This window comes from Janthinobacterium sp. SUN118, from assembly GCF_030397695.1.
Lineage (GTDB): Bacteria > Pseudomonadota > Gammaproteobacteria > Burkholderiales > Burkholderiaceae_D > Janthinobacterium.
On the sequence record NZ_JAPUBV010000003.1, the window covers coordinates 453,697 to 511,367 of the forward strand.

General features: G+C 63.7%; 48 protein-coding genes and 1 tRNA gene (2 of these 49 only partly in view). 46 read left to right on the top strand and 3 right to left on the bottom strand.

Features of this window, described 5'->3' with window-relative positions; translation table 11 throughout:
- The 3 genes from O0880_RS21185 to O0880_RS21195 all read left to right on the top strand — a co-directional run.
- Positions 1–422 carry the end of a GH1 family beta-glucosidase gene (locus tag O0880_RS21185; RefSeq protein WP_289888616.1) on the top strand. It extends 937 nt beyond the left edge of the window, so the window shows 422 of its 1,359 coding nt (coding positions 938–1,359); the start codon falls outside the window, past its left edge; the stop codon is at positions 420–422.
- A gap of 1 nt (position 423) precedes the next feature.
- A complete protein-coding gene (gene ugpC / locus O0880_RS21190; protein ID WP_289888617.1) occupies positions 424–1,476 on the top strand; it encodes a sn-glycerol-3-phosphate ABC transporter ATP-binding protein UgpC in 1,053 nt (350 codons plus the stop codon).
- A gap of 106 nt (positions 1,477–1,582) precedes the next feature.
- A complete protein-coding gene (locus O0880_RS21195) occupies positions 1,583–4,045 on the top strand; it encodes a TonB-dependent receptor (RefSeq protein ID WP_289888618.1) in 2,463 nt (820 codons plus the stop codon).
- Between the two features lie 87 nt (positions 4,046–4,132).
- Here the strand turns inward: O0880_RS21195 and xseA are convergent, their stop codons facing one another.
- Positions 4,133–5,494 carry an exodeoxyribonuclease VII large subunit gene (xseA, locus tag O0880_RS21200; RefSeq protein ID WP_289888619.1) on the bottom strand — a complete coding sequence of 454 codons (1,362 nt, stop codon included), beginning with the start codon at positions 5,492–5,494 and terminating at the stop codon, positions 4,133–4,135.
- Positions 5,495–5,821: 327 nt separating this feature from the next.
- On the bottom strand, positions 5,822–5,965 hold the full coding sequence (locus O0880_RS21205) for a hypothetical protein (protein ID WP_289888621.1): 144 nt from the start codon (positions 5,963–5,965) through the stop codon (positions 5,822–5,824).
- 900 nt (positions 5,966–6,865) lie between these two features.
- Between O0880_RS21205 and O0880_RS21210 the strand changes: the two genes are divergently transcribed.
- From O0880_RS21210 to O0880_RS21250, 9 genes are all read left to right on the top strand, one after another.
- Positions 6,866–7,471 carry a MotA/TolQ/ExbB proton channel family protein gene (locus O0880_RS21210; protein WP_071324871.1) on the top strand — a complete coding sequence of 202 codons (606 nt, stop codon included), beginning with the start codon at positions 6,866–6,868 and terminating at the stop codon, positions 7,469–7,471.
- Positions 7,468–7,911, top strand: coding sequence for a biopolymer transporter ExbD (locus O0880_RS21215; RefSeq protein WP_289888624.1), 444 nt, complete (start codon positions 7,468–7,470; stop codon positions 7,909–7,911). The genes O0880_RS21210 and O0880_RS21215 overlap by 4 nt, the downstream gene beginning before the upstream one ends.
- Positions 7,912–8,037: 126 nt before the next feature.
- On the top strand, positions 8,038–9,093 hold the full coding sequence (gene lpxK / locus O0880_RS21220) for a tetraacyldisaccharide 4'-kinase (protein WP_289888625.1): 1,056 nt from the start codon (positions 8,038–8,040) through the stop codon (positions 9,091–9,093).
- Positions 9,074–9,250, top strand: coding sequence for a Trm112 family protein (locus O0880_RS21225; RefSeq protein WP_010395789.1), 177 nt, complete (start codon positions 9,074–9,076; stop codon positions 9,248–9,250). Before lpxK ends, O0880_RS21225 begins: the two co-directional genes overlap by 20 nt.
- Positions 9,251–9,252: 2 nt before the next feature.
- Complete coding sequence (kdsB, locus tag O0880_RS21230) at positions 9,253–10,011, top strand: 3-deoxy-manno-octulosonate cytidylyltransferase (protein WP_289888626.1); 759 nt, start codon at positions 9,253–9,255, stop codon at positions 10,009–10,011.
- Between the two features lie 308 nt (positions 10,012–10,319).
- On the top strand, positions 10,320–10,976 hold the full coding sequence (gene adk / locus O0880_RS21235; RefSeq protein ID WP_071078917.1) for an adenylate kinase: 657 nt from the start codon (positions 10,320–10,322) through the stop codon (positions 10,974–10,976).
- A gap of 191 nt (positions 10,977–11,167) precedes the next feature.
- Entirely contained in the window at positions 11,168–13,291 is a 2,124-nt protein-coding gene (locus tag O0880_RS21240; RefSeq protein ID WP_289888627.1) for a sodium-translocating pyrophosphatase, read from the top strand.
- Positions 13,292–13,481: 190 nt separating this feature from the next.
- Positions 13,482–13,907 carry a hypothetical protein gene (locus O0880_RS21245; RefSeq protein ID WP_289888628.1) on the top strand — a complete coding sequence of 142 codons (426 nt, stop codon included), beginning with the start codon at positions 13,482–13,484 and terminating at the stop codon, positions 13,905–13,907.
- Positions 13,908–13,918: 11 nt separating this feature from the next.
- The gene (locus O0880_RS21250) at positions 13,919–14,419 is read left to right on the top strand and encodes a glycine zipper family protein (protein ID WP_289888629.1); all 501 of its coding nucleotides are present in this window, start codon (positions 13,919–13,921) and stop codon (positions 14,417–14,419) included.
- Positions 14,420–14,554: 135 nt separating this feature from the next.
- Here the strand turns inward: O0880_RS21250 and O0880_RS21255 are convergent, their stop codons facing one another.
- On the bottom strand, positions 14,555–16,618 hold the full coding sequence (locus O0880_RS21255; protein WP_289888630.1) for a TonB-dependent receptor: 2,064 nt from the start codon (positions 16,616–16,618) through the stop codon (positions 14,555–14,557).
- A 307-nt stretch (positions 16,619–16,925) separates the two neighbouring features.
- Between O0880_RS21255 and O0880_RS21260 the strand changes: the two genes are divergently transcribed.
- The 34 genes from O0880_RS21260 to O0880_RS21425 all read left to right on the top strand — a co-directional run.
- Positions 16,926–17,372, top strand: a complete 447-nt coding sequence (locus O0880_RS21260) for a hypothetical protein (protein ID WP_289888631.1) — start codon at positions 16,926–16,928, stop codon at positions 17,370–17,372.
- Positions 17,373–17,572: 200 nt separating this feature from the next.
- Positions 17,573–18,814 carry a hypothetical protein gene (locus O0880_RS21265; protein WP_289888632.1) on the top strand — a complete coding sequence of 414 codons (1,242 nt, stop codon included), beginning with the start codon at positions 17,573–17,575 and terminating at the stop codon, positions 18,812–18,814.
- Between the two features lie 9 nt (positions 18,815–18,823).
- Complete coding sequence (locus O0880_RS21270) at positions 18,824–20,257, top strand: UbiA family prenyltransferase (RefSeq protein WP_289888633.1); 1,434 nt, start codon at positions 18,824–18,826, stop codon at positions 20,255–20,257.
- 34 nt (positions 20,258–20,291) lie between these two features.
- Positions 20,292–20,639 (top strand): SMR family transporter, encoded by a 348-nt coding sequence (locus O0880_RS21275; protein ID WP_289888634.1) that lies wholly within the window; start codon positions 20,292–20,294, stop codon positions 20,637–20,639.
- A 143-nt stretch (positions 20,640–20,782) separates the two neighbouring features.
- Positions 20,783–21,541, top strand: a complete 759-nt coding sequence (locus O0880_RS21280) for a 3-hydroxyacyl-CoA dehydrogenase (RefSeq protein ID WP_071324863.1) — start codon at positions 20,783–20,785, stop codon at positions 21,539–21,541.
- 94 nt (positions 21,542–21,635) lie between these two features.
- The gene (ggt, locus tag O0880_RS21285; RefSeq protein WP_289888636.1) at positions 21,636–23,420 is read left to right on the top strand and encodes a gamma-glutamyltransferase; all 1,785 of its coding nucleotides are present in this window, start codon (positions 21,636–21,638) and stop codon (positions 23,418–23,420) included.
- A 50-nt stretch (positions 23,421–23,470) separates the two neighbouring features.
- Positions 23,471–24,640, top strand: coding sequence for a patatin-like phospholipase family protein (locus O0880_RS21290; RefSeq protein ID WP_071324861.1), 1,170 nt, complete (start codon positions 23,471–23,473; stop codon positions 24,638–24,640).
- Positions 24,641–24,745: 105 nt separating this feature from the next.
- On the top strand, positions 24,746–28,945 hold the full coding sequence (locus O0880_RS21295; protein WP_289888637.1) for a two-component regulator propeller domain-containing protein: 4,200 nt from the start codon (positions 24,746–24,748) through the stop codon (positions 28,943–28,945).
- 88 nt (positions 28,946–29,033) lie between these two features.
- Positions 29,034–29,741, top strand: coding sequence for a response regulator (locus O0880_RS21300; protein ID WP_289888638.1), 708 nt, complete (start codon positions 29,034–29,036; stop codon positions 29,739–29,741).
- A 102-nt stretch (positions 29,742–29,843) separates the two neighbouring features.
- Complete coding sequence (locus O0880_RS21305) at positions 29,844–31,463, top strand: AMP-binding protein (protein ID WP_289888639.1); 1,620 nt, start codon at positions 29,844–29,846, stop codon at positions 31,461–31,463.
- Positions 31,460–33,841 (top strand): bifunctional salicylyl-CoA 5-hydroxylase/oxidoreductase, encoded by a 2,382-nt coding sequence (locus O0880_RS21310; RefSeq protein ID WP_289888640.1) that lies wholly within the window; start codon positions 31,460–31,462, stop codon positions 33,839–33,841. Before O0880_RS21305 ends, O0880_RS21310 begins: the two co-directional genes overlap by 4 nt.
- 1 nt (position 33,842) lies before the next feature.
- Positions 33,843–34,631 carry an SDR family NAD(P)-dependent oxidoreductase gene (locus tag O0880_RS21315; protein WP_289888641.1) on the top strand — a complete coding sequence of 263 codons (789 nt, stop codon included), beginning with the start codon at positions 33,843–33,845 and terminating at the stop codon, positions 34,629–34,631.
- Between the two features lie 11 nt (positions 34,632–34,642).
- The gene (locus O0880_RS21320; RefSeq protein ID WP_071326639.1) at positions 34,643–35,167 is read left to right on the top strand and encodes a MarR family transcriptional regulator; all 525 of its coding nucleotides are present in this window, start codon (positions 34,643–34,645) and stop codon (positions 35,165–35,167) included.
- A 21-nt stretch (positions 35,168–35,188) separates the two neighbouring features.
- Complete coding sequence (locus O0880_RS21325) at positions 35,189–36,043, top strand: enoyl-CoA hydratase family protein (RefSeq protein ID WP_289888643.1); 855 nt, start codon at positions 35,189–35,191, stop codon at positions 36,041–36,043.
- Positions 36,044–36,045: 2 nt separating this feature from the next.
- Entirely contained in the window at positions 36,046–37,206 is a 1,161-nt protein-coding gene (locus tag O0880_RS21330) for an acyl-CoA dehydrogenase family protein (protein WP_289888644.1), read from the top strand.
- Positions 37,207–37,223: 17 nt separating this feature from the next.
- Entirely contained in the window at positions 37,224–37,616 is a 393-nt protein-coding gene (locus tag O0880_RS21335) for a RidA family protein (protein WP_071324853.1), read from the top strand.
- A gap of 122 nt (positions 37,617–37,738) precedes the next feature.
- Complete coding sequence (locus tag O0880_RS21340; protein WP_289888646.1) at positions 37,739–38,482, top strand: PEP_CTERM-anchored TLD domain-containing protein; 744 nt, start codon at positions 37,739–37,741, stop codon at positions 38,480–38,482.
- A gap of 198 nt (positions 38,483–38,680) precedes the next feature.
- Positions 38,681–40,153, top strand: a complete 1,473-nt coding sequence (locus O0880_RS21345; protein WP_289888648.1) for an MBOAT family O-acyltransferase — start codon at positions 38,681–38,683, stop codon at positions 40,151–40,153.
- Between the two features lie 6 nt (positions 40,154–40,159).
- A complete protein-coding gene (locus O0880_RS21350) occupies positions 40,160–41,182 on the top strand; it encodes a hypothetical protein (RefSeq protein WP_289888649.1) in 1,023 nt (340 codons plus the stop codon).
- A 96-nt stretch (positions 41,183–41,278) separates the two neighbouring features.
- Positions 41,279–41,353 (top strand) — tRNA-Arg (locus O0880_RS21355).
- Positions 41,354–41,524: 171 nt separating this feature from the next.
- Positions 41,525–43,417 (top strand): ATP-binding cassette domain-containing protein, encoded by a 1,893-nt coding sequence (locus tag O0880_RS21360; RefSeq protein WP_289888650.1) that lies wholly within the window; start codon positions 41,525–41,527, stop codon positions 43,415–43,417.
- 176 nt (positions 43,418–43,593) lie between these two features.
- The gene (locus O0880_RS21365; protein ID WP_289888651.1) at positions 43,594–44,256 is read left to right on the top strand and encodes a CAAX prenyl protease-related protein; all 663 of its coding nucleotides are present in this window, start codon (positions 43,594–43,596) and stop codon (positions 44,254–44,256) included.
- A gap of 105 nt (positions 44,257–44,361) precedes the next feature.
- Positions 44,362–45,555, top strand: coding sequence for an XrtB/PEP-CTERM-associated polysaccharide biosynthesis outer membrane protein EpsL (gene epsL, locus O0880_RS21370; RefSeq protein ID WP_289888652.1), 1,194 nt, complete (start codon positions 44,362–44,364; stop codon positions 45,553–45,555).
- Between the two features lie 8 nt (positions 45,556–45,563).
- On the top strand, positions 45,564–46,946 hold the full coding sequence (locus O0880_RS21375) for an undecaprenyl-phosphate glucose phosphotransferase (protein WP_071324847.1): 1,383 nt from the start codon (positions 45,564–45,566) through the stop codon (positions 46,944–46,946).
- 653 nt (positions 46,947–47,599) lie between these two features.
- Positions 47,600–48,592, top strand: a complete 993-nt coding sequence (locus O0880_RS21380; RefSeq protein WP_354669903.1) for an EpsD family peptidyl-prolyl cis-trans isomerase — start codon at positions 47,600–47,602, stop codon at positions 48,590–48,592.
- Between the two features lie 46 nt (positions 48,593–48,638).
- Positions 48,639–49,427: a polysaccharide export protein EpsE gene (gene epsE / locus O0880_RS21385; protein WP_071324846.1), complete on the top strand. Its 789-nt coding sequence runs from the start codon at positions 48,639–48,641 to the stop codon at positions 49,425–49,427.
- Positions 49,428–49,489: 62 nt separating this feature from the next.
- On the top strand, positions 49,490–50,905 hold the full coding sequence (epsF, locus tag O0880_RS21390; protein WP_071324845.1) for a chain length determinant protein EpsF: 1,416 nt from the start codon (positions 49,490–49,492) through the stop codon (positions 50,903–50,905).
- Positions 50,906–50,919: 14 nt separating this feature from the next.
- Entirely contained in the window at positions 50,920–51,795 is an 876-nt protein-coding gene (gene epsG, locus O0880_RS21395) for a chain length determinant protein tyrosine kinase EpsG (RefSeq protein WP_086138834.1), read from the top strand.
- The gene (gene xrtB / locus O0880_RS21400) at positions 51,796–52,701 is read left to right on the top strand and encodes an exosortase B (RefSeq protein WP_289888653.1); all 906 of its coding nucleotides are present in this window, start codon (positions 51,796–51,798) and stop codon (positions 52,699–52,701) included.
- A complete protein-coding gene (epsI, locus tag O0880_RS21405) occupies positions 52,698–53,393 on the top strand; it encodes an exosortase-associated protein EpsI, B-type (protein ID WP_289888655.1) in 696 nt (231 codons plus the stop codon). The genes xrtB and epsI overlap by 4 nt, the downstream gene beginning before the upstream one ends.
- Before the next feature lie 114 nt (positions 53,394–53,507).
- A complete protein-coding gene (locus O0880_RS21410) occupies positions 53,508–55,016 on the top strand; it encodes a lipopolysaccharide biosynthesis protein (protein ID WP_289888656.1) in 1,509 nt (502 codons plus the stop codon).
- Positions 55,017–55,026: 10 nt separating this feature from the next.
- Positions 55,027–56,460 carry an O-antigen ligase family protein gene (locus O0880_RS21415; RefSeq protein ID WP_289888657.1) on the top strand — a complete coding sequence of 478 codons (1,434 nt, stop codon included), beginning with the start codon at positions 55,027–55,029 and terminating at the stop codon, positions 56,458–56,460.
- Positions 56,460–57,398, top strand: coding sequence for a glycosyltransferase family A protein (locus O0880_RS21420; RefSeq protein WP_289888728.1), 939 nt, complete (start codon positions 56,460–56,462; stop codon positions 57,396–57,398). Before O0880_RS21415 ends, O0880_RS21420 begins: the two co-directional genes overlap by 1 nt.
- Positions 57,399–57,579: 181 nt before the next feature.
- On the top strand, positions 57,580–57,671 hold the beginning of the coding sequence (locus O0880_RS21425; protein ID WP_289888658.1) for a heparinase II/III family protein. Its footprint extends 2,146 nt past the window's final position; only the first 92 of its 2,238 coding nucleotides appear in the window; the start codon lies at positions 57,580–57,582; its stop codon lies off the right edge, out of view.

Sequence of the window (57,671 nt, forward strand, 5' to 3'; positions counted from 1 at the left end):
AGGGCAAGCTCGGTTTCAACGACATGGGCTGGGAAACCTATCCCCAGGGCTTGACGGAGCTGCTGGTGGGCCTGCACCGCGAGTACCGGCTGCCGCCCGTCTACATCACGGAAAACGGCATGGCCGTCAACGACAGCCTGATCGACGGCAAGGTGGCGGACCAGGCGCGCATCGACTACGTGCGTCTGCACCTGGATGCCCTGCGCGCCGTGATCGCGCAGGGCATTGACGTGCGCGGCTATTTCTACTGGAGCCTGATGGACAACTTCGAGTGGAATTCGGGCTATGCCAAGCGCTTCGGCATGCTGTATGTCGACTACGCCACGCAGCAGCGCAGCTTCAAGGACAGCGCCCTGTGGTACCGCGACTTCATCGCGACCCAGCGCGCCGCCCATGCCGCCGTGCTGGTCGGGGAGCACTGAGATGGCCGCCATTTCCTTGCGCGGCATCCGCAAGACCTACGGCGACGGCCCGGAAATCGTCAAGGGCCTCGACCTCGACATCCATGACGGCGAATTCATGGTCTTCGTCGGGCCGTCCGGCTGCGGCAAGTCGACCTTGCTGCGCATGATCGCGGGACTGGAAGACATCACCGCGGGCCAGTTGCGCATCGGCGACCTGCTGGCCAACGACGTGGCGCCGGCCGAGCGGGGCATCGCCATGGTTTTCCAGAGCTACGCACTGTACCCGCACATGACGGCGCGCGAGAACATGGGCTTTGCCCTGAAACTGGCGGGCAAACCCGAGAGTGAAGTGCGCGCCGCCGTGGGCAAGGTGGCCGAGATTCTGCAGATCACGCATCTGCTCGAACGCAAGCCCAAGGCCTTGTCCGGCGGCGAGCGCCAGCGCGTGGCCATCGGCCGCGCCATCGTGCGCCAACCCAAGGTATTCCTGTTCGACGAGCCGCTGTCCAACCTCGACGCCTCGCTGCGCGTGCAGACGCGCATCGAACTGGCCAAGCTGCACCAGGAGCTGGGCACGACCATGATCTACGTCACGCACGACCAGGTCGAGGCCATGACCCTTGGCGACCGCGTCGCCGTCTTCCATGGCGGCCACCTGGAGCAGGTGGGGGCGCCTTTGGACCTGTACCGCCATCCGGCCAGCCAGTTCGTCGCCGGCTTCATCGGCGCGCTGCGCATGAATTTCCTGCCGTGCGCCGCCGTGCCGGCCCTGGCCAGCCAGCTTGGCGGCGAGGCGGGCATGCTGGTCGGCATCCGCCCCGAGCACCTGCGCCTGGTGCCGCGCGAGGAAGGCTATGGCGCCAGCGTCACCCTGATCGAGCAGCTGGGCGACGCGCAGATCATCCACGCCATGCTCGACGGCGCCGTCAATGGCGGCCAGCACGCGGTGGCCATCAAGCTGCATGGGGAGACGCGCCACGCGCTGGCCCCGGGCAGCGCCATCGGCTTCGCGCCGGAAGAAGGCCATGCCTTTTTGTTCGACACGGGCGGGCGCGCCGTGGCCACCCATTGACCCGCACGGAGGCCCCATGACGCGAGCTTGACAGCCAAAAAATGTGCAGCAGTAGCCAAAGAGCTATGTGATCATCATTCAACCAGTGGTAGAGGAGACAATAACAATGAAGCCGTTCAAGAGAAACACCATTGCATACAGCCTGGCGCATGCGACGTTCGCCCAGTTCATCCTGCTGGGCGGCGGCGCCGCGCTGGCGCAGCAAGCCGATACGGCTCCGGCGGCCATCAATACGGCACAACCCGCGGCCGAGCAGATGGACCGCATCGTCGTCACGGCCACGCGCCGCAACACCTTCGTGCAGGAGACGCCGCTGGCCGTCACCGCCTTCAACCAGGACACCCTGCAAAACAACCAGGTGAAGGACCTGGCCTCGCTGGCCACCATGGTACCCAGCCTCGTCGTCGAGCAGCATGGCGACTCGGGCGGCGTGCACGTCTACATGCGCGGCGTGGGTTCGGCCAACCACACGGAGCTGGGCGACCCGGCCGTCGCCTTTTATGTCGATGGCGTGTATTCGCCGCGTCCCCAGGGCGCCACGGCGCTGATGTATGACCTGTCGCATGTCGAGGTGGCGCGCGGGCCGCAGGGCACGCTGAACGGCCGCAATTCCACGGCGGGCGCCGTCAACCTGGTGTCGGCCGCGCCGAGCACGGCCAAGTTCATGGGCTCGGCCGGCATCACCGTGGGCGACTACCGCCACCTGCAGACGCAGGGCATGCTCAATATCCCGTTTTCCGACGACGTGGCGCTGCGCATCGCCGCCATCAAGGATAGCCACGACGGCACGGTGGACTTCCGCCGCGGTTCGAACGTCATGCCGGGTACGGCCAAGTATGGCGCCGGCGACCAGATGGGCGTGCGCGCCTCGCTGTTGTGGAAGTTCACGCCGCAGCTGCGCGGCACCTTCATCGCCGACTACTTCCTCGACCAGGGCGCCGGCAACGTCTACCTGGCGGCCGAACCGAAAGCGGACGAGAAGCTGCGCTCGGCCCTGATCGACACGCCGGGCACCCTGGACCAGTCCATCCTCACCTATAAGGGCAAGCTCAACTACAAGCCGACGGACGCGCTGGATTTCACTTACCTGGGCAGCTGGAGCCGCTACAAGCGCCAGAACAGCAACGATGCGGACGCGGGCCTGTTCCCCGGCTTCAAGTCGGAAAACCGCACGGACTGGGCGCAGTTCGACAGCTATTCGCACGAGCTGCAGGCGCGCTCGGACGACGACGCGCCGTTCCAGTGGGTGGCGGGCGTGTTCCTCTTCAATGAAAAGAACAAGGTGCGCTTCGATATCGACCGCAGCCAGATTTCGCAGGCGGCCGTGCAGCAGGATATCGCCAACGGCGCCGTGATCTTCGTCCAGCCGACCGTGGGCCAGTACGCTTCGGCCATGTCCTTCATCCAGGGCAACCGCCAGCTGAAGTCGAAAGCCGTGTTCGGCCAGGTCAGCCAGCAGGTGACGGAGCAGATCAAGCTGACGGCCGGCGCGCGCTACACGAAAGACCACAAGTTCGACATCGGCGGCCAGAACTGGGCCTGCCCGAACTGGCCGGCCAACACGCCGCTGGGCACCACCGTGCTCACGCCCGGCCAGCTGGCGCAGCTGGTCACGCCCGGCACGGGCCTGGCCAACACGCACAATATCGGGCCCGGTGGCGCCATCACGGCGGCCACCTGCGGCAATACGCCGGGCGACAATACGGCCGACCTCAAGTATGGCCAGGCCACCTGGCTGGGCCGCATCGAGTACAAGCTGCGCCCGGACATTCTGCTGTTCGGTTCCGTGACGACGGGTTTCCACTCGCCGGCCATGGGCGATGGCGGCGAGACCACCAAGCCGGAAAAGCTGACCAGCTATGAAATCGGCTTCAAGTCCGACCTGCTGAACCGCGAACTGACCCTGAACCTCGACGCCTTCCTGATGAAGTACAAGGACAAGCTCGAGTCGCAGGTGGTCAACAGCGTGCTGGCCAACTTCAACGCGGCCGGCGCCACCGTCAAGGGCCTGGAAGCGGAATGGGTGTGGCGGCCGACGAAGGTGGACCGCCTGACGGGCAACGCCACCTGGTTGAAAGCCGTGTACGACGATTTCCTCTCGTGCGACGTGGATGCGGCGCGCGCCAACGGCCAGTCTTGCGGCTCGACGGCGCCACTGGTGAACGTGGGCGGCAGCACCATGAAGCACGCGCCGAAGTTTTCCACCACGGTGCAGTACGAACGCGATTTTGCCGTCGCCGGCGGACAGCTGACGCCGCGCGCCTCCGTGCACTATGAAAGCATGTCGTATGTGGGGGCGGGCGCCTTCAACGCGGATGTGCCGGGCCATGCCGGCGTCAAGCGCCAGGAAGCCTACACGACGCTGGACCTGAGCCTGCGCTTCCAGCCGGCCAACAAGGCCTATACGGTGGAAGCGTTCGTGCAGAATGCCACCGACAAGGCGGTCAAGCTGGACGTCAATGAAATCTGCACGGACGTGGGCATGCCATGCCAGCCGACGCAGCAGATCTACGGCGCTTTCTACAACGCGCCGCGCACGGTTGGCGCGCGCGTGTCGATGAAGTTCTGATGGCGTAGTGTGAAACGGCAGCAGATGTGGCAGTAGCGGTTCACTCAGTAGGGCAGGTGTTGGGCCGGGGAGCTTCCCCGGCCTTTTTTATTCCAACGTCGCCTGTACGCTGGCGATGCCGATCTGCGCGCTGCCGTCGGCCAGGCGCACGTTGACGTTCTGGCGCGCCTGCAGTTGCGCGGGTGAGCGCACGATGGCGCCTTTGTCGTCGCGCAGGATGGCGTAGCCGCGTTCCAGCGTGCGCTGCGGGTTCAATAGCTCCAGCTGCGCCGCCAGGCCATCGAGGCGGTGGCGCTGCCGGCTCACCTGCTGCGCCATGGCCGCGCCGCCGCGGCGCTGCGCTTCGAGCAGGCGCGCGCGCGGCACGCTGACGTCGGGGCGCAAGGCCGTCCAGCGGCTGCGCAGGCGTTCGAGCGCGTACTGCGCCTGGTTCACGGGCGCGCGCGCGGCATGCGTCATGGCCGTCGACAGGGCCAGCAGCTGCAAGCGTTGCTGGCGCAACTGGGCCGTCGGGTTGAGCAGGCGGCGGCTGTGGCGGTCCAGCGTCTGCGCCGCGTCGTCGAGGCTGCGGCGCATGGCACGCCGCAGGTCGGTGGCGTCGGCACGCAACGATGCCAGCCAGTCGGCGCGCGGCGTGGCCGCCAGTTCGGCCGCCGCCGTCGGCGTAGCCGCGCGCAGGTCGGCCGCGAAGTCGGCGATGGTGAAATCCGTCTCGTGGCCCACGCCGCTGATCACGGGCATGGAACAGTCGGCGATCGCATGGGCCACGCCTTCATCGTTGAACGACCACAAATCCTCGATGCTGCCGCCGCCACGGCATACCAGCAGCACGTCGCACTCGGCCCTTGCCGATGCCGTGCGGATGGCCAGCGCGATCTTTTCCGGCGCTTGCTGGCCCTGTACGGGCGTGGGGTACAGAACGATGTTGACGTGCGGCGCGCGGCGCTTGAGCGCGATCAGCACGTCGCGCAGGGCGGCCGCCTGCGGGCTGGTGACGATGCCGATCGTGCGCGCGAACATGGGAATGGCGCGCTTGCGTTCGGGGTCGAACAGGCCCTGCGCCGCCAGCTTTTCCTTCAGACGCTGGAATGCTTCATACAGGGCGCCCACGCCGGCGCGGCGGATGGCTTCCACATTGATCTGGTAATCGCCGCGCGCGCCGTACAGGGTGACCAGGGCGCGCACCTCGACCTTGTCGCCTTCGCGCGGCGTGAAGCCGGCAAACTGGGCGCGGCCGCGGAACATCACGGCGCGCACCTGCGCGCCATCGTCCTTCAGCGTGAAATACCAGTGGCCGGAAGCGGCGCGCGTGAAGTTGGAAATCTCGCCGGCGATCCAGGTCAGGGGAAACGAGCGCTCGAGCAGGCGCGCGACGGCCTGGTTCAGGGCGCTGACGGTCAGCACGGGCGGGGCGGCAAAGCCGCTGTCGGTCGGAGTGTCGTTCATCATCAGGCAGGGTGAAAGAGGGAAGCTGTCCACATATTATCGGCGAGGTCATGCTTATGTCATATATCGTGCAAAACAACAAGTTCTATTTCTAAGTAATTGATTTCATGATGAATTCCCGCATGCCTGATTTGCGTGCACAGGGAAAAAAACCTTTAATATCAAGCACATCAGTAATGCCCGTGCCACTTACGCACAAAGTTATCCACAGAAAGTGTGCGGAACTTTTTGACCTGGACAACTGAGGCAAGGTTGCACGGACAGATGCGTGAAATATGCCAGAAAAATGCCCTGCCACATTTTTACGCATGGAAATAAAGTCCATAGGAATCAAGCGCTTAGTATGCCATGCATGGCCTTGCGCACAATCTTATCCACAAAAAATGTGCAGAACTCGGGCGCGCCGTCCGGATTATCCACCGCCAGCCCTATTGCAAGGCTTGCCTTATTTTTGCGCAGCGTAAAAATATCCATATAAATCAAGGGGGTAGGATGGAGGTGTACGCCTTGCTCACAATCTTATCCACAGAATGTGTGTAAAACTGGCTAAATCGTTTCGCGCCACTGCGGGGTTTTCCACCGCCGCGCCATGCTCCATGGCTGCCTTATTTTTGAGCATTGAAAAAAATCCGTTTAAAATCAAGGGTCTTGCATGGAGTCAATCCGCTTGCTCACAATCTTATCCACACTTTATGTGCGGAACTGCGACGGTGGTGGAAAACGGCTGTTTTCTGCCCGATTCAGGCTGGAAAAAACGCCCTTTTTCTTCCTTGCCACATTTTTACGCAGGGAGATAAAAACGATATAAATCAATGTGCTTAGCGTCTATCCTTGCGCTTGCGCACAATCTTGTCCACAGATTATGTGCAGAACTTTTTCCACCTGTGGGGCCAGGAGCGTGCACCGCCTGCCACATTTTTACTCATTGAAATAATATCCTTTTAAATCAATGTCTTATATGTTTTCCTTGGCTTTGCGCACAATCTTGTCCACAGTAAATGTGCAGAACTTTTCGATTCTTGATTATCTGACATTGACTATGCCCGCTTAGCTGCTATGCCTGTATTTTGCGCAGCCTGATAATCTTCATGTAAATCAATGACTTGCATGCTGGACTTCATGCTTGCTCACAATCTTGTCCACAGATTGTGTGCAAAACTGTGCTGCCGCAAGCACGCTGCCACCCGCTGTGGACAAGCGCGAGCGCCGTTGCCGCGCAGGCGCCACTTGCCGCCGGCGCGGCAACGCGCTACATTGCGCCATTCCTTCGCCTGCGCATACGCTGCGTGGACGGCCGGTGCAATACAATACGGGCAGTTCCCGGCGCCGCGGCGCTTGCCACTCACGACAATGCCTTACTAACAGGAGTTTCTTTTGCTCGCTATCTTCCAGGCCGCTGGCTGGCCCATCTGGCTGTTACTGATCGCTTCCATCGTGGCCATGGCCCTGATCGTCGAGCGCCTGCTGTATTTGCGGCGCGGCAAGATACTGCCCCGCAAGCTGTTCGATGAAGTGGTGCAGGTATATCGCAATGGCAAGATCACGCCGGATACGGTGGCCAAGCTGGAAGACAATTCGCCGCTGGGCGTGGTGCTGGCCGCCGCCCTGCGCAACGTCGACGCGCCGCGCGACGTGATGAAGGAGTCGATCGAGGAGGCCGGCAGCGGCGTGGCCCACGTGCTCGAACGCTACCTGACGACGCTGGGCACCATCGCCACCCTGGCCCCGCTGATGGGCCTGTTTGGCACGGTGGTCGGCATGATCGAGATCTTCGGCTCGCAGAACGCCAGCGGCTCGAACCCGGCCCAGCTGGCGCACGGCATCTCGGTGGCCCTGTACAACACGGGTTTCGGCCTGGCCATCGCCATGCCGACCCTGGTCTTCTACCGCCATTTCCGCGCCCTCGTCGACAGCTTCGTCATTGACATGGAGCAGCAAGCGGTCAAGTTCGTCGATATCGTCCACAGTGGCCGCAAATGAACTTCCGCAAAGGCAAGGGGCGTGAAGACCCCGAAATCAACCTGATCCCGTTCATCGACGTGCTGCTGGTGATCCTGATCTTCCTCATGGTCAGCACCACCTACAGCAAATTCACGGAGCTGCAGATCACCTTGCCGACGGCCGACGCCGAGCAAGCCAAGGACAAGCCGCAGCAGATCGACGTCACCATCGACGCCAAGGGCAATTACACGGTCAACCGCGAACCCGTCTCGTTCCGCGACGTGGCCGGCCTGGCCGACGCCTTGCAGGATGCGGCGAAGGCGGCCAACGGCGGCAAGGCGCCGGCGCAGACGCCCGTGGTGGTGGTCAATGCCGACCAGTTCGCGATGCACCAGATGGTCATCCACGTCATGGAAGCGGCGCGCCTGGCCGGCTATGAAAAGCTGACGTTTGCGGCGCAGGCCGGCGGCAGCAAGTAAGTTAGACCGTAGGTCGGCTTAGCCGGCACGGCGTAAGCCGACAAAGCCAATAGCCGAGCATGTCGGATTACGCTGCGCCTGGGCGGCGCCGCTAATCCGACCTACATCACTTTTACGTTTTTCCCCATGCCCACATCCTCCCCCGCCAAGCTTGAAACCACTCTCACCCGCGCCTGGCTGACGCGCGGCCCGCTGGCGTGCGCGCTGTGGCCCGTGTCGCTGCTGTTCGGCGCCTTGAGCAGCGTCAGGCGCGCCCTGTACCGGGCCGGCATCCTGAAATCCCAGCGCCTGCCCGTGCCCGTCGTCGTCGTTGGCAATATTTTCATAGGCGGCACCGGCAAGACGCCGCTGACGATCTGGCTGGTGCACGCCTTGCGCGAGGCGGGCCTGCATCCGGGCGTCATTTCGCGCGGCCATGGCAGCGCCGACCGCCTGCCGCGCGCCGTCACGGCGACCTCCACGCCGCAGCAGGTGGGCGACGAGCCGCTGCTGATCTTCCAGCGCGGCGGCTGCCCCGTGATGGTGGGGCGCGACCGCGCGCAAGCGGGCAGGGCGCTGCTGGCCGCGCACCCGGAAGTCGACGTGCTGGTGACGGACGACGGCTTGCAGCATTACGCCTTGCGGCGCGACGTGGAAATCGTGCTGTTCGACGGCCGCGGCGCCGGCAATGGCTGGCTGCTGCCGGCGGGGCCTTTGCGCGAATCGCCGCGCCGCCGCCGCGACGTGACGGTGATCAACGCGCCCGAGCTGGCGCCGGCACTGGTGGCGCAGGTGGCGCCCAAGGGTTCCCTGGTGGTGCAGATGCTGCTGGCCGGTGGCGTCGCCGAGCGCCTGCTCGACCGCAGCGAGCGCATGGCGCTTGGCGAGCTGGCGGCCAGCGGCCAGCGCATCGTGGCGGCAGCCGGCATCGGCAATCCGCAGCGCTTTTTCAGCATGCTGCGCGCGCAGGGATTGCGCTTTGCGGAACTGCCCTTGCCCGACCATCACGATTTCCTCGACCAGCCATTTGCCGCCCTCGACACGGACGTGATCTTGATCACCGAGAAGGATGCAGTAAAATGTGCGCAAATTGAACATCTCAAAGACGACCCGAGACTGTGGGTTGTCCCGGTCAGTGCGCGCATCGATAGCGCGCTGGCCCAACAAATTGTGGAGAAATGTCGTGGACGCTCGACTGCTTGATATCCTGGTCTGCCCTGTTTGCAAGGGCCCGCTTGAACACGATAAGAAGGCGCAGGAACTGATTTGCCGCGCCGACCGCCTGGCCTATCCTATCCGCGATGGCATCCCCATCATGTGGGCGGACGAAGCGCGCACCCTGCAAGACGCAGTGGAATAACGATGGCGTTCATCGTCATCATCCCGGCCCGCCTGGCCTCGACCCGCCTGCCCAACAAGCCGCTGGCCGACCTGGGCGGCAAGCCCATGGTGGTGCGCGTGGCCGAGCAGGCCGCCTTGTCGGGCGCCGCGCGCGTCATCGTCGCCACCGACCATGACACCATCCGCGACGCCTGCGCCGCGCATGGCGTGGAAGTGTGCATGACGCGCGCCGACCATCCGTCGGGCACGGACCGCATCGCCGAAGTGGCGCGCACGCTCGGTTTGCCGCTGGATGCCGTCGTCGTCAACCTGCAGGGCGACGAACCGCTGATCGACCCGGCCTTGCTGGCCGCCTGCGCCGCGCAGATCAGCGCTGCCGTGCCGATGGCCACGTGCGCCCATCCGCTGCACGAGGTGGCCGACGCGTTCAATCCGAACGTGGTGAAGGTGGTGCTGGACAAGCATGGCCGCGCGCTGTATTTTTCGCGCGCGACGATTCCCTGGCACCGCGACGGCTACGCGCAGTCGAAAGACCGCCTGCCGGCCGGCTATGTGCCGCTGCGCCATATCGGCCTGTACGCGTACAGCAATGCATTCCTGCAGACCTATCCCGGTCTGTCCGCCTCGCCGCTGGAAGCGATCGAGGCGCTGGAGCAGCTGCGCGTGCTGTGGCATGGCTATGCCATCGCCGTGCACGTGACGGACTCCGCTCCGGCCGCCGGCGTCGATACGCCGGAAGATCTGGCCAGAGTGCAGGCGCATTACCGCCACGCCACCTGAGAAAACGTCCATGGCGGTGTTGTCCCGCCGCGCCGTCCATGCGGCGGGACGCCTCGCCCTGAAGGTTTTTCAGACGCCGTGCCCGTGCCGGAAAAATTTTATGCGGGGCCTGCCATAAAAAACCACATTTTGAAACACCTGCTTCGCTAATTGCTGGCTTTGATCAATCAGGACATAGCAATTCGACAGCAAACTGGCGTTCCGGGGATTTTTTGTGGTAAGTTTCGTAGGGAAAGATAGCCATAGCAACACCATCTAAAAAAAATTACACATACCACCATCCAAAATCTGTTTTTTAGGAACTTTCAATGCGTCTGATACTTTTAGGAGCACCCGGTGCCGGCAAGGGCACCCAAGCTAACTTCATCAAAGAAAAATACAATATTCCACAAATCTCCACGGGCGACATGCTGCGCGCGGCGATCAAGGAAGGCACGGAACTGGGCCTGGCAGCGAAAAAAGTCATGGATGCGGGCGGCCTCGTGTCGGACGACATCATGATCGGCCTGGTCAAGAACCGCCTGCAGGAAGCCGATTGCGCCAATGGCTACCTGTTCGACGGCTTCCCGCGCACCATCGCGCAAGCGGACGCCATGAAGGACGCCGGCATCAATGTCGACTACGTGCTGGAAATCGACGTGCCTGACGCTTCGATCATCGAGCGCATGGACGGCCGCCGCAGCCACCCGGGTTCGGGCCGCGTCTACCACGTCAAGTTCAACCCGCCCAAGGTCGACGGCGTCGATGACATCACCGGCGAGCCGCTGATCCAGCGCGACGACGACAAGGCCGAAACGGTCAAGAAGCGCCTGGACGTGTACCACAACCAGACCAAGGTCCTGCTCGGCTATTACAATGACTGGGCCAAGTCCGGCCTGCCAGGCGCACCGAAATACCGCCGCATCGCCGGCGTCGGTCCGGTCGAGCAAATCCGCGACAGCGCATTTGCCGCCCTGGCGGAATAAGCAATTTTGAAAAGCGGACCTGAGTGTCCGCTTTTTTTGTGCCCGCTTTTCACCCGCGGCGCCATGTCGTTTCTGGTTTCTATTTAGCGGTAGAAGTTTTTTGCAGGTCGTGTTTTCCTGGCTGCGCGTGCCTACCCGGTGCGGTCTGCAGCTGTCGGTAATAACGTCGGATAAAAACAGAAGGGGACGATATGGCAGCCAGCTTGTGGTTTGCGGTAGCCTGCGGCGTGGTCGCAGTCATTTATGGTTTGGTGTCGCGTAGCTGGATCCTGCGCCAGGATCCCGGCAACGCGCGCATGCAGGAAATCGCCCTGGCCATCCAGCAGGGCGCGGCCGCCTACCTGGCGCGCCAGTACCGCACCATCGCCATCGTCGGCGTGGTGCTCCTGATCGCCATCTATGCACTGCTTGGCCTGCATACGGCGCTGGGCTTCCTGATCGGCGCCGTGCTGTCGGGCGCCTGCGGCTTCATCGGCATGAATGTCTCCGTGCGGGCCAATGTGCGCACGGCGCAGGCGGCCACCCTGGGCATCAACCAGGCGCTCAATGTGGCGTTCAAGGGCGGGGCCATCACCGGCATGCTGGTGGTCGGACTGGGCCTCCTGGGCGTGACCCTGTTCTACTGGCTGCTGGTGACGACGGGTGCGCCCGGCCTGACGCAGCACGACCTGATCAAGCCCCTGATCGGCCTGGCCTTCGGCGCCTCGCTCATTTCCATCTTCGCGCGGCTCGGCGGCGGCATCTTCACCAAGGGCGCCGACGTCGGTGCGGACCTGGTGGGCAAGGTGGAGGCGGGCATTCCCGAGGACGACCCGCGCAACCCGGCCGTCATCGCCGACAACGTGGGCGACAACGTGGGCGACTGCGCCGGCATGGCGGCCGACCTGTTCGAAACCTATGTCGTGACCCTGATCGCCACCATGCTGCTGGGCGCACTGCTGATGGCCGAGGCCAGCAGCACGGCCATCCTCTATCCGCTGTTGCTGGGCGCCGTCTCCATCCTCGCCTCCATCGTCGGCTGCTCGATGGTGAAAACCAGGCCGGGCGCAAAGATCATGTCGGCCCTGTACACGGGACTGTGGTGGGCAGCCGGCCTGTCGCTGGTGGGCTTTGCCGTCGTCACGTGGCTGCTGTGGCCCGACGACGCCATGCGCTACAAGATGCTGGGCGCCACCGTCGTCGGCATCGTCCTCACGGGCCTGATGGTGTACATCACCGAGTACTACACGGGCACGGACTTCAAGCCCGTGCGCCACATCGCCGAAGCGTCGACGACGGGCCACGGCACGAACATCATCGCCGGCCTGGGCGTGTCGATGAAGTCGACCGCCTATCCGGTGCTGGCCGTCTGCGTCGCCATCCTCGTTTCGTACCAGCTGGCCGGCCTGTACGGCATTGCGATTGCCGCCACGGCCATGCTGTCGATGGCCGGCATCATCGTCGCCCTCGACGCGTATGGCCCCATCACGGACAACGCGGGCGGCATCGCCGAGATGTCGGGCCTGCCCGACTCCGTGCGCGCCATCACCGATCCTCTCGATGCCGTCGGCAACACCACCAAGGCCGTCACCAAGGGCTATGCCATCGGCTCGGCCGGCCTGGCCGCGCTGGTGCTGTTTGCCGACTACACGCACGCGCTGGAATCGGTGGGCCAGCACATCACCTTTGATCTGTCGAACCCGATGGTCATCGTCGGCCTCTTCATCGGCGGGCTGATACCCTACCTGTTCGGCGCCATGGCGATGGAAGCCGTGGGCCGCGCGGCCGGCGCCGTGGTGGTGGAAGTGCGGCGCCAGTTCCGCGACATCAAGGGCATCATGGAAGGCACGGCGCGCCCCGAATACGACAAGGCCGTCGACATGCTGACGGCGTCCGCCATCCGCGAAATGATCGTGCCGTCCCTGTTGCCGGTGGTGGTGCCCATCGTCGTCGGCATGCTGCTGGGGCCCGCCGCGCTGGGCGGCCTGCTGATGGGCACGATCGTGACGGGGCTGTTCGTGGCCATTTCCATGACCACGGGCGGCGGCGCCTGGGACAATGCGAAGAAATACATCGAGGACGGACACTTCGGCGGCAAGGGTTCCGACGCCCACAAGGCGGCCGTCACCGGCGACACCGTGGGCGACCCGTACAAGGATACGGCCGGCCCGGCCGTCAATCCCTTGATCAAGATCATCAATATCGTGGCCCTGCTGCTGGTGCCGCTGCTGCCGGCCACGGGCTGGCTGGCCGTGGCCGCGCCGGCGCCGATCCACGCGCCGCTGCCGCCCATTCTGGCGCCAGCCACGCCCGCGCCAGTGCTGCCGGCGCAGTAAGGCGGCACACTTTCGACAGCCCCGTGGCCCCGCCGCGGGGCTGTTTGCTTTTGCGCCAGTGAAACTTTCCTGCCATCCATATCCTCAGCGTATCAAAGGTGAGCAATTGTTACGGCTGCTTTGCTTGTGCCGCTGGCCTGCCAATAATGGAGTGAGCTTCATCGTTGGCGTTGGATGGCAGGAGGATGTCATGGACAACAATCACAAGAGCAATCGCAAGGCAGGCGGCATACGGCTGGCGCTGCTGGTAATGGGGCTGGCGCTGGGTGGCGGCGCCTGGGCCGCGCCTGGCGGTCACGGCGGCCATGCTGGGCATGGCGGTTTTCACGCTGGCCACGGCCATTTCCACGGCCGTCCGCACGTGGGCGTGTGGCTGGGTTCGAGCTGGGGCTATGGCTATGGGCCAGGGTGGTATGGCGACCCGTGGTATGGCTATCCCTATGGCTACCCGTACGGGCGCGTGGTCGTCGTGCAGCCGCCGCCCGTGTATATCGAGCAGGGCGGCGTACCGACGGCGCAGATGTGGTATTACTGCGCGCGGCCGCAAGGGTATTACCCATACGTCAAGAATTGCAGCACGGCCTGGCGTGCCGTGCCACCCGATAGCGTGCGCTGAAGGGGACGGAAATGAACACGAGAACTTTACTGGGGCGTGCCGGCTCGCTGGCGCCCCTCTTGCTGGCCGCGTGCACGGTGATGCCGGAGGGGCCGTCGGCCATGGTCTTGCCCGGCACGGGCAAGAGTTTCGAGCAGTTCCGCAGCGATGACGGCAGTTGCCGCGGCTATGCGCAGGCGCAGCTGGGCGGTGCGTCGGCGCAGCAGGCCGGCGTCGACAGCGGCGTGCGCAGCGCGGCACTCGGCACCGTGCTCGGTGCGGCGGCAGGTGCCGCCATCGATGGCGGGCATGGCGCCGGCGTGGGTGCCGGCACGGGTTTGCTGTTTGGCGCGCTGGCGGGCACGGGCGCGGCGGACAATTCATCGCATGGCATGCAGCGCCGCTACGATCATGCTTATCAGCAATGCATGTACGCGAGCGGCCACAAGGTGCCCGTCGCCGGGCAATTGCTGAGCGGCGTGCCGGCGAATGCCGCCACGCCGCCGCCCGATACGCCGCCGCCCCGGTATTAGGCTGCCAGGCCGCCACAACGCCTGGCACGACCGTAGCGAGCGGAAGGGGGAGGCGGTTGCGACGCGCAACTGTACGGAGCTACAGTGAGCATCGCGGACCGCATCACGCCGCGCAGCAGGTTTTGGCAGCAGTGCTTAGAAGCGCGACGTCAGGCCGACAAACATGCGGCGTCCCGGCACATAATAGTCGACCAGGCCATCGGCCATCGGGCCCTTCTTGAACAGGTTTTGCACGCCGCCACGCACGGTCCATTGCGGCGTCACCTTGTACGACACGACGGTGTCGACGATGGTGTAGGCCTTGTCGGCCAGCTTGCCGGCATCGAGCTCCTTGCCCGTGTACTGCGCGGACACTTCGCCGAACAGCTGGTCGTTGACTTGCCAGCCCAGCGCCGAGTACCACGACAGCTTCGGCGTGGACAGCAGGTTGGCGCCCGTGGTCAGGTTTTTCGCCTCCGCCATGTAGGTGACGTTGTTACGCCAGTTCAGGTTTTTCGTCAGCGGGATGGTGGCCGTCGCTTCCAGGCCGCTGGTGCGCGCCTTCTGGATATTCGTCATCTTGGTCCACCACTGCTTCTGGAAAAAGCCCAGCGGCGCGTAATCGATCTTGTTCTTGAAATCCGTGTGGAAGTAGGTCAGGCCCACATCCCAGCCATTCTGTTCCCACGCCACGCCGATTTCGCCGGCCGTGCTCGTTTCCGGCTTCAAGTCCGGATTGCCGGCCATGTAGCAGCCGCCCGTGATGTAGCCCAGCGGCTTGAGGCTGCCGCAACCGCGCCCGCCCGACTGCGTGGCCGCCGCCGGCGAATTTTCCTTCAGGCTCGGGGCGCGGAAGCCTTGCGAGACGCCGCCCTTGATGGTCCAGGCCGGGGCAGGGTGGTACACCAGGTACAGGCGCGGGCTGTAGTGGTTGCCGAACTTGCTGTGGTGGTCGAGGCGCAGGCCGGCCGTGGCCGTCAGGTTGTCGCGCAAGAACAGCTGATCTTCCGCAAACAGGGCCGAGGTGGTGCCGGACAGGGTCGCGCCGCTCACGGGGTTGCCCAGGTAATCGGTGGGCACGGTGCCGATGGTGTCCGTGTTCGTCAGTTCCTGGTGCTTCCACTGGCCGCCCATCACCAGCATCTGCTCGATGCCGCCCCAGCCGACGCGTTTTTCCAGGCTGGCATCGAGCGTGCTGTCCTTGGATTTCGCCACCGTGCCGACGACTTCGTTGTCGAAGTCATTGTGGTACAGGTTGACCGTCGTCTTGCCGAAGTCCCAGCGGCCTTCGTAGCCGAGGCTGACGCTCTTGCGTATCAGCTTGCTCGCGCCCCAGGCGCCGAACAGCGGGTAGCCATCTGCATCGAGGGTGGTCGAATCGGTGGCTTCCTGCCTGCCGTAGCTGGCGTCCAGTGACAGATTCTGCTTCTTGCCCAGCGTCCAGTTCAGCTGGCCCGAGACAGTCTGGTTGCGTTCGCCGCCGATGCCACCCGATTTGCCGATCGCTTTCTCGTCGGGATTCTGCCGGCTCTGGGCCACGCCCAGGCGCATGCCGACCGTCTCCGACAGGGGGCCGGCCAGGTTCACGCCCAGCTGGTGCGCCGTGCCGCGGCCGCTGTCCTGCGGCTGCGTGTAGTTGGCCGTGGCCGAACCGTTCCACTTGCCCGGCACCTTGCGCGTGATGATGTTGATCACGCCGCCCATGGCGTCCGAGCCGTACAGCGAGGACATGGGGCCGCGCACCACTTCGATGCGCTCGATCATGTCGGGCGAGATCCAGTTCAAGTCCTGGCGGCCCAGGTCGGGACGGTAGGCCGTGTCGGCCGAGCTGCCCACGCGCTTGCCGTCGACGAGGATCAAGGTGTATTTGTCCGGCAAGCCGCGCAGCTTGATCTTCGACGCTTCGCCTTCGGGGCCGGTGCCGCCCGTCACGCCGGGGATGCGGCGCAGCAGGGTGTTCAAGTCATACACGGGCTGGCGCTCGATTTCCTCGCGCGTGATGACGCTGATGCTGGCCGGCGCATCCTTGATGTCGATGGCCGTGCCCGAGGCGGTGACGACCACCGTGTTCATGGTGGGATCGGCGGCCACATTGCCTTCGGCCCAGGCGCTGCCGACGGCCAGCGACAGCAGGCAGGGCAGGAGCAGGGCGGTGCGGTACGGTGGGAGGGCAGGGCGGATGGCAAGCGGTGTGGCGACGACTGGACTGCGGTTTGACATGGTGAACTTTCCCGAATGTTGTTATTTCCTGGCTGCCTTTCGGGTGGCTTGGGTGCGAAATGATTAAAATTGCAATAAAATAAGGTCGAATTTCATGAATGAGAATAAGAATCGTTCTTATTGTAGTGCCATACTGGCAAGAAAGAAAGTGCTAGCCGGAAATAAAACGCCGTATCCATTTCTTTGCCTGCGTTGTGAAATGGGCTGGCAGGGCGCTGCCGCGCCCCGCGGTGTGAAAAATTGTTACGCTGTTTGGATCTGGCGCGGCCGGGGACAATAATGAAGGACAAGCATCTCGGGAGGCGCCATGAGCATCTTTTTCAGCACCCGTTTCAGCGCCCGCGGCATGCTGGCTTTGGCCGCCTGCGCGGCCTTGCTGGCCGGAGGTCACGCCCGTGCGGCGGCGCCGGCGCCATCGGAAGCGCTGCCCGTGTGCCGGCTCGATCCGCGCGACAGCACGAAACTGGCCGTCGAACCGTGCCAGCCGGCGCCGCCCGTGCAGCCGCGCCGCGCGGTGACGCAGGTGATCGGCCGCATGCCGGCGCAGCGCGCCGTGCCTCCCGCCGTCGTCATGCCGTCCTTGCCGCCCAGCCCGGCCGTGCCCATGCCCAGCCTGCCGCAACCGATCGGTTCCTGCGACCCTGGCGGTTGCCGCGACGCCTCGGGCGCGCGCTATAACGGCGCCGGCAATGCGACGCTCGACGCCAACGGCCGCATCTGCCATCGCAACGGAGCGTTTGTGCAATGTTTCTGAGCCAGTCACGCCCTGCCAGGCGATGTTCTATCCACTAATTTCCTATCCGCTATATCGTCAGGTTTGACCTGACAGGGGCTGTTGCGCGCAGCGTTGCGCGAGTGAATTTATTTTGTTGTTAATTTATATATATCATGAGACAATAAAAATACATATTTTATAACTTCTTTAATTCAGCTGCCTCTTTCTCGATACCGTAAATGAACCTTGCCCGCCTGCGCAGCCAGCTAGTGCTGTTTTCCCTGCTTGCCCTTGTCGTCTTTTCCTGGTGTTTTCTGGCGGGTGGCACGCTGATGGCGGAAGCCTATCAGGGGCGTTCCTGGCCGCCATTCAACAAGCTGCTGGCGCGTGCCGACAGGCCGCCGCTGGATTTTTATATCGCCAGAATGCAGGCGGTCCTGAGTCTGTGCCTGATCCTGTGGAGCACGTTTACCTTGACGGCCGCCCTGGCCCTGTACCGCTTGCGGCGGCCGGTCGCCGCTGGCAGCGACTGGCTGGACCATGCGATGTTTGCTGTCTACACGGCCGCATTCGGCTACATCCTGCTGCATTTCGGCACTGAGCGCAGCTGGTATGTGATCGACCAGATCATGGCCTACCAGGGCACGCCGCCATTCCAGCATCGCGTGATGTTCATTTTTCCTGCGCAACTCTTGCAATATGCCATGCCCCAGCTGGGCGCCATCGAGGCTTATCTCTGGTCGCAGTTGCTGGCCGTGGTGCTCATGCTGTGGGCGGTTCGCCGCTTTGCCACCTTGTTCATCCGCAGCGACCTGGCCTTCATCGGGCAGTTTCTCGTGCTGTGCATGTGGGCGCCGACACTCAGTTACTACACGTTTTACGATATCGGCATCATCTTCGTCTATGCATTCTGCCTGTATCACCTGATGCGCCGCGAGCTGCTGCCGTATCTGGCGATGCTGGTGGCCGGGACCTTCAATCATGAAATCACGCTGTTCCTGATTGTCGCCAGCGCCGTCGTTTTTCTCGGCAGCATGAGCTTGCGCTCGCTCGCCGCCTTGCTGGCGCTGCAACTGCTGTTGTATTGCCTGGCCCGCATGCTGATGTTTTATCTGTTGCCTGCCCACCAAGCCTGGGAAGGGGGCAAGCTGGCGTTCAATCTCAACTTGCTGCTGCACGAGACGCGCGGCCTGATGTACAACCTGGGGCCTTTGCTGTTGTGGTATGGGTTGGCCGCGACTGGCTGGCGCCACGCACCGCCTTTCTTGCGCCGCTGCACGCTCATCCTGCCATGCCTGCTCGCCATGACGGCGCTGGTGGGCCAGTTCAATGAAGCGCGCCAGTTCGATGCGTTCATTCCGGTTGCCATGGCATTGATGCTGTGCTCCCTGAGTGCCCGCGCGGGGGCACCGGCCGCCCCTCTGCCTGTCGCCGAAGCTGGCACATGGTCTTTCCCTCGTTTCGTGAAACCGTCCCCCTGAAGGTAATACATGGCTCAATACATGATGCGCGAGCCGGCGGCCGTGCCGCTGGTGGTCGATCTCGACGGCACGCTGATCCACTCGGATCTGTTATGGGAATCGATTTTGATCTTCATCAAGCTGCGCTTCCTGCAGCTGTGGCGCCTGCCATTCTGGCTCTTGCGGGGCAAGGCCGGCTTCAAGGAAAAGATGGCTTCGATGGTCGACCTCGATCCCGCAGCATTGCCATATGACAAGGTTTTGCTGGCGGATCTGGTGCTGCAACGCTCGCAAGGGCGCCTGATCGTGCTGGCGACGGGATCGCAGCGCCGCTTCGCCGACGTGATTGCCGCCCACCTGGGCTTGTTCGGGCGCGTCCTGGCGACCGAGGGCGGGGTCAACCTGACGTCGCACAACAAGGCGGCGCAGCTGAAACAGGCGTTCGGTCACAAGGGCTTTGACTACATCGGCAACGCCAGCGTCGATATTGCGGTATGGAATGCGAGCAACGATGCGTTTTCCGTCACGCTCAAGCCATTCCGCCTGGCCGAGGGCCTCAGTACGCGTTCGGCTGGCACGCCGCGCACCGGCTGGTGGGCGCCCTTGCTGAAGGCGATGCGGCCCCGCCAATGGCTGAAGAACCTGCTGGTGTTCGTGCCGATGCTGGCCGGCCATGCGCTGACCGTGGATGCCTTCCTGCCGTCACTGGTGGCATTTGTTGCCTTTTCCTTGTGTGCATCGAGCGCCTACCTGCTCAATGACGCGCTGGATGCGGCCGATGACCGGCGCCATCCCGTCAAGTGCCACCGGCCTATCGCCGCCGGCAAGCTGCCGCTGTCGGTGGCCATGCTGGCCAGTCCGCTGCTGGCCATCGCGGCGCTGGGTATCTGCGCCGCGTTCGACCCCTTGCTGCTGTTTGTGGTTGCGATCTATTTCATGACCACCCTGGCGTATTCGCTCCATCTGAAGCGCTTGCTGATGGTCGACATCGTTACCTTGGCCATCCTGTACACGCTGCGTATCCTGGGCGGCAGTGCGGCGACATACATCGAACCGTCGTTCTGGCTGCTGGCGTTTTCCTTCTTTATCTTCCTCAGTCTCGCCTTGCTCAAGCGCTATAGCGAGTTGTTCAATCTTGAACGGCAAGGCAAGGAAAAGACAAGCGGGCGCAGCTATACGACGCTGGACAAGGCGCCGATCGGCATCATGGGCGTCAACAGCGGTTTTATTTCGCTGCTGGTGTTCATGTTGTACTTCAACTCGGACAACGTGGTGGTGCTGTACGCGCGTCCGTATTTCCTGCTTGGCATCGTGCCGCTGCTGGTCTTCTGGCTGGGGCGGCTGTGGACATTGTCGTTCCGTGGCGAGGTCAATGAAGATCCGGTGCTGTATGTCAGTAAAGATGCCGTCAGTTTAGGCATCATTGCCGCCAGCATGCTGCTTGCCGTTGGCGCCAGCCTGTAAGCGGGCGCATCCTCTAACCGTTCCGAGATCGACCATGAATTCAGTCCACGCAGGCTATCTGTGGTGCGCGCTGGCGGCTGTCGCCAGCGCCGCCGCCACTTTCCTGATAAAAATGTCCAGCCTGCATGGCAGCGGTCTCAGCCTCGTGCGCCTGCTCTGGCTGGGCGGCGCAGGCGGCGCCTATGCGCTGGGTTTTGTCTGTTATGCGGTGGCGCTGGAAAAAATGCAGATCAGCCTTGCCTATCCCGTGATGACCGCCATTACCATGCTGCTGGTCGCGCTGGCCGGCGGCATCGTGCTGCAGGAAACCCTGACCCTGTCCAAGATCGCCGGCGTCGTGCTGATTACGGCGGGCGCCTTCGTCCTGTCGCGTCCGGCCTGAGCCGCCTGCGGCGCAACTTTTTGATCTGCCTGATAAAAGTGGCTACAATTGTCGCCGACATTACGTTTACGTAAACGTAACTGTGGCATCATGCGACATCGCATTCGGGCCGGGAACACGGCCATCACCATTCAGGAGACTTCATGCAAATTCAGGACAATGTATTCATCATCACGGGCGGCGCTTCGGGCCTGGGCGCGGCCACGGCGCGCATGCTGACGGCGGCCGGCGGCAAGGTCGTGCTGGCCGACGTGCAGACCGAGGCGGGCCAGGCGCTGGCCGCTGAACTGGACGGCGTGTTCGTGCAATGCGACGTCACGTCGGAAGAGGACGGCATGGCCGTGGTGGCGGCCGCCACCAAACTGGGGACCTTGCGCGGCCTCGTCAACTGCGCCGGCGTGGCGCCGGCCGTGAAAACCGTGGGCAAGGATGGTCCGCATCCGCTGGCGCTGTTCCAGAAGGTCGTCAACATCAACCTGGTGGGCACCTTCAATATGTGCCGCCTGGCGGCCGACGCCATGGCGAAACAGGAGGCGACGGCCGAAGGCGAGCGCGGCGTCATCATCAACACGGCTTCCGTGGCGGCCTATGACGGCCAGATCGGTCAGGCCGCGTATGCCTCGTCGAAGGCGGCCGTGGTGGGCCTGACCTTGCCGATGGCGCGCGACCTGTCGCGCAACGGCATCCGCGTGATGACGGTCGCTCCCGGCATTTTCGAAACGCCGATGCTGCTGGGCATGCCGGCCGAAGTGCAGGATGCGCTGGGCAAGATGGTGCCGTTCCCATCGCGCCTGGGCAAGCCCGGCGAGTACGCGCAGCTGGTCAAGGCCATCGTGGAAAACGTCATGCTCAATGGCGAGACCATTCGTTTGGATGGCGCCATCCGCATGCAGCCCAAGTAAGGGGCAGCGCCCTGACGGGCATTTGATGTAGGATACCCCCGTATGGGGCGTACAGCCTTGCTCGGCTGTGCGCCCTTTTTTTATCGGAGAATCCATGATCACATTGAAGCCGCTGGCGTTGCGCCTGACCTTGCTGGGGGCCCTGGCCGCCGTTCCCGCCACCTCCGCCTTTGCCGAAGTGCCGCAGAAGGCGCCGGAAATCGCCACCGCGTATGCGGAAAAATCGGGCTGGACGGCGCAGAAATTCATGGTGGCCGCCGCCAATCCGCTGGCGGCCGATGCCGGCTACCAGATGCTGAAACAGGGCGGTAGCGCCATCGACGCGGCCATCGCCACGCAGCTGGTGCTGACCCTGGTCGAGCCGCAATCGTCGGGCATCGGCGGCGGCGCCTTCCTGCTGTACTCGAGCGCCAAGGGCGTGCAGGCGTTCGACGGCCGCGAAACGGCGCCCGCCGCCGCCGACGAGCACCTGTTCCAGAACGCGGACGGCAGTCCCGTCTCGCGCGCCACCGGGGTGGTGGGCGGGCGTTCCGTGGGCGCGCCGGGCGTGCTGCGCATGCTGGAACTGGCACACAAGGAGCACGGCAGGCTGCCGTGGGCGACCCTGTTCGGCCCCGCCATCAAGCTGGCGCAGGGCGGCTTCCCCGTCAGCCAGCGCCTGAACGGCCTGTTGAGCTGGGACCAGGCCCTGAAGCGCGACCCGGTCGCCGCCGCGTATTTCTATGACAAGCAAGGCCAGCCCTGGCCCGTCGGCCACGTGCTGAAAAACCCGCAGCTGGCGCGCACCCTGCGCGACATCGCCCGTGGCGGCGCCGACGCCTTTTACCAGGGCCGCATCGCGCGCGACATCGCCGCCAAGGTGGCGTCCCATCCCACCAATCCGGGCAAATTGACGGCGCAGGACATCGCCGGCTACCGCGCCAAGGTGCGCGTGCCCGTGTGCAGCGACTACAAGGCCTGGACCGTGTGCGGCATGCCGCCGCCATCGTCGGGCGGCATCGCCATCGCGCAGATGCTGGGCATGCTGGAAGTGAAGGATATCCGGCCGTATCCGCCCGTCGACGGCGTGCTCGATGCGCAAGCCATCCATTTATTCTCGGAAGCGGGGCGCCTGGCCTACGCGGACCGCAACCGCTACGTGGCCGACACGGATTTCGTGCCGCTGCCTGGCAACGGCATCGCCTCCATGCTCGATAAAAGCTACCTGGCGCAGCGCGCCGCGCTGATCGGCGAAAAATCCATGGGCCGCGCCTTGCCCGGCACGCCGCCGGGCATGCAGGTGGCGTGGGGCATGGACAATGCGCTGCAGCGCCCGTCGACTTCGCACCTCGTGGCGGTGGATAAATTCGGCGGCGGCCTGTCGATGACCACCAGCGTGGAAGACGCGTTCGGCTCGCGCCAGATGGTCGACGGCTTTCTGCTGAATAACCAGCTGACGGATTTCTCGTTCGATTCGCGCGATGCGGACGGCCCCATCGCCAACCGCGTCGAGCCGGGCAAGCGCCCGCGCAGCGCCATGTCGCCCACCCTGGTGTTTGAAAAGGGCACGCAGAAGCTGGTGCTGGCCACGGGGTCGCCGGGCGGCTCGTCCATCATCAACTATGTCGCCAAGGTGCTGGTCGGCACCATGGACTGGGGCCTGAACGTGCAGCAGGCGATCAGCCTGCCGAACTTCGGCAGCCGCAACGGCCCGACGGAGCTGGAAAAGGGCCGCGCGCCCGCCGCCCAGGTCGAAGCGCTGCAGGCGATGGGCCACGAGGTGCGCGTGATCGAACAGAATTCCGGCTTGCAGGGCATCATGCGCCTGCATGCGCATGGCAAGGATTTCTGGTTTGGCGGCGCCGATCCGCGCCGCGAAGGCATGGTGCGGGGAGATTAATTGCCGCCAAACTTTTCCACAAAGCATCAAGACCCTGCTAATCTGCCGGCATGGGAATGCAAAATAAAACAGGCTTGATACTGACGGGAGGGGGCGCCCGTGCCGCCTACCAGGTGGGGGTGCTGCAGGCGATCTCGGCGATTCTTTGGGAAGCGGGCTGGGCACCGGCGCGCAATCCCTTCGACATCATCTGCGGTACCTCGGCCGGCGCCATCAACGCCACGGCGCTGGCGTGCCGGGCCGACAATTTCGGCGAAGGCGTGCAAAAGCTGCTCGACGTGTGGCAGCATATCGAGGTCGAGCAAGTCTACCGCGCCGATTCGCTGGGCGTGATCCGCTCGGGCGCGCGCTGGCTGTCGCTGCTGTCGTTCGGCTGGCTGTTGCGCCAGTGGCACGCGTCGCCGCCCAATTCCCTGCTCGACAATACGCCCCTGGTGAGCCTGCTGCACCGCATGCTGGACTTGCCGCGCCTGGACGCGGCGCTGGCCGACGGCCTGCTGCATGCGCTGGCCGTGACGGCGTCGTCGTACTCGGGCAGCCGGCACATGACGTTTTACCAGACGGCCGCCGAGATCGCGCCGTGGGTGCGCACGCAGCGCCTGGCCCTGCCGGACCAGATTGGCGTCGAGCATCTGCTCGCTTCGGCCGCGATTCCCTTCATCTTCCCCGCCGTGCCCCTGTACGTGGGCGGCCAGCGCGAATACTGCGGCGACGGTTCGATGCGCCAGCTGGCGCCGATTTCGCCGGCCATCCACCTGGGCGCGAACAAGGTGCTGGTGGTGGGTGCCGGGCGCATGACGGAACCGGCGCCCGGCGCGGCCGAATCGGCACGCTACCCGAGCCTGGCGCAGATTGCTGGCCACGCGCTGTCGTCGATCTTCCTCGACGGCCTGGCCGTGGATATCGAACGCCTGAACCGCATCAACCTGACCCTGTCGATGCTGCCGCCCGAATTGCTGGGCAAGACGGCGCTGCGGCCCGTGGAACTGCTGGTCATCGCGCCATCCGAGCGGCTCGACGCCATCGCCAGCCGGCATATCGGCAGTCTGCCGCGACCGATACGCACCATGTTGTCGGGAATCGGCGCGGCCGAAGCCCGCGGCGCGGCGCTGGCTTCGTATTTATTGTTCGAATCGACGTATACTAACGAGCTGATCCGTCTTGGACAGCGCGATACGCAAGCCCGCAAGGATGATGTCCTGGCGTTCTTTGGTTCCTGAGACGGCCCTTGGAGCGGCGTGCGGGTTTTTCGCGTTTTTTTTGACAGGACGACTGTGCTGGTATTTCGACGTGTTTGCGATGTGGTGTTGTTATTCAGTCTACTATTGAGTGGCTGGGCCGGGGCGGCGCCCGCGCGCACCTTGCGTTTCGACCAGCTCAGCGTCGAACATGGCCTGGCGCAGGAATCCGTGCTGGCCATCGCCCAGGACCGGCAAGGCTATATGTGGTTCGGCAGCCAGTCCGGCCTGAGCCGCTTTGACGGCTACCGCGTCGTCGTCTACAAGAATATCGAAGGCGACAGCACCAGCCTGGCCGATAACTGGGTCGGCGTGCTGCACGTCGATAGCCAGGGCCAGCTATGGGTGGGCACGGACAATGGCCTCGACCGTTTCGATTCGGCCAGCCAGACCTTCATCCACTACCTGCCCAAGGAAAAAAGCAAGCGCGGCAACGGCAACCGGCATATCCACGCCATCCTCGACGATGGCGCGCGCGGCTTCTGGATCGCCACCTCGGACGGCTTGCAGCATTTCGACCATGCCACGGGCGCCTTCCGCAGCTGGCACCATGAAGAGGACAACCCGCACAGCCTGGGCGACAACGAGATCAAGACGCTGGCGCTGGACGCGCAAAAGCGCCTGTGGATAGGCACCGTCACGGGGCTGGACATGCTGGCGCCGGGCAGCGAGCGCTTCGAGCACTTTGCCGTCGACACGACGCCCGGCTCGAAGTACAACGTCATCCAGTCGCTGCTGATCGACCGCCAGCAAAACCTGTGGATCGGCACCATGGCCGGCGCCGAACGCTGGCGCCTGGGGGCGGCCGGCCAGGCGCCGCAGTCGCGCGTGCGTCTCGGCGAGAAAAATGGCTTTTCCGCCATCCGCGTCGCCAGCCTGTACCAGGATATCGACGCCACGGTCTGGGTCGGCAGCAATGCCGATGGCCTGTTCCGCTGGCTGCCCGAGAGCGACACCTTCCTGCAGTACCGCCACCAGACGGGCGACAAGTTCAGCGTCGCCGACAACCAGCTGTCGTCGCTGTACCGCGACCGCGCCGGCACCTTCTGGGTCGGTTCCTGGTACAACGGCGTGAGCCGGGTCGACCTGGGCAGCGGCGGCTTTTCGCGCATGGTGCGCGCGCCCGGCGACGTGGGCGCGCTGGCCGACAAGAAAGTGCGGGCGCTGGCCGATGCGGGCGGCGGCAAGCTGTGGCTGGCCACCAGCAGCGGCTTGAAGCTGTACGACACGCGCGATGGCACGGCGCAGCTGTTCGACATCCGCGCCACGCCCGGCATGGCGCGCGACGAGCAGGTCTCGTCGCTGTACCTGGCGCCCGACGGCGTGCTGTGGGTGGGCGGGCGCACGGGCTTGCACCGCTTCGACCCGCTTACGCGGCGCTTTTCCACCACGCGCTTTGCCGTCGGCGATCCGAACAGCGACACGATCCGCAATATCGCGGGAGAGCGCAGCGGCAAGCTGTGGGTGTCGTCGCGCGGCGGCGTGCACCTGTTCGACCCCGTCAGCAAGCAATTCACCACCTACCGCCACGATCCCGCCGACCCGAACAGCCTGTCCGACAACATGGTGCGCCCGGTGCTGGAAGACAGCAAGGGCCAGCTGTGGATAGGCACCTTCCATGGCATCGACCTGTTCGACCGTGCCACCGGCCATTTCCGCCACTTCCGCCACGACCCGCAAAACCCGCACAGCCTCAGCCACGACGAAGTGCATTTCCTGCACGAGGACAAGCGCGGCGTGCTGTGGGTGGGCACGGCCAATGGCCTGAACCGCATGGACGTCGATGCGAAGGGCGAGATCCGCTTCCGCCGCTTCCTGCGCAAGGACGGCATGGCCGACGATGCCGTCGCCAGCATCCTGGGCGACGACAACGAGCAGCTGTGGCTCAGCACCAACAGCGGCATCACCCGGCTCGACATGCGCAGCGGCTTGTTCCGCAACTACGACAGCGCCGACGGCACGGTGGAAGGCTCGTACTTCGACGGCGCGGCGCTGCGCGCGGCCGACGGCACCATGTATTTCGGCGGCTTCAACGGCATGACGGCCTTTTCGCCGCGCGACATCCATGACAACCGCGTGCCGCCGCTGGTGGCCATCACCGAGCTGCAGATCTTCAACAAGCCGGTGGCCATCGGCCGCGGCGAATTCGCGCGGGTGCTCGCCACGGCCATCGACCATACGCGCACCCTGAGCCTGACCAGCCGCGAGAGCGTGTTTTCCCTCGAATTCGCGGCGCTGCATTTCGCCGCGCCGCAGCGCAATGTGTTCGCCTACCGGCTCGAAGGTTTCGACCAGGACTGGGTCATGACGAATGCGGGCCGGCGCTTCGCCACCTACACCAACCTCGATCCCGGCAATTATGTCTTCCGCGTCAAGGCGGCCAACAAGGACGGCGTGTGGAACGAGAGCGGCGCCACCCTGGCCATCACGATCCTGCCGCCATTCTGGAAAACCTGGTGGTTCCGCACCCTGATGGCGCTGTTGCTGCTGGGCGCCGTATATGGCGCCTACCGCCAGCGCATGCGCACGGTGCGGCGCCAGCAGAACGAGCTGGAAAAGCAGGTCAGCGAGCGTACGGCCGAGGTGTACCAGAAAAACGCCGAGTTGCAGAGCAAGGAAATCGAGGTGCTGGCGCAGTCGGACAAGCTGGCGCAGGTCAACAGCAGCCTGAAGAAAAACGAGGAAAGCCTGCGCCAGGCCAAGCGCAAGGCCGAGGATGCGACGCGCCAGAAATCGGAATTCCTCGCCAACATGAGCCACGAGATGCGCACGCCGCTGGCCGGCGTGATCGGCATGCTGGGCTTTGCCCTGCGCGACGAGCAGTTGCACGATGCGACGCGCGAGCAGATCCTGCGCGGCCAGGCCAATGCGCAGTCGCTGCTGGTGATCATCAACGACCTGCTCGACTTTTCCAAGATCGAGGCGGGCAAGCTGAGTATCGAAAACATCGATTTTGCGCTCGGCGCGGCGATCGAGAACGTGGTCAGCCTGTTCGAGGAACAGGCGGCCGCGCGCAGCATCGGCTTTTCCATCGACTTCGCGCCCGACCTGCCGCCATTCGTGGTGGGCGACCCGACGCGCCTGCGCCAGGTGCTCGTCAACCTGGTCGGTAATGCCTTCAAATTTACCCAGCGCGGCGGCGTCAGCGTGTACGTCGAGCGGGCCGGGGTGGCCGGCATGCGTGGCGGGCGCCAGGTCAACCTGATTCGCTTCACCGTCAGCGACAGCGGCATCGGCATCGACGCCGAAGCGATGGCGCGCCTGTTCCAGAAGTTCGAGCAGGCCGATGCCAGCACCACGCGGCGCTATGGCGGCACGGGCCTGGGCCTGGCGATCTGCCGCCAGCTGGTCGAGCTGATGCAAGGCGAGATCGAGGTGGCCAGCACGCCGGGGCAGGGCAGCATCTTCACGTTTACGCTGCCGCTGGCCGATGGCGTGGCGCCGCCGCTGGTGCCGCAGGTGGCGCTGGCGCCGCACAGCCACCAGCTGCGCGTGCTGTGCGCGGAAGACTTTCCGACCAACCAGATCATCATCCGCGTCATGCTCGAGGAGCTGGGACACCGGGTCGACGTGGTGGCCAATGGCGTGCTGGCGGTGGCCGCCTGCGTGCATACGCGCTATGACCTGGTGCTGATGGACGGGCGCATGCCGGAGATGGATGGCGCCACGGCGACGCGCTTGATCCGCGTCGGCGGCTGGCCCGAGCAGCCGGTGCGCGACCAGGAATTGATGATCGTGGCCCTGACGGCGAATGCCAGCGAGGAGGACCGCAGCCGCTACCTGGGTGTGGGCATGGACGATTTCCTCAGCAAGCCAGTCGACGAGGCGGCGCTGCATGCCTTGCTGGCGCGCGCCATCGAGCGCCAGCTGCAGCGCGGCTTCATGCTGCCGCGCATGCCGGGCGCCGCGCCGCGCGGCGTACAGCGCGGCCAGGCCGAACTCGATGCGCTGTTCGGCGTCGCACCGGCCGCCGGCACGGCGCTGCCGGCCCAGGCCAGCCGCGGCGGCGAGCTGCAGCGCCGCATCCGCACCGCCTTTGTCGCCGACCTGGAAGGGCGGTTGCACGAACTCGACGTGGCTCTGGCCGCGCACGACAAGGAGGGCGCGGGGCGCCTGCTGCACGGCTTGAAGGGCAGCGCCGCGTATCTCGATGAAACGGCGCTGCACATGCTGTGCACGGAACTGGAGGAGGCGGCCGACGGCGGCCGCTGGCAACAGGTGGCCCTGCATTTGCCGCGCCTGCACGCGCTGCTGACGCAAATCGCCGTTTTGGACAAGGAAATGTAAAATATACAAGATCGGCAATCGGAATCGGCCGGAAACTCGGTAGAATATGCGGCAGGCACCCCTGACAGTGCCGGTCCTGGAGAGCGTAATGAAAGTACTGGTGGTGGATGATGATGTCGTTTCGCGCATGGTGCTGATGCACCTGATCGACAGCTGCGGCGTGCACGATATCGTGGAAGCCGAGGATGGCGCGGCCGCGTGGGAGCAGCTCGAAGGCGGCCTGCGGCCGGCGCTGTGCTTCTGTGACTTGCGCATGCCGCGCCTGTCGGGCATGGAACTGCTGCAGAAAATCCGCTCCGACAGTGCGCTCGACGCCATGCCGCTGGTGCTGGTCTCGTCCGCCAATGACCACGACACCGTGCGCGACGCCGTGCAGGCCGGCGCCGCTGGCTATATCGTCAAGCCATTCCAGCCGGAGCAGGTGCGCCAGCATATCGACGCCTGCTTCGACATGCCGCTCTTGCCGGCCGAGGCGCCGCAGGAGACGGCACGGCGTTTGGGCATCGATGACGAACGCCTGCTGGCGTATCTGACGGGATTCCAGGAGCAGGTGGGCGCCGCCGGCGGGCAGGTCGATGGCTTGCTGGCGCGCGGCGAACCGGCCCAGGCGCGCCAGCTGCTCGAACGGCTGCACCTGGGCTGCCGCACCCTCGGCTTGCAGGGGGCGGCGGCCGACATGGCGGCCTTGCTGCAGGCGGCGGTGCTCGATGGCGGCCAGCTGCCCACGGTGCTGGCCGCCCTGGCGCGCAGCGTGGCGCAACAGGCGCGCCTGCTGCGCCAGCAGGACGGCGACTGAGCACACGCCCGCATACGCTTTTCGCTTGCTGGAAAAATACTTTAGGTTTAAAGTATCTGCTTTCGGCGCATGCCCGCATGCCCGCAACCAGCCAGGATCAGCATGAACAGCGATCTTTCGGATTCCCCCGCGTCACCCCATGACGACTTCGCGCGCACGCACCTGCCGCCGCGCGCACTCTGGCCGCAGCTGTGCTTTGACTTGCCCGAGCTGCAGTATCCGGCGCGCCTGAACTGCGTCGCCGTGCTGCTCGATGACGCCGTCGCCGGCGGTGGCGGCGAGCGCATCGCCATCCATGCCGAAGGACAGCGCTGGAGCTACGCGCATCTGGCGCGCCAGGTCGACCGCATCGCCCACGTGCTGCGCGGCGACCTGCGCCTGATGCCGGGCAACCGCGTGCTGCTGCGCGGCGCGAATACGCCGATGATGGCCGCCTGCCTGCTGGCCGTGCTGAAGGCTGGTTGCATCGCCGTGCCCACCATGCCGCTGCTGCGCGCGCGCGAACTGTCGACCATCGTGGCCAAGGCCGAAGTGAACGCCGTGCTGTGCGCGCAAGGCTTGCGCGCCGAACTCGATGGCTTGCCCGGCTTGCCGCCCATGCTGTGCTTTGGCGCCGACGATGCTGAACTGGAGCGGCGCATGGCGGCCCATGATGCGCCATTCGCCGCGCACGATACGGCGGCCGACGAGGTCTGCCTGATCAGTTTTACCTCGGGCACGACGGGCGTCCCCAAGGGCACGATGCACATGCAGCGCGACTTGCTGGCCATCTGCGACTGCTTTCCCCGTTCCATGCTGCAAGTGCGCGCCGACGACATCTTCATCGGCACGCCGCCGCTGGCATTCACCTTCGGTCTCGGCGGCCTGCTGCTGTTCCCCCTGCGCTTTGGCGCGGCCACCGTACTGATGGAAAAGCTCACGCCCGAGGCCCTGCTGCGCGCCATCGGCGCCTATCAAGCCACCATCTGCTTCACGGCGCCCACCTTTTACCGCCAGATGGCGCCCCTGGCGGCCGGCCACGACGTGCGCAGCCTGCGCCTGTCGGTGTCGGCCGGCGAAGCGCTGCCGCTGGCCACGCGCGACGCCTGGCAGGCGGCGACCGGACTGGCCATGACGGATGGCATCGGCGCCACCGAAATGCTGCACATCTTCATTTCCGCCACGGGCGACGGTATCCGCCGCGGCGCCATCGGCAAGGCCATCCCGGGCTACCAGGCCTGCATCGTCGACGACGCCGGCGTGCCGCAGCCGCCCGGCGTGACGGGCCGGCTGGCCGTGAAGGGGCCGACCGGATGCCGCTACCTGGCCGATCCGCGCCAGCGCGAGTACGTGCTCCATGGCTGGAACCTGACGGGCGACACCTTCGAGATGGACGGCGACGGCTATTTCTATTACCGCTCGCGCAGCGACGACATGATCGTCTCGTCCGGCTACAACATCGCCGGCCCGGAAGTGGAAGAGGCGCTGCTGCGCCATCCGGCCGTGGCCGAATGCGGCGTGGTCGGCCGCGCCGATGCCGAGCGCGGCCAGATCGTCGAGGCGCACGTGGTGCTGAAGGATGGCTTTCCTGCCGGCGACGCGCTGGCGGCCGAACTGCAGGACTTTGTGCGCCAGCAGATCGCCCCCTACAAATATCCGCGCGCCATCCGCTTCCTTTCCGCCTTGCCGCGCACGGAAACGGGCAAGCTGCAGCGTTTCAAACTTCGCACGGATACCCCATGAATATCGTCTGCATCGGCGGCGGTCCCGCCGGCCTGTATTTCAGCCTGCTCATGAAAAAGCAGAATCCGGAGCACCGCGTCACGGTCATCGAGCGCAACCGCCCGTACGACACGTTTGGCTGGGGCGTCGTGTTTTCCGACCAGACCCTGGGCAACCTGGCCGGCGCGGACGAGCCGACGGCGCGCGCCATCCTGCAGGCGTTCAACCACTGGGACGATATCGAGATCCATTTCAAGGGCCAGAGCGTGCGCTCGGGCGGCCACGGCGCTTGCGGCATCGGCCGCAAGCGCCTGCTCAATATCCTGCAAGAGCGCTGCGAGGAGCTCGGCGTGGAACTCGTCTTCGAAACGGAAGTCCAGGACGACCAGGCCATCGCGCGCCAGTATGGCGCCGACCTGGTGATCGCCAGCGATGGCTTGAACAGCCGCATCCGCACGCGCTATGCGGCCAGCTACCAGCCCGACATCGAGGCGCGCCATTGCCGCTTCGTCTGGCTGGGCACGCGCAAGCAGTTCGAGGCCTTCACGTTTGCCTTCCGCCAGACGCCGCACGGCTGGTTCCAGGCGCATATCTACCAGTATGACGGCGACACCTCGACCTTCATCGTCGAGACGCCGGAAAGCGTGTGGCGCGCGGCGGGCCTCGACAGCATGAGCCAGGAAGAGAGCATCGCCTTCTGCGAAGCCCTGTTCGCCGAGGAACTCGACGGCCATGGGCTGCTGAGCAATTCGCCGCATTTGCGCGGTTCGGCCATGTGGATCACCTTTCCCCGCATCGTCTGCCGCCAGTGGCTGCACTGGCAGGACGGCGTGCCGCTGGTCCTGATGGGCGACGCGGCCCACACGGCGCATTACTCGATCGGCTCGGGCACCAAGCTGGCGCTGGAGGACGCGATCGAACTGGCGCGCTGCCTTGGCCAGCATGCCGATACGGCTGCCGCGCTGGCCGCCTACCAGCAGGCGCGCGCCGTCGAAGTGCTCAAGCTGCAAAGCGCGGCGCGCAATTCCATGGAGTGGTTCGAGAACGTGGAGCGCTACAGCGCCATGGAGGCGCCGCAGTTCGCCTATTCCATGCTCACGCGCAGCCAGCGCATCTCGCATGAAAACCTGCGCCTGCGCGATGCCGCCTACGTGGACGATTATGAACGGTGGCTGGCGCGGCGCGCCTGCGAAGAGGCTGGCGTGGGGGCGCCGGACGGTCCGCTGCCGCCGATGCTCACGCCGTTCAGGCTGCGCGGCGTGCTGCTGAAGAACCGCATCGCCGTCTCGCCGATGGCGCAGTACAGCGCCGTCGACGGCGTGGCCGGCGACTACCACCTGATGCACCTGGGGGCGCGCGCCATGGGCGGCGCCGGTCTCGTGTTTGCCGAGATGACGTGCGTCTCGGCCGATGCGCGCATCACGCCCGCCTGTCCCGGCATGTACAGCGAGGCGCACACGCAGGCCTGGCGGCGCATCGTCGATTTCGTGCATGCGAACAGCGATGCGAAGATCGCCCTGCAGCTGGGCCACGCGGGAGCCAAAGGCTCGACGCGTCCCATGTGGGACGGCATCGACCTGCCGCTCAAGGAGGGCAACTGGCCGCTGCTGGCGGCGTCGGAGCAGCAATACCTGGCCGGCGTGTCGCAGACGGCGCGCGCGGCGCAGGAAGACGATATGGCGCGCATCGAGCACGATTTCGTGCGCGCCACGCTGGCGGCGGCGGCCGCCGGTTTCGACTGGCTGGAACTGCATTGCGCGCACGGCTACCTGCTGTCGAGTTTTATCTCGCCGCTGACCAACCGCCGCACGGACGAGTATGGGGGCAGCCTGGACAACCGCTGCCGCTATCCGCTGCGCGTGTTTCGCGCCATGCGCGCGGCCTGGCCGCAGGACAAGCCGATGAGCGTGCGCATTTCGGCCCACGACTGGGTCGAGGGCGGCATCACGCCCGATGACGCGGTGCTCATCGCGCGCCTGTTCAGGCAGGCCGGCGCGGACCTGATCGACTGCTCCTCGGGCCAGGTCAGCAAGCTGGAACAGCCCGTGTATGGACGCATGTTCCAGGCGCCGTTCGCCGACCGCGTGCGCAACGAGGCGGGCATCGCCAGCATGGCCGTGGGCTCGATCTTCGAAGCCGACCACGCCAACAGCATCATCGCCGCCGGGCGCGCCGACCTGTGCGCCGTGGGCCGGCCGCACCTGGCCAATCCGGCGTGGACCCTGACGGAAGCGGCGCGCATCGGCTACAGCGGTGCGGGCACGGGCGCGGCGTGGCCGAAACAGTACCGGCCGGGCCAGCAGCAGCTGGAACGCAATCTGCTGCGCGAGCGGCAACTGGCCGCCGCCAGCTCGGGCCTGAGCCCGCAACAGGTGGCCGCGCGGCTGCTGGAAGGATGACATGACGACGCAAGAATTGATGGACAAGCACGCACTGGTGACGGGGGCCGGCAGCGGCATCGGCCTCGCTTGCGCGGGGGCCCTGCTCGATGCGGGGGCCAGGGTCACGCTGGCCGGGCGCGACGGCGCGCGCCTGGCGCGCGCGCGCCTGCAGCTGGAAGAGGGCGGCCATGCGGGCAGGGTGGCCATCTGCGTGCTCGACGTGAGCGTGGAAGCGTCCGTGCAGGCCGGGTTCGCGCAGGCGGCCGCGCATTTCGGCCGCATCGACATATTGGTCAATAATGCGGGCCAGGCGCATGCGGCGCCGTTCGGCAAGACCGATGCCGCCATCTGGCAGCAGATGCTGGCCGTGAACCTGACGGGGGTGTTCCACTGTTGCCAGGCGGCCATGCCGGGCATGCTGGAGGCGGGCTGGGGGCGCATCGTCAACGTGGCGTCGACGGCGGGCTTGAAAGGCTACCGTTACGTCAGCGCGTATGTCGCCGCCAAGCATGGCGTGATCGGCCTGACGCGCGCGCTGGCGCTGGAAGTGGCGCCGCGCGGCGTGACCGTCAACGCCGTCTGCCCCGGCTACACGGAAACGGAGATGGTGGCGCAGGCGGTGCAGAATATCGTGCGCAAGACGGGGCGCGGCGAAGGTGCGGCGCGCGCCGAGCTGGCGGCCGCCAACCCGCAGCAGCGCCTGGTGCAGGCGCGCGAAGTGGCCGATGCGGTGGCGTGGTTGTGCCTGCCCGCGTCGTCCGCCATGAATGGGCAATCGATCGCCGTCGCCGGCGGCGAGGTCATGTAAACAAGATGGATATGATGAATAAAGAACTTGATGCCGCAAGCGATGGCGACGCGGCCGAACCCGTGCTGGACCTGGCCAGCCGCCTGACGCAGGACCACCACCAGTCGCTCAAGCTGTGGCTGCGCATGCTGTCGTGCACGGTGAAAATCGAAAACGAGGTGCGCACGCGCCTGCGCGCCAGCTTTGGCATCACCTTGCCCCGCTTCGATTTGATGGCGCAGCTCGAGCGCTTTCCCGATGGCTTGCGCATGGGCGAGCTGTCCCGGCGCATGATGGTCACCGGCGGCAATATCACGGGCATCACCGACCAGCTGGAGCAGGAAAAGCTGGTGGTGCGCGTGGTCGATCCGAAGGACCGGCGCTCGTACAGCGTCAAGCTGACGCCGGCCGGCCGGCGCGCCTTCGACGAGATGGCGCGCGTGCACGAAGGCTGGATCGCCGAATTGCTGCAAGGCGTCACGCCGGACGACAAGACGCAACTGATCGACCTGCTGTCGCAGATGAAGCAGCAGCTGAACGACACGATAGACAAGTAATCCAACGATAAAGGAAGCACCATGCGCCATCTTCCCGGCCAGCCGCAAGCACTGCCTGGCAACCGCGCCAGCCTGGCCAGCTACGCCGCGCGGCATTTCCTGTTCAGCGTCGATGCCGGCGTCGCCACCTTGACCCTGCACCGGCCCGAGCGCAAGAATCCGCTGACCTTCGATTCCTACGCCGAGCTGCGCGAGCTGTTCCGCGCGCTGGCCTACGCCGACGACGTCAAGGCCGTCGTGATTGCCGGCAGCGGCGGCAATTTCTGTTCGGGCGGCGACGTGCACGACATCATCGGCCCCCTGACGCAGCTCGACATGCCCGGCCTGCTGGCCTTTACGCGCATGACGGGCGACGTGGTGAAAGCCATGCGCGCCTGTCCGCAGCCCGTCATTGCGGCCATCGACGGCATTTGCGCCGGCGCCGGCGCCATGCTGGCGCTGGCTTCCGACATCCGCATCGGCACGGCGCGCAGCAAGACGGCCTTTCTGTTTACCCGCGTCGGCCTGGCCGGCTGCGACATGGGCGCCTGCGCCTTGCTGCCGCGCGTGATCGGCCAGGGCCGCGCCGCCGAACTGCTGTACACGGGCCGCTCGATGGCGGGGCCCGAGGCGGAGCGCTGGGGCTTTTTCAACCGCCTGGCCGAGCCGGAGGAATTGCTCGAGGCGGCGCGCCTGTTCGCCGCCGGCCTGGCCGGCGGCCCCACCTTCGCGCACGGCATGACGAAGAAAATGCTGCAGCAGGAGTGGAACATGGGCGTCGACGAAGCCATCGAGGCGGAAGCGCAGGCGCAGGCCATTTGCATGGCCACCAACGATTTCCACCGTGCCTATCACGCCTTCGTGGCGAAGGAACAACCGCAGTTCGAGGGCGATTGAGCATGGAAAAGACACGCGATACCACTTACCTGGACTGGCCGTTCTTCGAGGCGCGCCATGCCGAGCTTGAGCGCCAGCTCGATGCCTGGGCGACGCGGCACCTGGACGATGCGCACGGCGGCGATGTCGATGCGGCTTGCCGCGCGCTGGTGGCGCAACTGGGGCAGGGCGGCTGGCTCGCGCATGCCACCGGGGCGGACGGCCAGATCGACACGCGCGCCATTTGCCTGATCCGCGAAACCCTGGCGCGCCACAATGGCCTGGCCGATTTCGCCTTCGCCATGCAGGGCCTGGGTTCGGGCGCCATCGGCCTGTTCGGCAGCGCGGAAAACAAGGCGCGCTACCTGCCGGACGTGGCCAGCGGCAAGCGCATCGCCGCGTTTGCCCTGTCCGAGCCGCAGGCCGGTTCCGACGTGGCGGCCATGGCGTGCGCGGCGCGGCGCGACGGCGACGATTACGTGCTCGATGGCGAAAAGACGTGGATCTCGAATGGCGGCATCGCCGACTTTTACGTGGTGTTTGCGCGCACGGGCGAGGCGCCGGGCGCGCGCGGCATCAGCGCCTTCATCGTCGACGCCGACAATCCCGGACTCGAGATCGCCGAGCGCATCGCCGTCATCGCGCCGCACCCGCTGGCGCGCCTGCGCTTTGCCAATTGCCGCGTGCCCGTGTCGCAGCGCCTGGGCGAGGCGGGGCAGGGCTTCAAGGTGGCGATGGCCACGCTCGACGTGTTTCGCACCTCGGTCGCCGCGGCCGCGCTGGGCTTTGCGCGGCGCGCCTTCGACGAAGCGCTGCGCCATGCCACGGCGCGCCAGATGTTTGGCCAGACCCTGGCCGATTTCCAGCTGACGCAGGCCAAGCTGGCGCAGATGGCGACCGGCATCGACGCGGCTGCCCTGCTGACCTACCGCGCCGCCTGGCAGCGCGACAAGGGCCGCAAGGTGACGAAAGAGGCGGCCATGGCCAAGCTGACGGCCACCGAGACGGCGCAGCAGGTGATCGACGCGGCCGTGCAGCTGTTTGGCGGCCTGGGTGTGGTCAGCGAGCACCCGGTCGAACGCCTGTACCGGGAAATCCGCGCGCTGCGCATCTACGAAGGGGCCAGCGAGGTACAGCAGCTGATCATCGCGCGCGAGTTGCTGCGCGAGGCGGGCCACGCATGAACAACGAGGAAAATCCTATGCAAGTGTTACAACCGCCCGGATGGGCAAGACCGCGCGGCTATGCGAATGGCGTGGCGGCCAGCGGACGCAGCGTGTACGTGAGCGGCATGATAGGCTGGGATGCGCAGGGCCAGTTCCATACGGATGACTTCGCGGGCCAGGTGCGCCAGGCGCTGCAGAACGTCGTCGCCGTGCTGGCCGAGGCGGGCGCCTTGCCGGAACATATCGTGCGCATGAACTGGTATGTGCTGGACAAGCAGGAATATGTGGCGGCATATCCACAGATCGGCATCGCCTACCGCGAGCTCATCGGCAAGCATTTCCCCGCCATGACGGCGGTGCAGGTGGCCGGCCTGATCGAGGACAGGGCGCGCGTCGAGATCGAAGTGACGGCGGTGGTGCCGGGCTGAATTTCTGCTATGAAATATTGCGTAATAGCATCTAAATAATAAATATAAAAACATTATCTATCGTGTTATATTTGGCAACCGGAAAATACGCCGGTTTTAAATACTGACAGTCGAGGTAGAGGATGCACAATAATTTCAGAGCAGCAAGAAGCGTGGTGCTGGCCGTGGCCGGCATGGGTGTTTGCCTGGGTGCGCAGGCCGGATCCGGTACGTCACTACTCTCTCCCGGCTATCAGGCGCAGCTGGAAACCTGGCTCGGCGAGGGCCGCCTGGCGCTGACGAATGTCTACAGCAAGGCGACGGGCGACACTTCGCTCGATTTTCACAAGGCATCCGATGGCAAGGGGCGGACCTTTTCCATCATGGAAGCGACGAATGCCTCGGGGCAAACCTGGCTCGTCGGTGGCTACAATCCGCAAAGCTGGAGTTCCACCGATGGCATGCATGTGACCATGGAGGACAGCCAGCGCACGGGTTTCCTGTTCAACCTGACGGCGGGCTTCATGCTGCCGCAACTGAAGCAGTATTTCAGCGGCGATGGCATCGGCAGCGGCCAGACGTACAACAAGCACGACTATGGCCCCACCTTTGGCGTCGGCCATGACCTGTATGTGCCGCAGGACTTGACGCATGGCGGCTACTCCTCCCTGTACACCTATAATTACCATGGGCAACCGGCGAGCGGCATCAGCCTGATCGATGGTTCCAGTTTCACGAACCCGAACATCACGTATGGCGCGATCCAGGTGTTTACCATCAGCGCGGTGCCGGAACCGGCCACCTATGGCGCGCTGCTGGCGGGATTGATCTTGCTGGCTGGCATGCATGTGCGCCAGCAGCGGACAAGCTTGCGCGCCCGCACCTGAATGCGGCAGTCGCGCTGATATCGGGTACGCTTGCGCGTGCCGCTGGAGCGGCGCGCCATGTCGCCTGCCGCGTCCGGCATGGCATCCATCGCGCCGCACCTGCATCGTCGGAAAAATGTTTGATGGTCATCAGCTCATCGCTAGTCGCCTGGGCTGGATGCTGTCGTATGAACAACCACCCACGCTTGGGATCTTGTAGTGTTATTTAATACCTTTTCATTTTTCCTCGTTTTCCTGCCGCTGGCGCTGCTGGGCTACTTTGTCCTGTCACGCTATTCGTTGCGCCTGTCCATCATTTTTCTATTGCTGGCCTCGGTGGCATTCTATTGTTACTGGGATATCACCTTCCTGCCTTTGCTGGCCCTGTCCATCTGCACCAACTTTGCCGTCGGGCGCAGCATTTCGCTGCACCATGGCCAGGGCAGGCTGCGCCAGGCCAAGCTGTGGCTGATTGGCGGCCTCGTCTTCAATCTGTCCCTGCTCGTGTTTTTCAAGTATTTTGACTTCCTGCTGAGTAATATCGCCGCGCTCACGGGAGCGCCCATCGAGCCCATCGGGATTACTTTGCCCATCGGCATTTCCTTCTTCACCTTCACGCAAATCGCCTATCTCGTCGATTGCCACGCCGGCAAGGTCAAGGATTATCAGCCTGAAAGCTACGGCTTGTTCGTTACGTATTTCCCGCACCTGATTGCCGGCCCCATCCTGCATCACAAGGAGATGATGCCGCAGTTCTCGGAGCCGGCCCGGCATGTCCCGCACCGCGGACGGCTGGTGGTGGGCCTGAGTTTCTTTACCATCGGCCTGTTCAAGAAGGTCGTCCTGGCCGATGGCGTGGCCCGCTTCGTGGGGCCCGTCTTCGACCTGCACCATCAGCACCTGAGCATGCTCGAAGCCTGGGCCGGCGCGCTGGCCTATACCTTCCAGCTGTATTTCGACTTTTCGGCATATTCCGACATGGCCTATGGCCTGTCGTATATGTTCGGCATCGTCTTGCCCATCAATTTCAACTCGCCATACAAGGCGGCGTCCATCATCGACTTCTGGCGCCGCTGGCATATCACGCTGTCCAATTTCCTGCGCGACTACCTGTACATTCCGCTGGGCGGCAATCGCAAGAGCGCATTCCTGCGCTACCGCAATCTGCTGCTGACGATGCTGCTGGGCGGACTGTGGCATGGAGCCAACTGGACGTTCTTGCTGTGGGGAATGTTGCATGGCATTTATCTGATCGTTAACCATGCCTTGCGCCATGTGCTGGGCGGGCGCAGCAACTGGGCGCTGCGCCTGGGCGGCGCGTGCGCCACCTTCCTGGCCGTGGTCGTGGCCTGGGTCTTCTTCCGCGCCACGTCCGTGGGCGTGGCGCTGGACGTGCTGCATGCGATGTGGGGCGGCACCCTGACGCCGGCCATGCGCGAGACCGTGCTGGGCATGAACCGCATCATGGAACTCGGCAGCTGCCTGTGGTGGCTGGGCGCCTGCGCCGCGATCGCGTTCTTTTTGCCGAATGCCTATGAGCTGCTGGGCCGTGGCTTGCGCCTGGAGCAGGAAAGCCGCCTGGAAGGCCGGCGCGGCAACCTGTTGCTGGGCGCCTTGTTGTTGCTGTGCCTGTTCCTGCTGTCGATCAGCGAGACCCGCGGCGTATCCGAATTTCTGTACTTTAACTTTTAAATCATCATGCGTTCATCCATTACGATAGGAATCGGTGTGCTGCTGATGGCGCTGGTGCTCGAGGCCGTGTTGCAGTGCCTGCCGGTGTCGTCCGGCTTGCGCCTCGAGCAAAGCAGCGCCAGCATGCCGCTCAGCCGCTACCTGCCCCGGCAGGAGTATGTGTATTCCCATGGCTGGGCATTGTCGAATGCGCGCCGCGGCGTCACCAACGGGCAGGGGTTTGCCAATTCCGCCGAGTTCAAGCCCGATGCCGCCGTGCTGGTGCTGGGCGACAGCTTCGTCGAAAGCCTGATGCTCGACTACCCGGACACCCTGCAGGGTGAACTGGATCGCATGCTGGGCGGCGCCGTGGTGTCGGCCGCCAGCTCGGGCAACGGCCTGGCCGATACGCTCGAGATGCTGCGCCACTACGCGCCGCGCCTGCATCCGCGCAACGTTGTCGTGCTGATCGATTCGGGCAATCTGAACAACCTGCTGTTGCCCGCGCCGCGCAGCCACAACCAGTTCGTGGCCGGTCCCGATGGCGTGCGAACGGTCCACGTCGACTATGTCGAATCAAAGCTCAAGCGCTGGCTCGCGCACTCGGCCCTCGTGCGCTATACCTATTACAACCTGAAGCTGCCGGACTGGATCTCGTCGCTGCGGCGCGAAGCTCCCGCACCAGGGGGCGGCGATGCCGCGCCGGCCGCGCGCGACCAGATGCTGGCCTACTATTTTGCACAGCTCAAGGCGGTGCCGGGCGCCGCCGACAGGCAAGTGGTCTTTGTCGTTGATGGCGAGCGCAACACCTTGTACGAGCCGAAAAAAGGCAAACCGTCGTGGCATGGCGACGACCGCCAGGTGTTCATGGCGCAGGCCCGGCAACATGGCCACGTCGTGGTCGACATGCAGCCCGTGTTCGAGGAACATTGGCGCCAGCGCGCCGAGCGGCTCGATTTCCTGCCGATGGATGGGCACTGGAACAAGGTGGCGCATGGCCTGGCCGCGCAGCATGTCTTGCCCGTGCTGTTGCCGGCCCGGCAGCCATAGCGCGGAGCGCTGCACCGCGCCAGGCGGATTTTCCATCGCGCACCAGCGCGCGCTATGTCCATGGCGCGCGCCACCCTGTATAATGCCGCTGCGCGTGTCGCCATCGTACAATGGATAGTACAAGGTCCTCCTAAGACTTAAATGCAGGTTCGATTCCTGCTGGCGACACCACGTTTCCACGCAACGCGCGTCGGCAGCCTGTGATCATCCAGGCGTAGTTACCGGTCGATGGCGATTGAAGTCCGAGTTATCGGTACAATGCGTGCTTCATTCATCCAATCGGCGGCTGTTTTGCGCACCATGCGGTGTGCAGGTAACGGCGCCCGAGCACTCTTACTCATTATGGCTGTCATTTCTCTTTCATCGGCGCAACTTGCGTTCGGTCACGTCGCGCTGCTCGATCACGCGGAATTTTCACTGGAAACCTCGGAGCGGGTCGGTCTGATCGGCCGCAACGGCACGGGGAAATCCTCGTTGCTGAAGGTTATTTCGGGCAAGTTCAAGCTCGATGACGGCTTGTTGGTCATGCAGCAAGGCATCAAAATCGCCTACGTGGAGCAGGAACCGCAATTCGATCCGGAGATGTCGGTGTTCGACGCCGTCGCTTCCGGCATGGGCGAATCGCAGGCATGGCTGAAGGAATACGACGCGTTGACGGGCCAGTTTGGCCAGGGCAACGACGATGAATTGATGGAACGCATGCACGACATCCAGGTCAAACTCGATGCGGCCGATGCGTGGAGCTTGCCGAACAAGGTGGAAACCGTGCTCGATCGTCTGAACCTGACGGGCGACATGCTGATGAAAACCCTGTCGGGCGGGATGCAGAAGCGCGTCGCGCTGGCGCGCGCGCTGGTCTCGGCGCCGGACGTGCTGCTGCTCGATGAGCCGACCAACCATCTGGATTTCACTTCCATCCTGTGGCTGGAAGGCTTGCTGCGCGACTTCAAGGGCAGCGTGCTGTTCATTACCCATGACCGCTCCTTCCTCGACAACGTTGCCACGCGCATCATCGAGCTCGACCGCGGTCGCTTGCTGTCGTATCCGGGCAACTTCACGGCGTACCAGACCCGCAAGGCCGAGCAGCTGGAAATCGAGGAAGTGGAAAACGCCAAGTTCGACAAGTTCCTGGCGCAGGAAGAAGTGTGGATACGCAAGGGCGTCAAGGCGCGCCGCGTGCGCGACGAAGGCCGCGTGCGCCGCCTGGAAGCGCTGCGCCTGACGCGCAATGCGCGTCGCGAACAGCAGGGCCAGGTAAAGCTGGACGTGTCGGCCGGCGAACGCTCGGGCAAGATCGTGGCGGACCTGGAAAACGTCTCGAAGATCTATGGCGACAAGGTCATCGTCAAGGATTTCAGTGCCACCATCTTGCGTGGCGACAAGGTCGGCCTGATCGGTGCCAACGGCGCCGGCAAGACCACCCTGCTGAAGATGATCCTCGGCGAAGAGCAGTCGGACACGGGCACCATCCGCCTGGGCACCAAGCTGCAGGTGGCGTATTTCGACCAGATGCGCACGCAGCTGAACGAAGAGGCGAACCTGATGGAAACCATCGCCCCGGGCAGCGACTGGGTCGAGATCAACGGCCAGCGCCGTCACGTGATGACTTACCTGAACGATTTCCTGTTCGCCCCGGAACGCGCGCGTTCGCCCGTCAAGTCGCTGTCCGGTGGCGAGCGCAACCGTTTGCTGCTGGCGCGCCTGTTCGCCAAGCCGGCCAACGTGCTGGTGCTCGATGAACCGACCAATGACTTGGATATCGATACCCTGGAATTGCTGGAAGAGTTGCTGGAAGAATACACCGGCACCGTCTTCCTCGTCAGCCATGACCGTACCTTCCTCGATAACGTGGTAACGCAGGTCATCGTCGCCGAAGGCGAAGGCAAGTGGCGCGAATTCGTCGGCGGCTATACGGACTGGGAGCGCGTGCGCACCTTGCCGGTCGCCACGGCGCCGGCCAGCAAGCCCGCCGTCAAGGCCGAAGCGGCCGCGCCGGCCGCCAAGCAGAAAAAGCTCAGCTACAAGGAGCAGCGTGAGCTCGAGGAATTGCCCAAGCTGATCGCCAAGCTGGAAGACGAGCAATCGGTGCTGGCCGCCGAGCTGTCGCATCCCGACTTCTACAAGAAGACGCCGGCCGAGGGCAAGCGCCTGAACGCGCGCGTGGCCGAGATCGAAAGCGAACTGCTCGAAGCGCTGGAAAAATGGGAACAGATCGAGGCGCGCGCCAACGCTTGATAGTTTTCCCCCTCTCCTGTTGTAATTAAGTTAGGATTATTTGCCACGGCAACGGTTCAGCTTGATATAATTATATAATTATATTTTTTACATCGGGGGATGCATGTTTGTCATGAAAAACACGCGCTCCGGACCACCGCGTCCGGCGCGTGGTCCTGTCCCGGAAGCGCGGCACCATGTTTGACCGTGCCGCCTTGCCCCGGGTAGCGCCATTCCTCGCCTACCTTTCCTTCATCTTCATCGCCGACATGCTGGGCCGGCTCGGCTTTGCCGCGCAGGATCTGCGCTGGCTGTACGCCGTCAAGATCGGCGTCGTGCTGGGCATGCTGCTGTACTGGCGCCGCAGCTACACGGAACTGGCCTGGGTGCCATTGGGCGCGCGCACGCTGGCCGTGGCGCTGGTGGCCGGCATTGTTGTTTTTTTGCTGTGGATCAACCTCGATGCGGGCTGGATGACGGTCGGCAGCGCCGATGGCTTCGACCCCCGCAATGAGGGCCGGATCGAATGGAGTCTGGTCGTGCTGCGCATCGCCGGAGCAGCCTTGGTGGTGCCCGTGATGGAAGAGCTGTTCTGGCGCTCCTTCCTGCTGCGCTGGATCGACGCCCCGGACTTTCTCGCCTTCCAGCCCCGTCTGGCCAGTGCCAAGGCCTTTGTCATCAGCGTCGTGTTGTTTGGCTTTGAACATAATTTGTGGCTGGCGGGCATTGTTGCCGGTGCCGCCTATACTCTGCTGTACATGCGCAGCCAGTCATTGTGGTCGCCCATCCTGGCGCACGGCGTCACGAATGGCGTGCTGGGTCTCTGGATTGTTTCCGGTGGATACTGGACTTACTGGTAATATTGCCAATCAACTGTTTGCTCTCTCAAAAGACGATATCCCATGTTGAATTCCCCGCCAAAAAGCCACCGTCGCCGGCCGTCTCAGTCGCCTGGCATGCCGCTCATGTCCGTCCTGCGTGCCGCCTGCGTGCTCGTGGCCGGCGGCATGGCCAGTTCGTCGGCCATGGCCGCGCTCAGCGATACCATTTTCCCGTTCCTGGCGACGTCGTATTCGTATGACGACAATCTGTTGCGCCTCGACGACAATGTTCCCGGCTACAACGGTCCCCGTTCCGATACGTCGCGCCAGATACAGGCGGGTTTTCTCGTCAACCGGCCGATCGGGCGGCAAGTGCTGACGGGGCAGGCCAAGTGGTCGCGCGTGTCGTTCCAGAATTTCGACCAGTTCAACTACAGCGGCAAGGATTTCCTGGCCGATCTTGAATGGCATCTCGGCAATCATCTTGACGGCCATGCCGGCGCCCTGTATTCGCAAACCCTGACGCCGTTCAGCGATTTCCAGAGCACCGAACGCAATTTGCGGACGCGCCAGCGCGAGTACGTCGACGGCGGCTGGCGTTTTCATCCGAGCTGGCGCGTACGCGGCGCTTACAGCCGGGAACGTTACTCGTATGACCTGCTGTCGCAGCGCGTGTCCAACCGCGAGGAAAAGGCGACGGAACTGGGGCTCGATTATTTGCCGGCAAGCAACAGCCGTATCGGTGTGCAGTTGCGGCATGTCAAGGGCAGCTATCCGAACCGCGTCAACGGCGGCCAGTTCGGCGTCGACGATGGCTATACCCAGGATGAGATCAAGGCGAATATTTACTGGATCTACAGTGCGATTACGCAGGTGCAGGTGTTGGGCGGTTGGGTGCGCCGCAGCCATTCCTTCTATTCGGGGCGCGATTCGAGCGGCGCCAACGGCCGTGTCGTGGTGAACTGGGCGCCGTTGGGCAAGGTGCGTTTCACCGGTTCCCTGTGGCATGAGTATGGCGTCGTGGAAAATGCGCTGATTTCAAGCAGCCTGAATAATGGTGCCAGCGTCGCGGCGGCCTGGGATATCACGTCCAAGGTGCGCATGGATGCCCAGGTGCGGCGCGAGAAGCGCGATTTCGCGGCCGCCAGCGGACTGGTGCTCCCTGTCGATGTCAGCGATACGACGCGTACCGAATCGCTGGGGCTGACCTATGCGCCGCAGCCGAATATCCAGCTGGGTCTGAACGCCTTCCGCGATACCCGCAAAGGCGCTCCCATTATCAATACAGGCAGCTACCGCGCCAAAGGCGTTTCCTTTAGCGCCAGTGTCCAGTTCTGAAGAGTATTATGACGGTCAATGATATACCCCTGATTTCGTTCTTCCAGCGCATCCTTGATCCCTTGATCATCATGGGCACGCTGTACCTGTTGTCCGCCTTGTCGGGCTCGCCCTTTACCGGCTATTCGCTGGTACTGATGATATTGGCGTTTTTCATTTCCTCGTCCGTGTTCCAGTATGTCGACCCCTACCGCACCTGGCGCAGCGGCCGCATGCTGGCGTATGCGCGCGATGTCTTCGTCAGCTGGGGCATCACGGCCCTGATCCTCGTCTTCCTCGGTTCGGCGACGGGGCTGGCATTCCATTACGACCGCGAGCTGGTGCTGGCCTGGTTCGTGCTGACCCCGTTCATACTGCTGCTCAGTCATCTGGCCGCGCGCCGCATGGTGGCCGATCCGGGGCGCGACAGCGAGGTGCGTTCCGTCGTCATCATCGGCGCCAATGATGCCAGCCTGAAATTTGCCGCCACCGTGGAGCGCAATCCGAACCTGTTCATGAGCGTGCGCGGCTTTTTCGACGACCGCACCGATGACCGCTGGCCCGAGACGATGCGCGAACCGATGCTGGGAAAAATGGCCGATATCGCCGCCTATGTGCGCGAACACAATATCAAGATGATATTCATCAGCCAGCCCATTTCGGCTCAGCCGCGCATCCGCAAGATGCTCGATGAGTTGCAGGATACGACGGCTTCCGTGTACTTCCTGCCCGACATCTATATCTTCGACCTGATGCAGGCGCGCTTCGACAATGTGGGCGGCATGCCCGTGATCGCCATCCGCGAATCGCCGTTCACGGGCTTTAACAGCATGGTCAAGCGGGGCAGCGACATCGTGCTGGGCTTGCTGATCCAGATCATGCTGCTGCCCGTCATGCTGGTCATCGCCATCGCCGTCAAGTCGACGTCGAAGGGGCCGGTAATCTTCCGCCAGCGCCGCTACGGCCTGTATGGCGAAGAGATCATCGTCTATAAATTCCGTTCGATGACGGTCAGCGAGGATGGCGACAAGGTGGTGCAGGCCACCAAGAACGACCAGCGCGTGACGCGCGTGGGCGGCTTCTTGCGCCGCAGTTCGCTCGATGAGTTGCCGCAGTTCATTAACGTGCTGCAGGGACGCATGAGCATAGTCGGGCCGCGTCCGCACGCGGTGGCGCACAACGAGCAGTACCGCAAGCTGATCAAGGGCTACATGCTGCGCCACAAGGTCAAGCCGGGCATTACCGGCTGGGCGCAGGTGAATGGCTTGCGCGGGGAGACGGAAACACTCGACAAGATGGAGGCGCGCATCCATTTTGACCTCGATTACCTGCGCAACTGGTCGCTGTGGCTCGACTTGTGGATCATTTTACGCACCGTCAAGGTGGTGCTGAAGCGCGACAACGCGCATTGAGCGCGGGCCCGTTGCCGGCACGCGCACGGCTGGACTTGAATATTTTTTGCAGGGAATTAATAAGCGTTAAAATGACGCAATCATGCAAGGTTTCAAATGTCCGGCTCCCGGAGCTGGCTGAACAGTGATGTGACGAGCCATCAGACGATTATGAGGCAAGCACGGCGACATGGTGTGGACGGCGGCATGCTGCCTGGCGGCGGGCCAGCCGCGCGCCATGCGCGCCGGCGTGTCGCCCGGCCAGCCTCGCACGCGGCGGCCTTGCACAACATGCTGCTCCAAGAGGACCGGCCCCATCCCCGCCGCTCTCCCGCATCGGCCTGTGCCCAATTGCCGTGCGGCGTGACGGCAGCGCGTGTTTCCGCACGAGAAATATTGCCCTGTGAAAACCATTTACTGAGATGCATCTTATCCAAGGCTTGTGTTTCTAATGAAACAGTTGTTTTTAAGACCTTTTAATAGTTTTTTAAGCAAATAGTTTCCTAGCAAGCTAGTACACTGTGTATCATATTTATAATATTGACAATCATGTGGTCGCAACCCATAATTTCAATCGAAATCTGTTTTTTTGACAATGTTTTGTTGTTAAGTGAGTTATCATCACGTTCACAAAACTATCAGCGGATTTCCTTACCTGAACTGAAGGAGTCATTTTGAACCAACCGCAAATCGCCCGTGTGTCTTCGAGCAAGCCCGCCATGCCTTCCCGTCTGCTGTGCGCAGGCCTGGTCGTGCTGGCCGTCGCAGGATTGTCTGCTTGTGGCAACAAAGAAAAAAAGCCCGGCCAGGCGCTGGCGAGTGTGAATGGGGAGGAAATTACCGTCCTGCAGCTCAATGAGGAAATGCAGCGCGCCAACGTGCAGGCGCCGCAGCAGGAAGCGGCCAGCAAGCAGTTGCTGGAATCGCTGATTGACCGCCAGTTGCTGCAGAACGAGGCGGCCAAGGACAAGACGGACCGCGATCCCAAGGTGGTGCAGGCGATCGAACGCGCCAAGGCGCTGATCGTCGCGCAAGCCTACATGCAAAAGCGCATCGGCACGATCGCCCGTCCCACCAAGCAGGAAGTGGAAGAGTACTTCCACAAGAATCCGCAATTCTTCAGTGAGCGCAAGCAATTCGACATGCGCGAACTGGTGATCGCCAGCGCCGACATGAACGACCAGCTGAAGGCGGCCATGGATAGCGCCAAGACGCTCGACGACGTGGCGGCCTGGCTCGAGACGCACAAGGTCAAGTTTGCCCGCACCCAGCTGTCGCGCACCAGCGCCGACCTGGCGCCCGAGCTGAGCGCGAAATTGCTGTCCATGCCGAAGGGCCAGCTGTTCATCATCCGCGAGGGTGACCGCACGCTGCTCATTTCCCTGGCCGATATCCGCGACAATCCCGTGACGCTGGCGCAGGCCGCGCCGCAGATCGAGCAATTTTTGTTCAACAAGAAAAACAAGGATGCCGCCGACGCTGAACTGAAGCGTCTGCGCGCCACCGCCAAGATCGAATACCTGGGCAAGGATGGCGCTCCCGCCGCCGCAGCGGCAGCGGCCAGTGCCGCGGCGCCTGCCGCGCCGGCGCCGGCAGCCGCGGCTCCGGCCGCACCGGCGCAGAGTTCCTCGGAAGCAAATGATCGTGGCGTTGCTGGCTTGAAGTAAGTCGCAGCATTTTAGGTAAGTAACTCATCAATGGAATAAGCGAATCATGAAACGACTTCTGATGTGGTGCATGGCCACCCTGTTGGCCCTGAGTGCCGGTTTTGCCGGCGCTGCCGATGTACAACTCGGCGCCGGCGACGTATTGAAAATTTCCGTCTATGGCAATCCCGACCTGGCGCTCGAAACGCGCGTCAGCGAGGCGGGCGAAATCACCTTCCCCCTGGTCGGCAATGTGGCCCTGGGCGGCTTGTCGGTCTCGGCAGCGGAAAAAAAGCTGGGCGGCTTGCTGGAAAGCGGCGGCTTCCTGCGCAAGGCGCAGGTCAACATCATCGTGACGCAGCTGCAAAGCCAGCAAGTGTCGGTGCTGGGCCAGGTCAACCGTCCCGGGCGCTATCCGATTGAAGGCAAGCGCAGCCTGATGGACATGCTGGCCATGGCCGGCGGCGTCAGCCAGGATGGCGGCGATGCCGTCAGCCTGATCCGCAAGCGCAACGGCAAGACGACGCGCGAAGTCATCGACATCGTCGACATGGTGCGTTCGGCTGACCTGAACCGCGACCTCGATGTGGCCGGCAACGACGTCATCTTCGTCGAGCGCGCGCCGCGCTTCTATATCTATGGCGAAGTCCAGCGTCCGGGCGCCTTCCGCCTCGAGCGTTCGATGACGGTGCTGCAGGCCTTGTCCGTCGGCGGCGGTCTGACGCAGCGTGGCACCGAACGCGGCATTCGCATCAAGCGCCGCGACGAGGCTGGCAAGCTGGAAATCATCAACGCCAAGCATGACGACCTGCTGCAAGTTGACGATATGGTGTACGTGCAGGAAAGCCTGTTCTAAGCCGCTGTCCGTATCTTTCCGGCGCAAGCCGGATGTTTTTCATTCTGTGTTGAGGTTTCCCCATGAATTTGTCACAGCTCCTACTGATCCTGCGTGCGCACAAGAAGTTGATCTTGATCACGCTGCTGGTCACTGTCCTCGGCACGTTGTCGATCAGTTTGCTATTGCCTAAAACATACAAGGCGACAAGTTCGTTGCTCTTGAACTACAAAGGTGTCGATCCCCTGACGGGTCTGGCCATGCCGGGCCAGTTGTTGCCTGGTTTCATGGCGACGCAAATCGACATCATCAGCAGCAAGAACGTTGCCTTGCGCGTCGTTGACCACTTGAAACTGGCGGAAAGCCCGGCCGTGATCGCGCAATTCAATGAAGCGACGGAAGGCAAGGGCGGCACCGTGCGCGACTGGCTGGCCGATCTGCTGCTGAAAAAGGTGGAAATCGTGCCATCGCGCGAAAGCAGCGTGGTTGACATCAGCTTCAAGGGCAGCGACCCGCAGTTCGTCGCTGCCGTGGCAAATGCCTTTGCGGACGAGTACCAGAAGACCAGCATCCAGCTGAAGGTCGATCCGATGCGCCGCGTCTCGACGTATTTCAGCGAACAGACCAAGCTGCTGCGCGATAATCTGGAAGTGGCGCAAAGCAAGCTTTCCAAATACCAGCAGGACAATGGCATCGTCAGCGTCGACAACCGCCTCGATGTGGAGTCGAACCGCCTGAATGACTTGTCGGCGCAGCTCGTCATGGCCCAGGGCCAGTCGATGGAAGCGTCGTCGCGCCAGCGCATGGCGCAGGGCAGCAATGGCATGGCCTCGCCCGACGTGTCGTCCAATCCGCTGATCCAGAATCTGAAAATTGGCCTAGGCAATGCCGAAGGCAAGCTGGCGGAAATCGCCCAGCGCCTGGGCCGCAATCACCCGCAATACGAGAGCGCCAAGGCGGAAGTTGACAAGCTGCGCGCCGACCTGCGCGAACAGCTGGCCAATACCTCGAATAGCGTGGGCAATAATGCGCAGATCCTGCAGCAGCGCGAAGGCGCCGTGCGCGCCGCCCTGCAGGCGCAAAAGGCCAAGGTGCTGGAACTGAACCGTACCCGCGACGAGATGGGCGTGCTGATGAAGGATGTCGAGAGCGCCCAGCGCGCCTTCGACGTGACGTCGCAGCGCCTGTCGCAAACGCGCATCGAAGGCCAGGCCGAGCAGTCGGATATTTCCGTGCTCAATCCTGCCGTGCCGCCGATCGACCCGGCCGGTCCGCGCGTGCTGCTCAATACCTTGCTGTCGATTTTCCTCGGCACCTTGCTGGGCGTGGGCCTGGCGATCGTGATCGAGATGCTGTATCGCCGCGTGCGTTCGGAAGCCGACTTGCAAGAAACGCTGCAGATTCCCGTCTTCGGCGCCATCGACTGGAATGCCCGCAAGTCGCCGCGCAAAAAAGGTGTGTTGAACGGCATTCTGCCGCGCCGCCTGCGCTTACGTTAAACATGGATATGACGATGAACCAAGCCGCGCTCCCCATTTCGATGAACACCGTGCCACGTACTGGCGACTCCAGTATTGGCGGTCTGCTGCTCGAGTCGGGCAAGATCACGCCCGAGAACGCAGAACGCGTGCTGCGCATGCAGAAGGAACTCGGCATCCGCTTCGGCGAAGCGGCCCTGCGCCTGGGCCTGATCACGGAAGCCGACATCCAGCAGGTGCTGGCACGCCAGTTCGATTATCCCTACCTGCAAAAAGGCGAGGGCAAGTATTCGGAGCTGCTGGTGGCAGCTTACGAACCGTTCAGCCCGCAAGTGGAAACCCTGCGCGCGATCCGCAGCCAGGTCATGCTGCGCTGGTTTGCCCGCGGGCACAAGGCGCTGGTGGTGCTGGGCGGCGCGTCCGGCGACGGCGCCAGCCTGTTTGCGGCCAACCTGGCCGTCGTGTTTTCGCAGCTGGGCGAACGCACGCTGCTGGTCGACGCCAACTTGCGCAATCCGCGCCAGCATGAAATTTTCGCTGTCCAGACGCGCCAGGGCCTGTCCGACGTGCTCGCTGGCCGCGCCCAGCTCGACGCCATCACGAAGGTTGAATCGTTCGTTGACCTGTCCGTGCTGGGATCGGGCACCTTGCCGCCGAATCCGCAGGAGCTGCTCAGCCGTAGCTCGTTTGCCAGCCTGAACACGGAACTCGAGTCGCTGTTCGACATCGTCATCTATGACGTGGCCGCATATGCGCTCGGTTCCGACGCGATGGCCATTGCGGCGCGCGCCGGTGGCGTGCTGATCGTGGCACGCAAGAATCAATCCTTGTTGAGCGACATCAACGCCATGGCCGAGCAGATCGTGCAGAGCGGCGCCAAGGTGGTCGGTTCCGTGATGGTGGACTTTTAAATGAATACGCAAGCCAAGCGGTGGTCGGGCCTGAACTTGCAGCAATGCAAGGAATACTTGCCGGAATGGCTGCCGTTGGCCATCGGCTTGCTGGCCATGTACATTCCATCCTTTGCCGGCCTGTTCACCGGCATCTGGGCCACGGAAGAGCAGGCGCACGGTCCCATCATCCTGTTCCTGTCGCTGTGGCTGATCTGGCGCAACTGGCCGGGCATGCTGGAAAAGACCCGCGGCAGCGAACCCACCGCGCTGGGCTGGGTGGTGCTGGCCATCGCCCTGGTGCTGTACGTGCTGGGCCGTTCGCAACATATCATCGCCTTTGAAATCGGCTCCTTCATCTGGATGCTGGCGGCCGTGCTGTTGCTGAAGCGGGGCTTGCGTGCCCTGAAAGTGTTGTGGTTCCCCTTCTTCTTCATGCTGTTCATGGTGCCCTTGCCGGCCCAGCTCGTGATCATGCTGACGATGCCGATGAAGATGGCCGTGTCGTACGTGGTCGAGCACCTGCTGTTCTTTGCCGGCTATCCGATCGCCCGCACGGGCGTGATCCTGCAGATCGGCCAGTACCAGCTGATGGTGGCCGATGCGTGCGCCGGCTTGCAGACCCTGCTGTCGCTGGAGGCGCTGGGCCTGTTCTACCTGAACGTCGTGCGCCACACGTCGGCGCTGCGCAATATCGCCCTGGCCATCCTGATCATCCCGATCTCGTTCTCGGCCAACGTCGTGCGCGTCATCGTGCTGACCCTGATTACCTATTATTTCGGCGATGCGGCGGGGCAGGGCTTCCTGCACGGTTTCGCCGGCATGGTGCTGTTCATCACGGCGCTGATCCTGATCCTGTCCGCCGATACCTTGCTGCAATGGATAGTGAAAATGCGCGAGCGCAAAGCTTTACGGAGTCAAGCATGAAAGCGATCAACCGTTCCGTCCAGGTCAGCGTGCTGGCCGGCATCCTGATGGTGGCGTCGGCCGGGCTGGCCAAGCACTTGACGCCGAGCGTCAAGATTGCCGACAGCAAAAGCCAGTTCCAGCTCGCGGACATCATCCCCGTGGCGTTCGGCGGCTGGACCATCGACACGACCATCATTCCGTTGCAAGTCGATCCGGAAACCCAGGCGCGCCTGGACAAGATCTACAACCAGACCCTGTCGCGCACCTATGTCGATCCGCAAGGCAACCGCGTCATGCTGTCGATCGCCTATGGTGGCGACCAGAGCAGCAATATGGCCGTCCACCTGCCGGAAGTCTGCTATGGCGCACAGGGCTTCGAGGTGCAGAAGTCGGGCCGCAGCGAGCTGCGCACCGATTACGGCACCTTGCCGGTGAAACACTTGTATGCCACGAATGGCCCGCGCCAGGAACCGATCACCTACTGGATTACCGTCGGCGACAAGGCGCTCACGCCGGGCCTGGATCAGCGCATGCAGGAATTGCGCTACGGCTTGAGCGGGGCGATTCCCGATGCCATGCTGGTGCGCGTGTCGAGCATCGACAGCGACACGGGCGCCGCCTACGCGATACAGGAAGGTTTTGTGCGCGCCATGTTGTCGGGCATGAAGCCGCAGGACCGCGCGCGCATCATCGGCAACTTCCCTGGATAAGCGGAGCGCAATGGCGCTGCCGGCCCGCGTGGAGCCCTGATATTTTGTCGATAGGAATTGCCATTAACCCTACGTTGCAGCGCCAGTGCGCCTCATCCTGTCCTGCGTCGCGCCATGTCCGCCAGCGCTGACGTCAAGACGCGCGCGGTAAGCGCCGTCAAATGGGCAGCGCTCGGCACGGTGACGCGCTTCGTGCTGCAGATGGGCGTGCAGATCGTGCTGGCGCGCTTGCTGGGGCCGGAAATCTACGGCCTGTTCGCCATGGGCTTGCTGGTCATGACACTGAGTACCTTCCTGGCCGATTTCGGCTTTGCCTGGGGCCTCGTGCAAAACCAGGAACTGCATGACGACGACATCCGCTTCGCCTTCACGTGGCAATGCCTGTCCGGCGCGGCCGCCATGCTGGGCCTGTACCTGCTGGCGCCGTGGATCGCCGCCTACTTCAAGGAGCCGCGGCTGGTGCCCATCGTTTGCTGGCTGAGCCTGACATGCCTGCTGAGCGCGATGACGGCGCCCAGCAGCAACCTGCTGCGCCGCCAGCTGAATTTCCGCTGGCTCAATATCGCGCAGATTCTCAGCTATGTGCTGGGCTACCTGTGCGTGGGCATTCCGCTGGCCCTGCTCGGCGCGGGCGTCTGGACCCTCGTCAGCGCCTGGCTGGTGCAGGCGTTGAGCCTGCTGTTGCTGACGTATTGCCGCCACCCCCATTCCTTGCGTCCGCTGCTGTGGTATGCGGGCGCGCGCCGCTCGACGCATACGGGCGGCACCGTCTTCGTCACCAACCTGAGCAACTGGTTCTTGAACAACCTGGACCGGGTTTTCCTGGGCCGCATCCTGAATGCCCACGCCGTCGGCGTGTATGCGGTGGGCTACAACCTGGCCAACACGCCCAATTCGCTGTTCCTCAGCGCCTTGCAGCCGGCCTTCCTGGCGGCCGGCGCGCGCCTGCAGGACGACGTGGCGGGCTTGCGGCAGGCCTACCTGTCCGTCATCGCCGGCACCTGGATCGTCATCGGCCCCATCTTCGTGGTGCTGGCCTGCCTTGCCGGCGACCTGATCGCCACCCTGTATGGCGATGCCTGGCGCGAATCGAGCCGCGTGCTGACGGTGCTGGCACTGGGCATGCCCGCCTATGTCACGTGGGGCATGTCGACGCCCATACTGTGGAATACAGGCGGCAAGCACCTGGAAGCACTGCTGCAGATGCCGCTGATCGTGCTGGCGGGTATCGCACTCTGGCAGTTTTCCAGCCTGGGCGTGGTGGTGGTGGCCGCCATCGCGTCCGCCACCTTGCTGGCGCGCGCGCTGGTGATCGGCGTGACGGCGTGCCGGCGCTTGCAGCTGGGCATTATCGACCTGTGGCCCAGCGCCTGGCGCTCCGTCGTGCTGATGCTGCTGGCGGCGGCAGGCGCGCATGGCGGTTCGCTGCTGGGGCATGCGCTCGGCCACGGGCCCCTGCCTGCCTTGTTGCTCGGCTCGCTAGGCGGCGGCGGCCTGTGCCTGCTGGCCGGCTTGCTTCATCCACAATTGCTGGGACGGCGCATCGTCGACCTGCTTGGACGCTTCAGTCCGCCGGTGCCGGCACGGGTCGGTGTTTATCTTCGTAGTAAATGTTCAGTATGATGAGATTGATATGATTGAATTTATCGTCGGCTTGGTGGTGTTGATCGCCGCAATCGTGGTCGTGGCGGGCATGGCCTTGAGTGCCCACTGGGGACACAAGCGTGAATTGGGGTTGATGCAATATATTGCGTACCCGATTTTCCTGACCTATGCCCTGACCATCTTCCTGTCGGGCCGCGACCTGGCTTTTCCCGATGATGTCATGGCCCTGGTCATCAACAAGAGTGCCATCGTTTCCTGGTTGGGACGCCTGAGCTCGGTATTTCTGATCTTTTCGTGCGGCGAGCGCATCTTGCGCTACGTGCTGAACGCTGGAAGCGAGCACAAACGCATGCCCGGCATGCTGCTGTTCGCCTTCTGGGTTTTTTACGCGAGCAATACCTTGGCGCCCGCGCTGTTCGGTCTGTATCCGTATTTTTCCCATGAATTCCTGTATGCGCTGCTGGCTTGCCAGGCGGCCCTGATGGCCAATACCAAGGCCGACGTGGACGCCATGACGGTCGTGCTGCGCAATTCCCTGCTGGCGCTGCTCACTGCCAGCGCCGTCTGCATCGTCTGGAAGCACGGCCTGGTGATGAGCACGAACTACCACGGCCTGGTGCCCGGCCTGAAATTCCGTTATGCGGGGCTGACCAGCCATGCCAACAGCCTGGGGCCATTGTGCGTGCTGTTCATGCTGTGCCTGTGGTACCGGCCTTTCAAGAATGCCTGGCTGATGCGTTTTGGCTGGATACTGGGCGGCATCAGCCTGGTGCTGACGCAGTCGAAAACCAGCTGGATCGCGTTTGTCCTGTCGGTGGTGGTGCTGGCCTGGTATAGCCGCCGCGATGAAATCAACGCCCGCATCCAGGATTTCCGGCGCCCCCATCTGCCCGTGCTGCTGGTGCTGATGATAATGTTTGGCGGCGTCATGCTGTGCCTGATTTTCATGTTTGGCGGCGGTGGCGACAAGATTGCGCGTTTCTTTACCACCCGCGATGGCGCCGAGCTGATGACCTTCATGGGGCGCGACCAGATCTGGCAGATCGCCGTCGAAGAGTGGCGCAAGAATCCCGTGTTTGGCTATGGACTGAATATCTTCGATGAGGCTTTCCGCAACAGTATCGGCATGCCGTTCGCCACCCATGCGCATAGCCAGTTCTTCCAGAGCCTGTCGAGCGCAGGCAGCGTCGGGGCGTTCGGCCTGCTGTTCTACACGCTGGTGATCGCCTATTTCGTCGCCAATACCGTCCGCGCCAGCCAGGGATTGTCGCTGGCGCTGTTTATCCTGCTCATTTGCAAGTCGATCAGTGAAGTGCCCCTGTCGCTGGCCAGCATGAGTCCTGACTTGCCGATACATATGCTGCAACTGGCCGTGCTCGTCCGCTACTATGTGCCGGCGGCACAGCAGCGGCGCGAGAAAGCCTTGGCGCGGCGCAATATGATGGAAGGGAATTTGTCTTGATGTTGTGCTCTGTCATTATCCCGCTGTATAACAAGGAACAATATATCGTTTCGGCCATCGATTCGGTGATGTCGCAAAGCCACCAGGACTTTGAAATCGTCGTCGTCGATGACGGCTCGCGCGATGGCGGCGCCGCATTGGTGGAAGCCCTGGCCGATCCGCGCATACGCCTGATCCGGCAAGCCAATGGCGGCGTGTCGCGCGCGCGCAATGCGGGCATCGCGGCGGCGCGCGGGGAGCTGGTGTGCTTCCTCGATGCCGATGACTGGTATGCCATGGATTTCCTGGCAATAATTGTTTCTATGTACCAAAAGTATCCGGAAAGCAGTTTCTTTTCCACATCATTTCTATGCATGAACGATCCATCCGATGGACGGCTCGACCAGGCGGCCGATGCGCATTTTGCGCCGATCGCCAATTTTTATGCCTACCGGGCGGCCCACGGGGTGTTCTATTGCACCAACTCGATTGCCGTGCCGCGCCGCCATTTAATGTCGATGCCGCAATGTTTTCCCGAAGGCGACCAGTTTGGCGAGGACCAGGATTTATGGTTCCGCCTGGCCGAGCGCCTGCAGCTGGTCTTCACGCCCGCCAGGCTGGTGGCGTATCGCACGGATGTGGCTGGCAGCCTGTGTACCGTCCATGATTTACGCACCTTGCCGCAGGTATTTGCCCGGCTGGAGCAGCGTGCCATGCGCTTGCCCGCCGGTGATCCATCGCGTCCGGCCGCCCTGAGCATCGTTGCCGACGCGCGCATCAAGGTGGCGCGCTATGCCTTGCAGGATGGGCGCCGTGGCGACGCGCTGGCCGAGTTGCGCAGGGCGCTGCGCGGCGGCCTGTCGATGCGCTGGCTGGTGACTTTTGTCATGTGTACTGTTGGCAACGCTTCCTTGCTGAAACGGTGGGAATTGTGGCGAGAATTGAAGCGGAGCAACTAAAGTCATAGTAACCGAAAGTACTTTCGGTATAATGGTCTTAGTGCCCAGCCTGCCACGAGGTCTTGCCATCCGCGAGACCTGCCTGCTGCGGGCGCGCCGCTCCGTCTTGAGGGAAGGCGATTATGCAAACATGAAGCTGCCCCAGAAAAGATGTCATCCTATTCTCATGGAGGCTACAAGCATGAAAGCCGCTAAACGTACCTTGCTGTGCAGTGCCGCTTGGCTGCTGTTCCCTTATAGTCATTATGCGCATGCCGACTGGGCCCAGTCGGC

Bases quoted from the DNA above. Each gene is read 5' to 3' on its own strand.
- epsF (WP_071324845.1), top strand. From the start codon at position 49,490: ATGAATTTGTCACAGCTCCTACTGATCCTGCGTGCGCACAAGAAGTTG.
- O0880_RS21315 (WP_289888641.1), top strand. From the start codon at position 33,843: ATGACGACGCAAGAATTGATGGACAAGCACGCACTGGTGACGGGGGCC.
- O0880_RS21245 (WP_289888628.1), top strand. From the start codon at position 13,482: ATGGACAACAATCACAAGAGCAATCGCAAGGCAGGCGGCATACGGCTG.
- epsG (WP_086138834.1), top strand. From the start codon at position 50,920: ATGAACCAAGCCGCGCTCCCCATTTCGATGAACACCGTGCCACGTACT.
- O0880_RS21195 (WP_289888618.1), top strand. From the start codon at position 1,583: ATGAAGCCGTTCAAGAGAAACACCATTGCATACAGCCTGGCGCATGCG.
- xrtB (WP_289888653.1), top strand. From the start codon at position 51,796: ATGAATACGCAAGCCAAGCGGTGGTCGGGCCTGAACTTGCAGCAATGC.
- O0880_RS21330 (WP_289888644.1), top strand. From the start codon at position 36,046: ATGGAAAAGACACGCGATACCACTTACCTGGACTGGCCGTTCTTCGAG.
- O0880_RS21325 (WP_289888643.1), top strand. From the start codon at position 35,189: ATGCGCCATCTTCCCGGCCAGCCGCAAGCACTGCCTGGCAACCGCGCC.
- kdsB (WP_289888626.1), top strand. From the start codon at position 9,253: ATGGCGTTCATCGTCATCATCCCGGCCCGCCTGGCCTCGACCCGCCTG.
- O0880_RS21415 (WP_289888657.1), top strand. From the start codon at position 55,027: ATGATTGAATTTATCGTCGGCTTGGTGGTGTTGATCGCCGCAATCGTG.
- ugpC (WP_289888617.1), top strand. From the start codon at position 424: ATGGCCGCCATTTCCTTGCGCGGCATCCGCAAGACCTACGGCGACGGC.
- O0880_RS21270 (WP_289888633.1), top strand. From the start codon at position 18,824: ATGGCTCAATACATGATGCGCGAGCCGGCGGCCGTGCCGCTGGTGGTC.
- epsL (WP_289888652.1), top strand. From the start codon at position 44,362: ATGTCCGTCCTGCGTGCCGCCTGCGTGCTCGTGGCCGGCGGCATGGCC.
- O0880_RS21280 (WP_071324863.1), top strand. From the start codon at position 20,783: ATGCAAATTCAGGACAATGTATTCATCATCACGGGCGGCGCTTCGGGC.
- O0880_RS21410 (WP_289888656.1), top strand. From the start codon at position 53,508: ATGTCCGCCAGCGCTGACGTCAAGACGCGCGCGGTAAGCGCCGTCAAA.
- O0880_RS21350 (WP_289888649.1), top strand. From the start codon at position 40,160: ATGCGTTCATCCATTACGATAGGAATCGGTGTGCTGCTGATGGCGCTG.
- O0880_RS21310 (WP_289888640.1), top strand. From the start codon at position 31,460: ATGAATATCGTCTGCATCGGCGGCGGTCCCGCCGGCCTGTATTTCAGC.
- O0880_RS21375 (WP_071324847.1), top strand. From the start codon at position 45,564: ATGACGGTCAATGATATACCCCTGATTTCGTTCTTCCAGCGCATCCTT.
- O0880_RS21265 (WP_289888632.1), top strand. From the start codon at position 17,573: ATGAACCTTGCCCGCCTGCGCAGCCAGCTAGTGCTGTTTTCCCTGCTT.
- O0880_RS21360 (WP_289888650.1), top strand. From the start codon at position 41,525: ATGGCTGTCATTTCTCTTTCATCGGCGCAACTTGCGTTCGGTCACGTC.
- O0880_RS21275 (WP_289888634.1), top strand. From the start codon at position 20,292: ATGAATTCAGTCCACGCAGGCTATCTGTGGTGCGCGCTGGCGGCTGTC.
- O0880_RS21255 (WP_289888630.1), bottom strand. From the start codon at position 16,618: ATGTCAAACCGCAGTCCAGTCGTCGCCACACCGCTTGCCATCCGCCCT.
- O0880_RS21340 (WP_289888646.1), top strand. From the start codon at position 37,739: ATGCACAATAATTTCAGAGCAGCAAGAAGCGTGGTGCTGGCCGTGGCC.
- epsE (WP_071324846.1), top strand. From the start codon at position 48,639: ATGAAACGACTTCTGATGTGGTGCATGGCCACCCTGTTGGCCCTGAGT.
- O0880_RS21365 (WP_289888651.1), top strand. From the start codon at position 43,594: ATGTTTGACCGTGCCGCCTTGCCCCGGGTAGCGCCATTCCTCGCCTAC.
- O0880_RS21215 (WP_289888624.1), top strand. From the start codon at position 7,468: ATGAACTTCCGCAAAGGCAAGGGGCGTGAAGACCCCGAAATCAACCTG.
- O0880_RS21335 (WP_071324853.1), top strand. From the start codon at position 37,224: ATGCAAGTGTTACAACCGCCCGGATGGGCAAGACCGCGCGGCTATGCG.
- adk (WP_071078917.1), top strand. From the start codon at position 10,320: ATGCGTCTGATACTTTTAGGAGCACCCGGTGCCGGCAAGGGCACCCAA.
- O0880_RS21420 (WP_289888728.1), top strand. From the start codon at position 56,460: ATGTTGTGCTCTGTCATTATCCCGCTGTATAACAAGGAACAATATATC.
- lpxK (WP_289888625.1), top strand. From the start codon at position 8,038: ATGCCCACATCCTCCCCCGCCAAGCTTGAAACCACTCTCACCCGCGCC.
- O0880_RS21290 (WP_071324861.1), top strand. From the start codon at position 23,471: ATGGGAATGCAAAATAAAACAGGCTTGATACTGACGGGAGGGGGCGCC.
- xseA (WP_289888619.1), bottom strand. From the start codon at position 5,494: ATGATGAACGACACTCCGACCGACAGCGGCTTTGCCGCCCCGCCCGTG.
- epsI (WP_289888655.1), top strand. From the start codon at position 52,698: ATGAAAGCGATCAACCGTTCCGTCCAGGTCAGCGTGCTGGCCGGCATC.
- O0880_RS21305 (WP_289888639.1), top strand. From the start codon at position 29,844: ATGAACAGCGATCTTTCGGATTCCCCCGCGTCACCCCATGACGACTTC.
- O0880_RS21250 (WP_289888629.1), top strand. From the start codon at position 13,919: ATGAACACGAGAACTTTACTGGGGCGTGCCGGCTCGCTGGCGCCCCTC.
- O0880_RS21320 (WP_071326639.1), top strand. From the start codon at position 34,643: ATGATGAATAAAGAACTTGATGCCGCAAGCGATGGCGACGCGGCCGAA.
- O0880_RS21260 (WP_289888631.1), top strand. From the start codon at position 16,926: ATGAGCATCTTTTTCAGCACCCGTTTCAGCGCCCGCGGCATGCTGGCT.
- ggt (WP_289888636.1), top strand. From the start codon at position 21,636: ATGATCACATTGAAGCCGCTGGCGTTGCGCCTGACCTTGCTGGGGGCC.
- O0880_RS21300 (WP_289888638.1), top strand. From the start codon at position 29,034: ATGAAAGTACTGGTGGTGGATGATGATGTCGTTTCGCGCATGGTGCTG.
- O0880_RS21205 (WP_289888621.1), bottom strand. From the start codon at position 5,965: ATGGATATTTTTACGCTGCGCAAAAATAAGGCAAGCCTTGCAATAGGG.
- O0880_RS21240 (WP_289888627.1), top strand. From the start codon at position 11,168: ATGGCAGCCAGCTTGTGGTTTGCGGTAGCCTGCGGCGTGGTCGCAGTC.